This window comes from Bacillus sp. SRB_331 (assembly GCF_003264175.1).
Lineage (GTDB): Bacteria > Bacillota > Bacilli > Bacillales > Bacillaceae_G > Bacillus_A > Bacillus_A mycoides.
The window spans coordinates 1-57,671 of sequence record NZ_NADV01000021.1; the positions used below are offsets into that span (position 1 = coordinate 1).

The window sequence follows — 57,671 nt, forward strand, 5'->3', positions numbered from 1 at the left end:
AGGAAACGTGTCGCGCAAATAACGTTTTTGTTCAACTGCCTTTTTTTAATCTCCACGCCTTATCAAAATATAATCTTATATTTCTTTCAACTTATTATGATGCAAGTGTCTACACTAAATTGTTAGACAAGCATAAAATAAATTAAGTCTAATAATAAAGGAAAAATAAATATGCAAAACCGTTACATGCTTACAGTCAAACTCACCTCATTTAACAGGACAACGCTGACTGGTATTACTATAGAAGGTATCACGCTGACAGCGAACGTCACGTTAAGAACAACCTATCATCAAGCAATTCTCAATCGATTTCCCCCTCAGGACCCAGTTCGTCCCCTAGTCGTGAACTATAACGTAGCCGTCAAATCTGGCAGAAGATCTGCTATCTTGAATGCCGTGACGCAGCTCGCGAATGCTGGGGTAAGCGCGCAGGTCCGTCTGGATTCCTGTAACAATACCGTGGCATCCTTCCGTCCCGTTCCCTCAATAATATAAGTCAGATACCCGTCACAATAGGATAACGACTGTGACGGGTACGAAGCTGTTCGAGTGAATAGCCCTCAAATTTGTCCCCATCCCATTTCCCTTCACTCCTTGAATATTTTTTCAAAACCAATACATACTATTTTCAAGCCGTCGTATCCACGGCTAGTACTTCTTTCTTTTGTTACAGTAGTAAGCAGGCAGGTTCTTCACCTATCTGCTTTCTCTGTATATTTTTTTAGATATCGAAAATACTACCTACAAGCTGTTTGAACTAGCAGCTTCACTCTTCTTGTAATGGGAAAGCAATTTATCACAATTAGCTAACTCATTCAACTCACAGGCAGACAACCAAAATTGTTGTCTGCTTTTTGTATGGAATTTTTCATTTTGCATATACTACTTTTGAGCCTGTTTACCAACGCAAGCCATTTTGGTGTTTTGAATTCCGACTAAGCTTTTATGTTGCATAGATTATTACATCTTTGACAACACTGGTTAAAAGCGCGTTTTCTGGTTATTCGTAGTTCTAGTGCAGAATAATTTTTCTCCTATAAAGGACAGTAGGTACGACTGCTCGTCCTTTTTTACTTATATCGCATACTCTCCCTTTTGACAGCTATGAACCACATTGCCTTCTTCATCGAAGTAAGCAATTTCCCAATAAGGGTGGCAGTTGTACGCTTCTATTTCCCCATCGAACAAATTAGTTTTCCAATTTCCAACGATTGTACCCCACTTGCCAGCTACATTTACTCGCATACCCATGTAAGCAAAATGTAGATTTCGGTGGTTCTGCATTTTCTTGAAAGCTTTTTCAGCGCTGTACATCTGCTTGATGTCAAAAACACCTTCGTTCTCGCACTTTACAAACTTCATGAATTCTGTCATTGGCATTTGATATCTCTTTAACTTTAAGGGTATATTCTCATGTCTTACCCAATATGCAAGAAGATGCAGCGAAAACATTCGCGAAGAGTATATTTCGATATGTGTTTACAAAATGTTTGCAAACACATATCGAAATGCTCAAAAGCATTGATTTAAAGGCATCTATAGCACATTGAAATAAAACATTACATATAAACTCATGTAATTTTAGTGCACCTTTTTTGAGATTGGAATATATTTTGTAAAATACGCCCCCACTAGCAACAATACGATTGAGACTAGCCAAGTAAAAATACCGCCAAAATGAAGCCAATATGCAAACAAATTTAAGATTGCAATTAAAAAGCAACAAATAGAAGTTAATGAACTTTTTAATCCTTTTATCCCCGCTTTTTTTCTTTTTTGATATGTTATATACATCAAAGCGACTAGAAAAAGGATTAGAACAATTGGTAACCTAGCTTGTAGCAATGGCAATCCCTCCTGTCTATTCCCACCCCTTCATTTTACCATTTTATCCCTTTTTAATCTTTAGGAGTCATTTCATTTTTCTCTTCTCTCCAAAAGTCAGCATAAGCTTTATTTTTAAAGTTCACATTTACTTCGAAAAACGGAGGGCTTTCTCCAACTTTCAATGAGTACCACTCGTTTAAAAGTGGCGATCCGAAGCAAATATTCAATGTACGATCCTGTAAATCAAATAATACAGAATGCAAAGTCCCAAACCACTCTTCATAATTATGCACCGTCACCCCGATAGGATATTCTTCTTCTACCAATCCTTTTAAAGATTCCATGCTCACCTGCTCATTTCGATTTAAATGCTCATGTAAAATGTGATATCTTTTTGTAGATTGTTCTAATTTCCTATTATTTAATTTCTGAATAGGTGAACTGACTGCATGGTTTTTTGATACGATAAAAGCTTGGCTTTCCTCATTAATTGTTGTTATTGATTTATGCCCGTCAAATATTTCAATATGTGCTGCGTTTAAAGGATCCGCTACAATTATATTAATATTACTTGCTATAGGCATTTCTTTTATTAATGATGTAGCTCCCTGCGTATTTCTACATTTCTCCAATATTACTCGAATTACCGCAAAACATTGCAAACCATTTACCATCGGTTTTCTTAAACCTTCAATATTCCCTACAGGTTGACCACATGCTGAAAATGTAATAGATAACCCATGCTCATTAACTCCTTCTGTTCGGCCAAAATATTGAGTAGAAAAGCCACTATGTGCATATGCACCTTCAACATGCGTCGAACAAAAACGCATATCATCTATTTTGGGTGATAAATCAAAATTTCTTAATACATATGTATGCTTTAAATCAGTTTTTTAAGTAATACTGCACAATGACTACAACCTGCTTTTAATAGTGTCTGATAATATTACATCATATTCCTTAAAGGAATTTTCAATACTTCGCAAAAGCCTTCAATTTCTTCATTAATTCCTGGACAATATTGTTTTAGTACATTTCTAGATTCTGTCCAATGGTTATCCCATATTAAATTTTCTTGCTGTATAAATTGTGGAATGAGATACGGATGTTTCTTTACGAATTCTCCTTGTTGCTTACCAATTTCATAATATTTTCCTTTTAGTGACGAAAAATACCCCTTTATTTGATACACATTAAATTCCCCCTCACATTGAATATATCCATATCATACCGAAATCCTTTTGTTCATTCTTGATGTTTTTCGCTCTTTTCCACATACATTAACAATCCTTTTTTCTTTTCAATCAGGTCAGTTAATAACTATTTGATACCTACTCAAAACATTGTTAAAATCACTGTAAGAACAAGTATTCGAGAGGTTATTAGGATGAGTACAGTATTTCGAAACTAGTTAAAATAATATCAAATGGAATAAACTCTACATTGAACCTGTTTATTGGCGTTCAACTGATTATGAAAATGCGAAAACTTGTATTTCAAAGGGATGCAAATGGCCATATTGTTCAGTTAAAGAAAGAATATTTTTTAATCATCCATTTATTAGGATGAAAGGAGTAATTGTATATGAGTAAAAGCAAACCAGTTGATGAATTGACTATTGAAGACTTGAAACAAAACCCGATATGGGAATGGGCAATAGATGAAGAGGAAAATGAAGAGTGCGATGAAACGTGGATAAAACCAGTGGAAACTATAAATTTCACAGAAGAATTAAACGGTTCAATAGTACTGGGCGAATTAATAATACATAATGATGAGAAATTCCCTATGATGTGTAGTATTGATATTGAAAATAACGAGGTATTAATTAGTTCCATTGTTTTTTATAACGAAAAAGAAAATGAGTATATTGCTATAGAAGATGTAGTGAAAAAGGTTGAGATGCCAATCTCAATTAATATTTATCTCACAATTAATGGAGAGCCTAGATTTTTAAAATTCTCTGCAAATAAAATTGATATTTATAAAAACACTATAAAAACTAACTTAAATTAAATTCAAATTGAAGTTAGGAGAATACTCATTAAGTAAAAAATGGGAAACCATTATAATTAACGGTTTCCCATATATCCTCCTATTTTCAATGTTTATATAAATTTATACTAAATAATCCCCTTTTCCACCAATGTCTCTGCGATTTGAACTGAGTTCCAAGCCGCACCTTTTAATAAATTATCAGAAACAATCCAAAGATGGAATCCTTTTGGCGTATCCGGATCTTTGCGTATTCTACCTACAAATGTATCTCTTTTACCCTCTGCATATAATGGCGTTGGATAAATTTGTTCACTAGGATTATCTTGTAAAATAACACCTGGTGCATTCAGTAGTACTTCTTTAATTTCTGCAACGGTCGCTTCTTTTTCAAGTTCAATATAAACCGATTCAGAATGCCCCGATACAACTGGAACTCTGACGCAAGTAGCTGCCATTTTCAGATTTGGATCTTCTAAAATTTTCTTAGTCTCTTGAATCATCTTTACTTCTTCGAATGTGAAATCGTTGTCTGTAAATATATCCACTTGCGGCAAAACATTAAATGCAATTGGATAATGTTTTTTATCTTTTTTCGCTGGTAATATAGTACTCTTCACTTCTTCTCCTGTAAGCATTGACTTAGCTTGTTCTTTTAATTCATGAATCGCATGAATTCCTGATCCTGATACGGCTTGATACGTTGAAACAATAATTCGTTCTATACCAAATGATTTCCGAATAGGTTGAAGAGCTGTTACCATCTGTAGTGCTGAGCAATTCGGAACTGCAATGATCCCTTTATGTTTCCTTAAAGTATGTGCATTTACTTCTGGAACGACGAGTGGTACATCGTGTGCCATTCGGTATTCACTTGTGTTGTCAATTACAATTGCACCACTAGAAACTGCATGATTTACATATTGTCTAGAAACTTCTCCTCCAGCACTAAAAAATGCAATGTCTACACCTTCAAAACTAGTTGATTTTGCCTCTTGTATTTTAATCTCCCTGCCTTTAAATTTTACTGCCTTGCCAGCAGATCGTTTTGACGAGAGTAATGTAATTTCTTCTATATTAAATTTCGTTTCTCTATCTAACAATGCAATAATTTTTTGCCCTACTGCACCTGTAGCCCCAACTACAGCTACATGATAGCTCTTTTCACTCATTTTTTCTCCTCCAATTTCACTTGAATAAATTTCTCCACAACTTAATTTTAAAAGAAATTTAATGATTTGAAAAATTGAAATACATGATATAATCATTCACAAATCATGATAATAAAAGAGGTATCACTTATGGAAATGAGACATGTTAAAACATTTTGTGCCATTGTTAAATATGGTAACTTTTCTAAAGCTGCTCATGCATTAGGTTATGTGCAATCTACTGTAACAGCCCATATTAAATCATTAGAGAGCGATTTAAACATTCCTCTATTCGATCGATTAGGAAAAAAAATACTTCTTACAAAAGCAGGTCATCAATTTCATCCATACGCATTAGAATTACTTACTATTTATGATAAAGCGCAAGAAATCCCTCAAAACAGTGACCATTTAGAAGGAACATTAACTATTACATCTAATGAATCATTGGCAGTGTATCGATTACCACAATTATTACGTACTTACAAACAGGAAAATCCGAAAGTAAATATCGTACTTGAGACAAATACCAATGGGCAAGCATTGAAAAAACTACATGAAGGAGAAACCGATGTTATCTTCATAATTGGAGAAAGTATAGAGCATAATGATTTTATTACGTGTAATTTATGTAATGAAACATTTGGATGGATTTTCCCTGCTCATTTCCCTTCAAACACTGATCCACTCCTTTTATTACAAAATACTCAATTTATATTTACTGAACAAAGCTGCGGCTATAGACCGATGGTAGATCGTTTTTTACGTCAAAGCGGGAATATTCCCGCTAAAACATTCGAAACTTCCAATGTTGAAGTCATTAAACAATCTGTGATGTGTGAGTTAGGAATTTCAATTCTCCCTTACATCGTTGTACAAGAAAGTTGTCAAAAAGAGCAACTCTGTTTTCAGCCCATCGAAACTCCAGCAGTCATTCAAAGCCATGTAATCTATCATAAATCTAGATGGATATCACCCGTTTTACAATCGTTTCTTACATTATTAGAGAGAATAGAAAAGTAAGCGAGTAATAACAAAAATGAGTAACTGCTCTAAAAAGCAATTACTCATTTTTGTTAAAACATTTGTGTTCATAACAGTAAAGGTGTTTCAAAATCAATATGTATATTATTTATTAGCTTGTACCTCACCTGCAATTAATTTACTACCTGAATATGTACCTTTTTGTATAAAAACTTGATTAATTAATTCTTTTTGCTCCTTTTCTGACATTACTCCTTTCCCTTCTCCTAAATTTCCACTTTGCAATTTCCAAATCTTGTTGTGGTCCACATCAACCTTTTCATATTTTCCTTGTTTCCATCGTTCTAAAATATCCACATATGTACTTTTTTGTGCAACATCATTACTATTTATAATTTCAAGTAAACTTTCAACACGTTCTTGTGTAATAAAAATATAGCCCCACTTTTGATCAGCTTTTGTTTTTTGATGTGCCATTTCATGTAATGCTGTCTGTATGTTCTCATCTGTCCATTTGAAATTTTTATTAAAGCCACTATTCGGCAATGAATAATTTCCATTTTCTAACATCTTCGCATCTTCGGCTTTTAAATTACTATCAGCTAATACTTCTACTGCCGGAGCGGCTGGTGATACCTTTTTCGCAGCTGGTTTACTGTGATTCAAATAATACAATATCCCATATGTTAAACCTACCCCAATTACTACCATCCCCGCGATAATTCCTAATACTTTAAATAGTGTTTTCATCTCGCCTGTTTCCTCCCACATAGCCCTTTTCATAATTTCTATCTATCAAAAACAGATGTAGCTTCTCTTTTTTCGCAACTTACTGCAATTCATTTTTTCATATTAATTAACATAAATATAACTATTACTTTCCAGAAATGTAGTAACTCCATCCTCATCGTTACTTTTGGCAATAAATTTAGCGACGGATTTTAATTCTTCAACAGCATTGCTCATCGCTACGCCAATCCCACACTTTTCTATCATTTCCATATCATTGTAGTCATCTCCAAATGCAATTACTTCAGATACATCTCGATTTAAGTGCTGTAGAACATGCTGAATGCTATTCCATTTTGAAACATCCGTATGCATAATTTGACATAATGTTCCGTTATCTGTAATGACTGCCTTACACTCATCAGGCAATTCCTTAGTGAACTCCTTATTTATTGAGCCATTAGTACAAACAATTAATTTAGAAGCTTTTTCAAAGTTTAATTTTCTTATATCCATGACTTCACACGGCACATCACCAAAATAATCAGTAACATCAAAATTTGAGTACAGCTTATCATTTATTTCAAGACAAATCTGATGAAGATTATACTTTTTTGCTATTTCTATAATTTCTAAAATATCATTTTTAGAAATCTTCATTTCATATAAAATATCATTACCTTTAAGAACTAGAGCTCCGTTATAACAAATGATAATCTCACTTTTTAACACGTTGGGAATATACTGTTTTATAGCCCTTGGAGGCCTTGCCGTAGCAAAAATCAATTCGTCTCCATTATTTTTACATTCCCTCAAAATATTAATAGATTTCTCTGAAATTGTTTTATCACTTCTTAATAAAGTCCCATCAAGATCTGAAATAATAATCTTTTTCATACTTACATTTATTCTCCTTTCACAAATAATAACTCGAAACATTGATTATTTGTTGAATCAACTGAGCTTTTACGGGTAGTTAATCTCTACCTACTTTTGGTCTCAATTCAATTTTGAGTCTCATTTTCATTTATTACATATTTTCTATTTCCTGAATCATATATGTATTTCCTTATATTGTATTTCTTTTCTTTATAAATTGAAAGATTATTCCGTCAAAAATCCCCATCTTTTTCAAATGCAAATCCCACTCTAAGCATTTCGTTTTAAATTTATAAAAATATGTGCTAGCCTAATATTTTTAGTAGCTGCATAAATATGAGTTTATTGTATGATGGTTTAACATTTTCAAACTTTGATTATATAAGGTTTTAGAGGACATATCAGCGACCATTTCCCTCTTACCATTACTAAGAAGTATTCGTTTAGTTTGCATTTTTGTTTGCAATCTGGTTTGCACACTTGTTAGCACTTTTTTATATTTCTTCTATTACATATACCTTCACAAACACATCATACTTAACTGCTAGCTCTTCTAATTTCTTTTCTCTATATTTGGTTACTGTAAAAAAATGAATGACTGGCATTTCCCCATTATGCTTCGTTTATAAATTTGCGTGAACTCTTCATACTTTTTTAACTTCTCTTCATTCACTTTCATTTTCTGCGAGCGATCTACCTCAACTGCATGAAGTATATTTCCTTCATCACGGAACTTCACATTTGGGACAATCTTCTTTTTCTCTTCATTCTTTTTATATCGTATTTCCGTTTCAATCTGCCAATCATACGGGCAGAATAAGTGTAACCAAGATTCGTTTCTAAGTAACGCATGTATTTCATATCACCAATCAACCCAGCAACTCTACATACTTATAAAAGGATTATTTTATAAAAATATAAACTTGCAAAATACTTACTAGTGTACTAAGTTATTAATCCAATCCTTCTATTAAATTTATTCATATATTAATAGCAAACCGAGAAAAGGAGGTTTTTATTTGGCTGAGCATACAAAATGTGTTTGCGAACAATTAGAAAGATTACAGTTAGGTACAGAAGTAGATGTTTTCCTCACAGGAACAACACTAGAGGATCTTATTTTCACTAACTTTAATCCAGATAATTTTTGTGTAACATTTGTGGATAATACAACAGAACCTGGCTCTATAATTGTTTTGGACTGTCGTGATATTCAAGCGCTGAGAATTGAAGCTGAGTAGAGTAAAGACGGGGCTTTGAAAAAAGCCCCATTTCGTAATTCCCTAAGCATATTTCAATATAAATTATAAAATAGAGGAGCCGGAAAAATGTCAGTTTTCATAAACTATGCTATTACTCCCAAAGTATTTAATCCTAATCTAACGTCTCTTCCGAATAACCAATCTTCTTTTATCCCAACCAAAAAAGAGCATTCTAAAGATATTTGCTATCTTTTAGAAACATTTTACTTAGGAAAAAAAATAAAACAACTTTTAGTTAACGGCACAATATTAAAAGCTTCTATATTTGTAGGTTTCCATAATAGATCATGCCTGGCTACGTTTATAGATGAAAACGGAGATATCACTGTAGTTAACTGTGAGCGTATTGATGCGATTGTGCTCTAATTGTGAATTTACATGTGAATAAATAATCATTATTTTCAAGATAAACGTGTAGTTCTTACACATAACGCCAGTAACTGTTACTATAAGAGACTAGGTCTGAAGAGCACTAATATACAGTTCTTTTTTAGGCTCAACCGAATAAAACTCAACATTCCGTCAATACTTTAGATAGGCATTAGCCAAAACTCATTTAAAGTCCCTAAACTTTCTCCGATCCCCACGGAGAACCAGCCGAGCAGATAGCTTTTGCTAGCTGCTCTTTTGTTTGAAATTAAAATAGTGTTTTTGTTCACCAAACTATTCTTTTGTGAAAAATCACTTCGGCTTCATTTGTTGTTGTGTATTTTATATTGTGGCGATCCATTAACGCTTACTTTAGCATCAATTGTAAACATTAATCCTGCATCTACAGAACCAGCAACACCTTTATCCTGCAAGACGTAGTACCACCATGATTATTTATTTTATTTACATTAATTTAATACACCTTTTAATATGTTTCTCATACTATAAAAACCAAATCCATATGTAATTAAATTAATTATTTGTTGATACATTATAAAGTGTTTCTTTCAAATAAATCGAAGAAAGAAACACTTTAGTTGGTCGTTTGATTACTTTAACTGAGTCCGTATTTTTTCTGATTGGATCATTAGTTGCGGTAATTGTTGCTTTTAATTCATATCAAAAAGCACTTACTAGTCAATAAATATTCTCCTTACCAATTTAATATCAAAGGAGACCAAGATAAATATGTTACCGAACAGAACCTATTCACCTTATCTAAGTTATCGCCCTGTCTATGGTCATTTTCCAATTTCATATATCTACCATATAAACCCTATACACATTCAAAACTTTCCGAAGTACTCCACCCCTGATTACTTCCTACCACCTCATATACAGCATTCATATCCAGTTAGCAGTATTTATACAACTCCCTTTTATAAAAATTTCAACCATATAATAACAGCAAAAACATGGGATAACTAAGAAACTATATATACTCACTTAAAATAAAAACAGGCTCCCTATTTTTATTCATTTCACGTACACGCTCCGGAGTAAGATCGTTGGGTATATTTTTTCGTTTTCCACCTCGCTCTTTCGGGTGTATATCAAGGTATCTACCCAGTTGGTGTAATTCTTGACCAGTCGGGCAGTTTTTACAAACACTAATACTAAAACACGCATTATCTGAACGATTGTAATAACAACGTCTGTATTTCTGCTCTATGATATCGCCAATTTCGTATGTGATTTGGATGCATTCTACTTTCGTTTCACTCATTAACCGAATTATTTCACATACACTATTCACTATCGATGCCAATCTTCTCTTCATCCCTTGAATAATTTTTCCAAATCAATACATACTACTTCCAAGCCACTTAATCCACGGCTGGTACTTCTTTCTATTGTTACAGTAGTAACCAGGTAGGTTCGTCACTTATCTGCTTTCTCTGTATATTTTTTAAAATATCGAAAATACTACCTACAAGCTGTTTGAACTAGCAGCTTCACTCTTCTTAAAATGGGACAGCAATTTATCACAATTGACTAACTCATTCGAATTGCTGGCAGACAACCAAAATTGTTGTCTGCTTTTTGTATGGGATTTTTTATTTTGCATATACTACTTTTGAGCCTGTTTACCAATGCAAGCCATTTGGGTGTTTTGAATTCCGACTAAGCTTTTTTTGTTGCATAGATTATTACATCTTTGACAACACTGGTTAAAAGCGCGTTTTCTGGTTATTCGTAGTTCTAATCCAGAATAATTTTTCTCCTAAAAAGGACGGCAGGTACGACTGCTCGTCCTTTTTTACTTATATCGCATACTTTCCCTTTTGACAGCTATGAACTACATTACCCTCATCATCATAGTAAGCAATCTCCCAATAAGGATGGCAGTTGTACGGTTCTATTTCCCCATCGAACAAAACAAACAAATTAGAATACGAACTCACACATTCAATATGTATAAAAAAACAACGAGTACCTTATAAGGCACTCGTTGTTTTTTTATGCTCGATTCTCTTTTAACCACTTCGTAATAGCATCTAGCCTCGAAACATCAAAACGTCTTTCTTCACACACGTTTAAGCTGTTTAAACTTTTCACAATTTCTAATTCATTCGACTTTATACTTTTTGCTTCAATCAATTTACAGTACCCGTCTGTGACGGTATTTAAATTTTCATAATAACGCTGCAACTGTTTTGATATATGTAAATGTTTTTCAAAATTTCTTCTGCTTCTCGTCTCATCAAATTCTTTTCATTTTCTAAGTTCTTCATCATTCGTGTACAAATAAAAATATTGATCTGGAAAACCAATTTCTCTATTTATCATCTTTTCTTTATAAAAGTTTTCTATTAAAGATAACGGCTGATTAAATATATCAAAATGGAAACACCAATTATAACTAAGTGGCTGATAAATATCACCATCGAGTATTACTAACTCATATTGCTGCGACTTCTGCATTGCTATATTCCAGCGCTCTACTTGTTTTTCAAAATACCATGTTCTATGTTCATTTTTTGGTCTTTCAAATAATAGATTAACTTCAGGTATAATAAATGCACCGTAATTTTTTTCTAATTCACGACATGTTGTACTTTTACCAACAGCGCTCGCTCCCTCAAACGCTACAATCCCCATATTTTCTCCCTCTTTCATTAGCTAATATCTCGTTGTTTCACTTTTCGCCCCCATAACTGTTTCCATAAAACGATTGAAGCGATAGAAAGCATTATTGTTGTAATGATACTACCTTCAATACCAAATGAGCCTCCATGAAGCACTTCTGACCCATTTGTTACAGGTTTAAATAGCGGCGTTGAATATATCGTCATGCCACTAACTGCAAAACCATAGACGTTATATTGCGCCCAATTCCAAATGGAATGCCACGCGCATATCCCCCAAAGACTACTGTCTTTTAAAACGTAAAATGCTGCAAATACACCAACTAATATTATATTCGATATTGAAAGAATTGTAATACCTGGATTAAGTACATGAAGAAAACCAAATAAAAAGGACGTCACTATAATCCCAACCCATATACGACTTCTAACAGAAATAACTGGAAACAACCAGCCTCGTACAATAATTTCTTCCGTTGCACCTTGTATTAAAAAAGCAATTAAAGATCCTACAATACCAAATATGGCGGTTGCCGTAATTTGTTGCATTTGTAGTTTTACAATACCTGTTAATACAAGTACAATTACTGGTATTGAAATGAAGACAAATCCTATTAACGCACCTCTCAAATACTTTCTCATCCATTGCACTTTCCAAAAACCAATGGATGAAAATGACCTTTTCTCTACAAACCTAATCCATAAAAAAATAAAAAATATAGCCCCACCAAACGTTAATATCATCTCAATATTATTATAAATTGCCTTTACAAATGATGTATCTGCTTTCGGTAAAAACAGCATAAACAACATGAAAAATTCACCTAAAGTTAAAAATACAATTGCAAGTATAACAGCGAAAATAGGATGAACTTTTCTTCTTCCTTCTTTTGCTGCTTCAATTATTTTAAATTGTTTATTTAGCAATATTCTATCCTCCTTATTATTGTAATCATCTGTATTCTTAAAATATATATCGTTTCCCTTAAACATATTTTTTAAAATAAATGATTTTTGTTTGGAATAAATTCAGATTAGGAATAATATATAAATAAAAGAGATGTCTTCGTGCCTTTTACCAGTATCACCCAATTCATTCACTGGTATTACCAGCACTTGCTATTTCCCACCATTTGTTGTAAGATAGTAATTAAGGTCAATTTAGCACTATACTTTCTTTGCATATTATCAAGTATCAATCAGGAATGTTTTGTACTCCTTATGGATTTTTGATAATATGTGAACTTTTATTTTCAATCGAATAAGGCCGATCATATTGTAATCTTTTTAAATTTTAGGAGGCATTACCATGACATTAACAGGTAAAGTAAAATGGTTTAACAGCGAAAAAGGTTTCGGTTTCATCGAAGTTGCAGACGGTAGCGACGTATTCGTTCACTTCTCAGCTATCACTGGCGACGGCTTCAAATCTCTTGACGAAGGTCAAGAAGTTAGCTTCGAAGTTGAAGACGGTAACCGTGGACCTCAAGCTAAAAACGTTGTAAAGCTATAATTCAATCAATAAAAAGGTTGTTACCAGCTCGGTTAACAACCTTTTTAATATATAACTAAAAATTTTTACATAAAAGGAGTGGTTACATGTATCGCAATCGAAAGAACGATGTAGCAGAAGTACCACCAGAACAAACCCCTGTTTGGGAATGTGAATCAGAGGATTGTTTAGGATGGATGAGAAAGAACTTTTCATTTGAAGAAGAGCCTAAATGCCCTTTATGTAAAAGTAGTATGAAAAGCGGAGAACGTTTATTACCTAAAATAGGTTGATTTTTACAAGCCCCTCTTATTTTAAATAAGAGGGGCTTTTTTATTAATAATGAATATCCTCTACATCTGTTCGTACAATAGAATACATTAATGCATCGTGTTGTTTATTTCCTTGATGAATGTATCCACGTAACAGCCCTTCTTGTTGAAAACCTAATTTAGATAACATATTACACGAAGTTATATTTTCAGGATATGTAATAGCTCCAATTCTAAATAAGCCTAAATCTCGAAATCCATAAGTAATAATCTCCCTGGCTGCTTCAGAAGCATAACCATTCCCCCAATAACGAGGATGCAAATCATATCCAATCTCTGAGCGTTTACTCCAAAGTTGTAAATTATTTAATCCAATTGTTCCTACTAATTTATTTGTGTCTTTTAATACAATCCCCCAACGCATTGCCTTTTTCTCAAAGTAATTTTTTGAAAAAGATTCAATCATACGTGAAGCTTGTCCAAACTCAGTAAAAGAATTCATACCGTAATAACACGTTACCTCATCTAATGAGAATATTTCATATATTTTTTGACAATAAGATTGTTCTATTTCAACTAAGCGCAAGCGTTCTGTTTCTAACATAGGAAATACCATAGGATCACTCCTTTCTCTCTACTCATTTATTATAGCAGAAAAAGTATTTATAATTAGGAAAGTCCTTAATGTCCCACAAATCAAATATTTCTAGCGATGTTTATCCTATTAATAATATATAACTTCGTTGTATTTATTAATTCCCCTCTAAAAACCACCCCTAATTTATACCCTCTCATGTTAAAATATAGAAAAACAGTAAATATTTCTTACGGAGGTGCTTAAACTTTATGTATATTTTCATTGGCTTATCCCTCTTGCTCATTTTACTCATTTTTTTATTCGCAAAAAAATTCACACCAAACTCATTTATGATGACAAGTTTTAAAGGAAATAGCTTTAAGACATTTTCAGTTGGTATATTAATCGCTGCCACACTCTCTCTTTCATACGGAATGTATCACGCAGCAACATATCAACCTAGATATTTAGATATTAAATTGCAAAATCAAAATTTCACTGTTTTTGGTAATGTTGGTGAGTTTGGTTATTTCTCAGAAGAATTACTAAAAAAAGATGCAGAAGTTGAACTGTATTTTGTCTCTTGGGAAACAATACAATTAAATAATCCAGAAATAATAGTAGACTACCCTTCAGGTAAACAGGAAACATGGAAGCCTAATATAACATTAATTCCTACAAATAAATTAAAAGAAAAACATAGTATTAAAGAACTTTATCGGCTCTCACCGTATTCATTTGAAGAATCTGGAAAAATAACATTAACTATTAAAGAGAATAAAGCCAATCATAAAAAGATTGCAATTAATGTTAAATAATTACAAATAAAATGTCCCTCCATTATGTTGGAGGGACATTTTATTTACATATGTATTCAATATTATTATTTTGACTGTTCATTCAATGTCGTAATTATTTCATTGGCAGTATTCTTTCCGTTTCCAATACAAGCACCAATTCCTACACCGTAATATGAAGCACCAGCTAAGTATACATTAGGATAAAGCACGGCCAATTTTTCTTGTAATGATTGAACAGCTTGATTATGTTCTAAATGATATTTCGGCATTAAATCTTTCCAATTTGTAACTTCAATTACTTCCGGTTCACCTTTAATTCCGAGGCTCTTTTCAATATCATATAAAGCAACTCGTACTAATTCTTCTTCACTATAACTTTTGATCGTTTCATATACTGGATTAGTGCTCTTATAAAACATTCTTACTAATAGCTTTTGTTTACCAGATGTATGTTTCCACTTCCTGCTTGTCCATGTGCAAGCATCACAATGTAAATCACTGTTTTCCGTTACGATAAAACCTGTGCCGTCAGCCGGTAGTTGTTCATCTAGTATGTCAAAACCTAAGTAAATACTTAAAAGCGATGAATTTTTAAATTTATTAAAATGCTCATTTAACTCATTAGACTGTAATAACGTTTGTGCGATATCATGTGGAGCTGCTAAAACGACATAATCAGCTTGTACTGTCTCATGATTTGCAAAAGAAACCTCATACCGATCCCCTTTTTTACTTATCACTGTTGTTACAGCACCTTTATAAATGACAGTCTCCGTCAGCACTTCTTCTAAGCGATTAATAATCGTAGATAGTCCACTTTTAAATGATACAAACTTTTTATTTCCTGCTGACTGAAATTGTTTTTTATTCTCTTCAAAACCTTTAATAATACTTCCGTATTTATTTTTATACTCAAGTAAATATGGTAACGTAGATGCCATTGTAAGCTCATTCAATTTACCAGAATATACACCTGAAAGCACAGGTGCAATTTGTCTTTCCACTAATTCTTTCCCTAAAAAGCTTTCTAAAAATACAGCAAGTGATGTATCCTTTGTAAACTCCTTATTTTTCGTAATAAAATCTTTTAAAGCAACGATTTTCCCTTTTTTTGAGACTAGCGTACTGCTAAATAATGATTCAACACTCATAGGAATCCCAAATATAGTGTCAGCAGGAATTGGATGTAATATGTTATCAGAGTATATGTAAGAAATACCTGTTTCGTTATATACCATTTCATTTTCTAAATTTAAATCTTTTACAAGCGGCAAAACATGTTCATTACGAGCTACAATAGAATCTGCTCCAGATTCCATAATAAAATCATTTTCTTCCACACTGTGGATTTTACCACCTAAATACTCTTCTTTCTCAATAAGGATTAAATTTAAATCTATATTATAATCCTTCTTTAATTTTTCTAAATAAAACATAGTAGAAAGTCCAGTAATACCTCCACCGATGACAACGACTGTTTTCATATTTGCTGCGCCCCTAACCGATACAATTAATAATTCCTTTATTATTATAACCAAAAATTATCATAGTCGACTAGCAGCTTGCGCATTCTGTAAGAAATTAGACAATATATATGAATAAAAAAGAACTATAACATATTCAACTCACGTCATAGTTCTTTCTATTTTAAAAACATAAACCAGTTTATTAATTTGTCAATTTCTTGGCTGAGTGCTATTACTTTTTCATGTTGAAGTCCATAATTTGAGACTAGATTCAATAATTCTTCTTTTTTCAATTCAATTATTTTTTCTAACTTCACTAATTCCATGTCGTCTTTATTCGCTCCAATTTCAAAATATATGTATTTTAGTATAGCCTACTTACATAATAAGTAAAAGTCTCATACTAATGTAAAATCTTACATATTTGAAAAAACAATATACTACTAACAAAAAAAGAGACTTAAACTAAGCCTATTATTACAGGTCATTATAATTTTCTACCATTTTTTATAAATATGTTAGTTTATGAATGTGTACCATTTACTATTAATTTAAAGTTAGACACTTTTACTCATTAATAATACAACAGAATTTCTCAAATGTTTTATCTTTATATTCTGGAACCCTTGTTAAGTGATCAAAATAACTATATGAAAATTTAAATATGTGTCCAAAATCCCAATTAAATTCGCTGTAGTCTTTAAGCCAGAATGCATTATCTAGCGGAAGTGTATCAACTTGTTTTGCTTTTGTAAGAGGTAAACGATCTACAGGAGAATTCAATATTATTTGGGCATTCGGCATTAAATTGCGACTTTTTCTAAGTACATAAACTAGCTTTAATAGTGGTTTTATTCCTCGTTGAAATAATTCTATATGCCCTAAGTCATATAATATATTAATCGCATGTGAGAAGGTAAGCATATGACCAATTAAATCGTGATGTGATTCTGCCTTATATATAACATTAAATTCAGATAATTCATTTAAAATAAATTCAGATAATTGCTTTGGGTTTTTAATTTCGCTTTGAATCTCCTCATTATTTATAATTAGTTGCTTTACTTCTTTAGTTGTAAAACCAATCCAAGATCTACCGGGAATTGTTTTTTGAAACGATAATATAAGGTTTGCTATATTATTAATATCTTGCTCACTCCCCCAATGACTTAACTCCTTAATGGCTAGTAAACTTAAAGAAGCGTAAATTACATTATGACCAACCCAATGGAGTTCATCAATCGTTTGTTCCAAAGATTTAATTATCGTTTCTTCAGCACTTTGATAATCGACACCTTGTTTATTATCAATTGTTTCGCCTAACCTTTGCTTATGGAGCATCATTTTCGCTTGAGAATAAATGTTACAGGCAGTTTTTTCATCAATGTTATTGTTTTTCGTAAAAAAATAACTAGCAATGGCAGCTGCTCCGAAATGTGCATGCCAAATATCATTTGTTTCTTTTTTACATTGAGATATAATTGAAAGCCCATCTTTTAATACACTTATATTTTCCATCTCTCTTATCCCCTCTAAACCCTAATAAAAATGGTTTTTTAGCATCTACAAAGTCGGCAAAAAGCCAGGTGAAAACTCTTGAAAAGTTTCCTCCTTTACAGTTATAAATTAAAATTGCCCCTGTCGCTCAACAAGAATTAAATTTGCTTCTAATAATATTTTGAGATGATACTTATTCATCCCTAATGCAGTCTCAATCTTCCACAATTGTGTTTGTTTTGATCATGAAATAAATAACGAACAATCTCTCGTTTTACTCCTGCCAAAGCCTTAAAAATTTTCACTCTTTGTTTATCTGAATTATTTGGTTTGATAGTCATGGAACTATCTTATTTTTTTGTCAAATCTCTCATCTTCTTAAACATACAAAGTGAAAATCAAATGTGTATGTATTTATAGATAGTTGTTTTATTATACACGCGAATCTTTATGTAGTTGATACTTTCTATTATGTTACCACTTAGTATGTATCCTTAAGCTACTTCCTTAGCTTAACGAAGGTGTTAATACAAATAAGATGTGATTCATTTCATCACTCTTATTCAAAAATCTATGTTTCACGTTCGGTGGAATACGCACAACATCTCCTTCTTCTAAAAAATATTCATTCCCTTCCAATTCCACATACACTTCCCCTTTCATTACAACTGCAATTTCTTCCTTATCTTCGTGGGAATAGTGACTTTCTGTTGTATTTGCATATCCATTTAAATCCATCATTAACATTTCAATGCGAGCTTTCATAAAATCTGGTGTTAACACATCATAAACAATATGATCATTATTTTCTCGATATACTTTTTTTCGATCTTTCTTCTTAGAAATAAGTGAGTCTGTATCAATATCATTAATAAAAAGAGTAAACAGCGGTACATTTAATGCTTTCGCTATTAATTCCAATACATTTAAAGAAGGATTGGCATGTCCTCTTTCAATTTGACTAATAAGTGAAGTACTGATTCCTGCATAATCAGCAAATTCACGAATTGTCATATTATTTTTCTTACGATAACTTAAAACAGTTTGACCTAGCCGATAATGAATCATTGTTACAACTTCCTTTCGTCCATCATAATACATCTTTTGTCCCTTTTGTGCTGACATACTAAACAGTGGCAATTAATCCTTCCTTATTTCATCTTAGGCTTATATACTAACTTTTGTACATTATATTATATACAGTTCATTATAATAAACAAACAATCGGAGGGACAAACTTTGAAATCACCTATTCTTTCATATTTCATCTTATTTTTCGGCGTGTTCGCCTTATCTACTTCAGCAATCTTCGTAAAAATAGCAGATGCTCCTGCAGCAATCACTGCTTTTTATCGATTATTGTTTGCTACGGTAATTCTTTTACCGTTTCTAATATTTAATACAAACAATCGCAGCGAAATTCGCTCATTATCAAAAAAGCAATGGAGATTTGGACTCTTATCTGGATTATTTCTAGCAACTCATTATGTCCTATGGTTTGAATCATTACAGTATACTTCTGTAGCAAGTTCTACAGTTATCGTGACGTTACAACCTTTATTTTCAATGGTCGGTGGTTATTTTTTATTTAAGGAACGGTTTACGAAAGGTGCGATTGTAGGCTGCCTTATTGCCATTTCAGGAAGTATCGTAATTGGGTGGCAAGATTTTCAAATTAGTGGCGATGCTTTATATGGTGATATTTTAGCTTTTATTGCTGCTGGCGTCATAACAGCTTACTTTTTCATTAGTCAACATGTTCGTAAAGACCTATCCCTAATACCGTATTCGGTAATTAGTTATGGCAGCAGTTCACTCTTTCTCGGTTTATTTGCTTACACACAGCAGTCATCTTTCTTCAATTACTCTGCACAAACATGGTGGTCCTTTATAGGTCTAGCATTCATTGCAACGATTTTAGGGCAAACAATTTTCAATTGGTTATTAAAATGGATGAGCGCTACTGTTATCTCGATTAGCATTTTAGGAGAAACAATTGGAACTTGTATGCTAGCCTATTTCATTTTAGATGAAACAATTTCTTTACAGCAAGGACTAGGAATTCTACTTATTTTCATTGGATTAGCAATATTTTTATTACAACCGAAACAATTGAATCACAATTTATAAAGTGAAACTTTAATCAGTGGGGATTTTATTCATCCCCCGCTGATTATTAGCCTTCACCAATCGGGCGTTTACGGACAGTTTTTCTCCCTCATAACTTCTTTGATCCAGCCAAATTTTGAGATGGGAGTTTTACTGCCCACAAATAGCGGGATAAACAAGAAAAGCATGGCATTAGTTTGCCATGCTTTCCTTGTTTATTTATTATTGCGGAGATTGTTCCACCTGCTTTTGCTTTAGCCTTTGCTCCAATACATGAATCATAAAGAGGAAATGCTCTGCCTCTCTTGTAACATGATCAGCAAGCAATGGATTTATGACATTTCGAATTTGGCATGTTTGAATTAACTCTAATCCTGCTTTTTTGAAATTCCTTAACTCAACAGTAGCATTTTCACTATCTTTATTCATTTTTCCTATAATCGGATATGTCGGTTCTTTTTGATATAACATCGATTCAACATCTCTAGCTTGATTAAGAAGAATTTCAAAATCATCTCCAAATTTCAACGCTGTATGAACAAGATTTCTCTCCGATTGATCCAGTAATGAAGCAATAAAACGTGAGTGTTCCATCATAATTCGTAACCAGAAAACATTCTCGCTAATAATCGCATCTTGAATAGGATCCATCTTGCCTTCATTAAACTTTTGAAGTGTCCGCATAAAATATTCCGCTTCTCGTGCAACATGATCCACTAAAAGTGGAAAATTAAACCCTTTCACTTTACAATTGATGATTAAAATTAGTAAGTTTCTTTTATAATTACGAAAAGCATACACTAACTGAATGCTCTCTTCATTTAATTGCCTTACCGCTTGAACAGTTTGTGGAATAGTAAATGCTTTTTGCAGCTGCCTATCAAACTGATTATAAAACTGTTCTACTTGCTGAATTAAATTTTTATCGTTACGATTAAACCCCTCACCAAGAAACAAAGCATGCTCTTTCATAATACGTAACCAAAATCTATTTTCAGTTATAGATCGTTCAATAAATAATTGTTCTGTTAATGATTCAGATGGAGCTGCTTTCAATTCCGGTGGCAACAGCATAGCTCGCTGTGGGTCCATAATAAAATGTCCAGGAATAGGTTGGTCTGTCGACATTACAATCACTCCTTGTTCCTTGAATGCTCAATTATACTGTGTATGAAAATAAATAAAATTTAAATATACTTATGCAATCGTTTTTTCAAGGTTTTTGAAATTTCCACATATGCATTCCCCTTGCACATAGAAATAGATTCTATTAAGTCATATGCTTTCCGGATTGAGATGATTCCTAATGCTTCATCCTTTAAAACATCCTTTAAATAAAAATTGCTCTTTATTTTTAATAAACTAAAAAAAGTATGGCGTCCTTTTGCCATACTTTTTTCAAAACAAATCGATATTTCTGTTCAATTTACACCCCTATTTATTATGTACAATCAAACCATTTGGTCTAAAACGACTCATCATGATTTCGTTAACAAAATTCCCATGAGCCTTCAAATTCCCAACCTTTACACCCTCTTCGATAAATCCAAATTTTTCATATAATACTTTGGCTCTAGGATTCGTTTCTAATACACCAAGTTCCACTCGTTCTAACATTAGCCAATTATCAGCTAAATCAAGCATTTTTGTAAGAAGTGCTTTTCCAATTCCTTTATTGTGATACTCACTATCTACTCCGATGAATAAATCACCCGAGTGAGATCTTCGCCCTGGACTTTGGGTTAAACCGACAAATCCAACAACTTCTCCATCATATTCTGCTACAAATTCAAATTGATTCTGTGCTAAATTTCGAATTCTATTCTCCATTGCATCTACACGCATACTAGGTAGGAAAACCATATATGGTAAAACATCATCTTGAATGCATATACGATGAATTGCTCTAGCATCTTGTGTTTCTACTGCTCTAACGTTAATCTCCATCTTTTTCCCCTCCATTCAAATATTCATATTCTAATATCCCATATTAAAATCCTGCCAACCCTTATTTCTTTGTGTTATTTTTATATAATTATTTCGATATAATATTCGCTTTTTGAACATCATCTCTTATATTCCCTCTCGTTCAAAATGAAAAAATCACTTAGAATATGCTAAGTGATTTTTTATTTAATTTTTTACCCTATTATACAACTCAAGCAGTTCTTCTACTGAAATACCATTTATTTTCATACCAGTAATATCACAATTTTCTATTTCAATATTTTTCAGATTACTACTACGTATTGTAGTACTTTCCAAATCACATCTATCAAAAGAAATAGGATCTTTATCCTCTCCAAGGCTTGTACCTTTAAATTGTACTCCACCTAGAGTCACCAAACTAAATTTACTTCCAGAAAGATTTAAATCTACGTATGAAGAATTTCTAAAATTTATATTTCTAAACTTTGATTGACTTCCATTACAATTACTCATAATCATATTCATTACATTGCTACTAACAAATGAACCATTTTTTAAATTTACTTGATAATACTCTGTATTTGCTAAATTACAGTTTTCATATTGACTATTTTTTATATCTTCATTTTTAACTAATGTATCTTTGGGTGAAGCAGTCTTTATTCTTTTCACGTAACAATAATATGCTATTTTACTTGTTACTAACCTTAAATCCCCCTAATAAAATAGCGTTTCCATTATAACTTTTCACCTTTTAACTGGACAAGCATATATTATTGTATGGAGGCATCCACTTATAGAAATCTACCTTTCTTGTCAAAGAGCATGCTTATATGCGTGCTCTTTTTGATTGTATATAAAGACTTCACATACATTAAAAACGTACATACAATAATCATGATCATCTCATTATTAATCATTGAGTATCATTTTCGATACACTCCTTGGTCATAGAGCGCCTTTCTCCCAGGGCGCTCTTTAATTTTCAAATTAGGATTTTGTTTAATTTTTTCATTTTCACTGGACAGCTCATTAATCCTTAATCTATTATCCCCCACCACTAATTTCCAATAGCCTGTACATAGTTACATCCAATTTGGTATACTACAGATAAGGTAGTCAGAAAGGTGATGATGTTATGTACCAACAACAAAACAATAGGGATCGTGACCAAGAAATCATGTTTTCTATGCAGGGTGTCCCAACAAACAAAGCAAACATGAGTCAATTACCTAAATGGATTAGAATATTCGGCTATAGTGCATTTACCTTTATAGCATTAAGCGGTGTATCGCTGTTGATTTTAAGCTTGATTATGGATTAAGTTAATTTATATAAAATATACTTATGTGAAGAATCAAACAGGACATGCTATGGTGACTAAATCCATGCTATGTCCCTTTTTTACATGCATCTCCTCATAGTGACATAAGCACTGTTCTTTTTATATCCCTGTTCCTGGGTCTTTTATGTATCCTCTACCTCCCCTGGGTCATACATCCCCATTCCGCCTCCTGGGTCTGGTGATTCTTTTGAGTAAAATAACATCAATACCATCCTACTGAATCAGTCGAATTTTTCAAACCTCTACCTTTGATTTAGATTTAATTACTTGTAACGGTTTAGGGAACGTCACAACAAGAACTACTTTTGCAAGAAACTATGGAAAAATAATTCAAAATGCTGAGATTAAAAAAATTAAATTTCATGATATAAGACATACACATGCAACGTTATTATTAAAACAAGGAGTGCATCCAAAAGTTGTTAGTGAACATTTGGGTCATACTGATATCTCTATGACTTTAAGGATGTACTCTCATGTCTTACCAAATATGCAAGAAGATGCAGTGAAAATATTCGCAAAGAGTATATTTTGATATATATTTGCAAAATGTTTGCAAATATATATCAAAACGCTCGAAAACGTTGATTTAAAGGGATTTATAGTACGAATGTTTTAAAATAAAGAATATTAAAACGAAATATTTATCTTCTTATTCATTCAGTTCATACACTACTTCCCTCTACACAATAAAAAGCTCTGCAGCATATTTATTAACATGTTCATGCTTCAGAGCTATTGTTACTTTCATGGTGTTTATTAAGCACCTTCCGTACCATAGTCTTCAATGGTTAGCTTAACATTATATTTAATTGGCGCCTTACTAAACACTTTATCCCAATCCTTTTCAACTTTCTTCCATACTTTTGGATACTCGATTTTCAAACTAGTATTAAAGCCAGCAACATCAGTTTTATATTCCTTTTGAATTTTTTGTAATGTATGCTTCACTAATCGCTTCACTTCTTGTTGGGCAGATTGCTCCGTCCTTTTGAGAAATGTATTTTTAAAAGCTTCCTCTGATTCAGACCAGTTTTCGGATAGCCGTCCCACAGACTGCACATTGACATCGAATGAGATTTTATCCCCTTTAACATGGGGCGTAATTTTACTTTTCATAGATTTCACTTCATACATAACTAATTTTTTCGTCTTTTTATCATAACTTTTCACTAAGCCACTTTTCCCTTTTGCAGTGATCCACATTAAGCCTTCTAATTCATTTTCATTCAAAAATCCACGAAGTTTTTTTGTACGCCCTTTAATTACAGCAGCACCTACATATTTCACTTCTCCGTTTATAGAAATCACATTTGGTAAAAGAAAACTCGCCCCGGATTTCACCTTTCCTGGTAGTTTTGCAAGTGGCATCGGCGGTAAAATTCGTGAGGATCTATATTGATTATCCTCGATTTCAATCAAGCGAAATGCAGGAATTTCTCCTGATTCCTTTGATTTTAACACATCACTAGCTAGCCCTTTACTAACCATAATAAAGCAACTAGGTCTCATCTCATTATCACGAACATAGATATCCAATAACTGCGTTAAATTATATGTTCGGGCGATACTTTCACTTACAACTATTACTTTCGTATGATGAAAAATGATAGGCCTTTGCCTTCTTAATGCAACTTCACGTATTGATTGATGAAGAGAATCTCCTGTTTCTGCAACATTCATATAAGCCTTTTGTTGTGATACCCCACCTTTTCCTCCGTCTGATGATGATTGTGCTTTAACGAATTGATAAGTGGTTGTTATTAAATTCCTCTTTTTATATCCGCCGCCCTTTTCTTCAATTTCTTTCTCAATCTTTGTTTCTTTTTCTTTATCTATTGCTAAACCTACGGCGAAACCTAACTCCTCAATTTCATGACTACTCCAGCAGCCTGTAAGTAATAAGAGAAAAACGATTGACGTTATTCTTATAATAATTTTTCTACCTTTAACATTTTGGTTCATGCCTTTTTTTCCTCCCCTTCGAAATCATAAGGAGAAGAAACGGGAGAATACCAAATAATATTATCGCTGCGTTACTGATCAAATTTCCAAATTCAAATAACTCATTTATGTTTTTTGGAACTTTAGCAACGATATATATGACTGGGAGTAATCCATACAAGAAGGAATGAATATTTTTATTAAAGAGCTGCGCTAACCCTAAAGCAGCTGCATAATAACAAATTGTATATGTTGCAAAGATTTGCATAATCCATATCACTAGTAACAAAGATTCAAACCGTTCAAAAATTAAGCCTTGAATTTCAAAACTTCTCATAAGGTCAATTGTAGGCCATGTTCTCATCAATACCCCATCAATAGAAAATGCACCAATAACCATTACAACTGTAATGACATAAAAAAGTAAAGGAATCATAGTGCTAATTATTACAACCCTTACACCTTGAGATGGCTTCTTCATAAATGCTAATAGTAACAACATAATTTCCGCTCCCGAATATGCCATAGTTGTTGTTTTTAGGCCTTTTAGTGCAGGAACAATCCCTAACCCTAATACCGGACGAAGATTATCGAGTTCAAATATTCCTACACTCATAAAAGATGTCACTAAAAAAATGAAAACTGTAATTGGAAAAATAATTTCAAATAAACGCGCTATCGCATTTATTCCACCTAAATTTAAATAAAGACTTATCCACATAAATGGCATAATAATAGCCCAGTCAGGCGTACCTTCTAGTAGAAAGAAACTTGTTATACCTTCCAACGTTCTTAGTTCAAATGAAGCGAGTGTAAAAAAGTAACCGATAATCAATAAACTAATTAACACTCCAAGCCATTTCCCTACAAGTTCTTGGCTATATTGATAAAATGTTTTTTCAGGAAATTGTTGACTTAACTTCACGATAATTACACCCGCAACCATCGCAATTAATCCACCTAAAATAACAGTTATCCAAACATCAGGTGTATTCACTTTCTCAGCCGCGGTTCTAGGTAAAGTGAGAATTCCGATAGCAAGTATATAATTGATAAGTATAACTACTGCTTGTGAAGTAGGAATTTTATCCTTTGAGTTCGTAATCATTCCTCTTCACTTCCTTTCCGTACATAGTCTTTTAATTTCAACATTTTCGGACGCCGCTTCATCATCTGAATTGGCATACGAAACATAAAATCCTTCCAATCGCTAAATTGATATAAGACAGCTGGACTAGCATAAGGCACACCAAAACTCTTAAGCCTTGCGACATGACTACATATAAAGAGGAAAAACAGAATAACTCCATATAATCCAAATATTGCAGCAAAAAACATAGCTACAAAGCGAAGAATACGTAATGGAATTGCTGTACTATAATGAGAAAGTGCAAAAGAAGAAATAGCCGTGGTTGCCACAACAATTACCATTATTGGACTCACAATTCCAGCTGATACAGCAGCTTGCCCAATGATTAATCCCCCTACAATTCCCATTGCTGAACCAATCGGCTTAGGGAGTCGTAACCCTGCTTCTCGTAAAATTTCAATAGCAATTTCCATAAATAACCCTTCTATAATTGCAGGAAACGGAACGCCTTCCCGCCCTCCTATAATTGAAATTGCTAACTTAGTCGGAATCAACCCTGGATGAAATGAAATATACAGGGCCGGGGCAAACAAGGAAATAGCAGCTGTGCCAAAGCGCAATAAGCGAATAAGCGTACCTGGTATCCAACGTTCATAATAATCTTCTGGTGATTGCATCATCATGCTAAATGTAACTGGAACAATTAATGCAAAAGGTGTTCCATCCAATAAAATTGCAACCCTTCCTTCCATTAATGCAGCAATAACTTTATCCGGACGTTCCGTACTCTGTACTTGCGGAAAAGGACTAAGATAATTATCTTCAATAAGTTGTTCTACATAACCTGACTCTGGCACATTATCAATATTAATTTTCTTAATTCTCTTCTTAACTTCTTCTACTAATTCCGGATCAGCAATCTCTTTCATAAAGGCAACAACCAATTCTTTTTTTGCTCGTTCTCCCACATGAAACTTTATTAAAGATAATCCTTCGTTTTCACCATGTAACCGTAACAAAGCAGTATTATCCGACAAAACTTCTGTGAATCCTACCCGTGGACCTCTGACCGATCCCTCTGATACTGGCTCTTCAACATTACGCGTTTTTCCTTTCTTTGTATTAAGTATGAATACATCTGACAATCCATCAATTAATAATGCTGTTGAACCAATTAACACTTTGGACATCATTTTTTGGACAGATTGCACCTCTTCCAATCCACTAATAGGAAGAACTCGGTTTTTAATAAACTCTTTTGAAACTCTTTCTTCCTTATAAGATGATTCATCTTTATACTCATCAAAAAAATTACACATTAATGATTTCATAATGTGCATATCAATAAGATCTTTATCTGACAGCCCTTCTAAAAAAACAAGAACTGGGCGGATGCTAGTCCCACCGATGTTAAACTCTCTACAATAAACGTCCGAATTATCAAGAGCCTCTTTTTTTATAACCTCTAAATCTAAATTGAAATCACCTGTAAAATAGGCTTCAGGAACTTTAGTAGGCTCATCTTCATATGTATTACTTTGATCTTTGCTTTGATTAACCATTGAATCTTGAGCTTTCACCTTCATCACTCTTTCTCCAAAAAACCTTCTTATACCACTCTTCTTTACATATCAATATTGGTTTCACTTGAATGTAGTTCGTTATATTATTCCTTTTCTAATGTGCGAATCCAACTAAAAAATCTTGAAATTATATATGGAATGAATAGTACGATAAAGGCTTGTATAAAAACTTTCCACTCAGGTACATACAAAACAATCATGTCCCACATTTTAATCATCCTATAATAATACATATTCTTAGAAATTCCTCACTTATTTGGAATTTCTTATAAATTATTATGTCTGAGAAGAAAAATTTTAATGCACTTAAAACTTCATTTTATATTTCATCTATATTTTTCATTGCATATTCAAAATGGAATTCGTTTATCTGTCCAATAAATAATAAAAAAGGTTGCCTTAAAATCAGTTTTACTGATTTCATCGGCAACCTTCTTTTTATAAATTATCTTCTTTTTGTAATTGCTTTTCTTCTTTCCAAAGCTTTCCTGGCCAAAAAGCGAAGCGTCCTAAAACGACTGTAATCGCAGGCACAAGAAGCGGTCTTACAATAAATGTATCTAGCAATACACCGATTGCTGTCACAATACCGAATTGAACAAGAACTTGAATTGGCAATGTACCTAATACTGCAAATGTTCCTGCTAAAATTAAACCTGCGGATGTAATTACACTACCTGTTTGTATAACACCATTTTTTACTGCATCCAAGTGATTTTGTTTCTTTCTGTTTTTCCATATTTCTGAAACCATAAAGATATTATAATCTTCACCTAAAGCAACTAAAAATACGAATGCATATAACGGGATTGCCCCTTGTATCGCCGGAGTTCCCATTCCGAAATGAAGTAATATCCACCCCGCTCCTAATGCAGAGAAGAATGATAAAACGACAGTTACAATTAAGTAAATCATCGCAACGATAGAACGTAAGTAAACGAGTAAAAGTAAAGCTATGATACCAATCATAACAGGAATGATAACCGATTCATCACGTTCAGTAATTTGTTTTGTATCATATAATGAAGCTGTTTCTCCTCCAATCCACAATTGATTTTCAGCATTACTAATCCCAGCATCTTTCAATACTTTTTCTACACTACTTTCCAATTTAGGGATTTGATCTAATGCTTCAATAGAGTAAGGATTTTCCGCTAAAGAAACTTCATACATTTGTATTTGATTATTTTCTTTGCCCTTCATTGGTTCTTTCACTTTTTTAATAAAAGATAATTTCTCTATTTCTTGTTTAATAGGTAAATCTTTTCCTTTTGAATCAACTACAATCTTTACTGGTGCTAATTCTCCAGCTGAAAAATGATCCGTAATTAATGTAAATCCTTCGCGTGATGGCATATCTTTCGGGAATGATTCTAATAAGTCGTACGTGTATTGAATACGCGGTACAAATGAAGCCAAGCCTCCTAATAAAAATACGGTTAGCATAATAATTGTCCACGGTTTACGTACAACAATATCCCCAAGTTTTTTACTAAAGAACCCTTTAGTATTTTTTACTTTTACTACTTTCTTTTTCTTTCTTGCAAACTCTTCATTCATTTCAGCTGTTCTCGGTATGAACGGGAAAAATGCAACTCTACCGAAAATTAATAATAATGCTGGAAGAATCGTTAAAGCAGCGATTCCCATAATGAAAACAGCCACACTAAATGGAACTGCGAATCGATGAAAAGCTCCATATTGAGCAAGTAATAACGTTCCTAACCCTAGTACTACAGTTAGTGCACTCATTATAATTGCTCCACCTGATGCTTTTATTGCAAGTTGTAATGCTTTATACTTACTTTTCTCTTCTAATAAGTACTCTCTATATCTTGAAATAAGAAATAGACAATAATCTGTTCCTGCCCCAAACAGTAAAACTGTCATAATCGATATAGCTTGCGCGTCTACTTTAATCCATCCATGATTGGCTAAAAAACCAAGTGTCGGACTAATAATACCGTACGCAAATCCAACAACAATTATAGGTAAAATTGCTAAAATTGGTGAGCGATACAATAAAATTAATAAAACTAATACGAGAAGTACAGTAGCAACTAATAATTTCACATCTGCTTGACTAAATAAACTAACCGCATCCGTTTGAATACCTACAGGTCCGGATAATCGAACATGTAAACCAGAGTCGGTAATTTTTTGTTTGAATGGATCTTCATCCACTTTACTATTCACTATTTTTCGTAACTCTTCTAAATTACTTTTTAATACATCTGTTCCTGCAGATTTATTAAAAAATATTGGTGTGACAAATGATGTACCATCTTTTGATGCACTTTTTGATAATACTTGCTCTGGAATTGTATCAAATGGTGGTAACAATGATTGTTCTTTTAAAGGGTCCGTTTTTAACTCTTTATAAACGTCCTGTATTAATTTGTAGTCTTTTGACTCTAATCCACCATCCCGATGCCATACAACTAACAACGGGTTTCCTGCATTATTAGGAAATTCTTTTTTCATAAGTGCTTCAGCTTGCTGTGACATAGCTGTTTCAGGTAAATTTTTCGGATTCGGTTCTTTCGTACTGTTTACTTGTGGTAACGTAAATGAAAGTACTAATGTAATAAGAATCCATACCGATAAAGTTATCCATTGCGTATTCTTCCCTGCTACAAGCCTCCCTAACATATGTAACGGGTGCTTTTTCATAAAACCCCACCTTCCTTTTTCCCTCCAATATTAATTATATATACTGGTCGGTTAATTAATCAAGAATGATTAAAAAATTATGTTATAATTATCTCAATAATAAATGTCAGGAGCGAATGTATTTGGATCAAAAACAACGTCCTCTCGGAAGGCCTCGTCAAAATAAAAATACAAAGTCTACAAAAGAAATCATTTTAGAAGTTGCAACTAGGTTATTTCTCACTCAAAATTATCAAGTTGTTTCAATGGATGAGGTCGCGAAAGAATGTGGAGTTACAAAAGCAACTGTCTACTATTACTATTCAACAAAAGCTGATCTATTTACCGCTACTATGATTCAAATGATGGTGCGCATAAGAGAAAATATGGATCAAATACTCTCTACGAATAAAACTTTGGAAGAAAGATTATTGAACTTTGCTACAGTATACTTACACGCAACGATGGATATTGATATGAATAATTTTATGAAAGATGCAAAACTTTCTTTATCTGAAGAGCAATTAAAGGAATTAAAAAATGCCGAGGATAACATGTATGAAGTGTTGGAAAAAGCGCTAGATAACGCAATTCTCCTTGGAGAAATTCCTAAAGGAAATCCTAAATTTGCTGCCCATGCTTTCGTCGCTTTATTATCAATCGGGAATTTTAAAGATGAGAATCACAATCCTACTCTTGCAAATATAGATGAATTAGCAAAAGAAATCGTTTCGTTTTATTGGAATGGATTAAGTCATCAAAATTAAATTGATTATATTTAATAAAGAGCACATTTGAAATTCCTTCAAACATGCTCTTTATTAATTTAAGGGTTTTATTTATATACTAGCAATTAAATTATACTTTAGCACCGATTAACAAAAAATTCTTATCTATAGCTCTTGAATTTGTGCATTTATATTCCCCTTACTTAATCCACCATGGTAACAAACTACAGAATCAATTTCTAGATTTAAATACTTCTTCAAAGAATTTTGCGCTTCTTTTATATCCAAAGTAGTTGGGGCATGAATTCCCCCTAAAATTCCGTTTACACTATACATTGAATCCCCAGCGATAAGAGTTTTACTTTGTCTCAAATATAAACTAATATGACCAGGAGTGTGCCCTGGGGTATGAATAATAAGAATACCACCGCAATATGGAAGTTCTTGGCCTTCAACCAAAGTATCATCCACTTTTCCTTTTGGTGGATTCTGTACTTGTGCATCCTTCAACAAAGGTAACTCCCCCTCGATATATGGCTTATCTAGATCGTGAGCATAGACTTTTATATTACTTCCACAGTTTTGTAATAGTTCAGGAAGACTACCTATATGATCTATATCTTGATGCGTCAAAATCACGGCTTTTAGTTTATCAAACGATACTCCAACCTTACCCATTTCTATTCGTATATCTTCAATTTGTCCAGGAAATCCAGTATCTATTAAAACTGCCATTTCATCATCCCATAAAAGAATTGGGTGAATAATATACTCTTGAAATTCAAGATGTAACATCTCTACCCCTTTAGCAATCTCCATAACATTATTCTCCTTTATAACGAAATTTTTGAAATCTAAAAATTGGCCTGATAAACAAGTAATTCTAAATTACAAAGCCCCGCTATCGTTTAATATGTTTCGTCATACCAATCGAAAATTCCTCAAATCCAATTGATTCATAGTAAGATTTTAAATCTTCAACACACATAAGTTGTGGAATAACTCGTTTTTGTTCACAGTGCCGGATTAATCGTTCCACTATTTCCTTTCCAATGCCCATGGACTGATACTCGGGCATTACACATACACCGCAAATAATGCCCGTTATTACACCATCTGATATTACTCGTCCCATCCCAATTAATTGTTGCTCTTTAAAAGCATATATCACATACCAACTTTGTTTACACATTTGCTCTAACTCGTTAACCGATAATTCAAGAGAATTCCATCCTAAAGATTCATACATAGTTAATAATTCATTGAAATCTTTAGGGGGTTCAATCGTGTAATTTAAAATAGTTTTCATGTAAATACTCCTTATCATCCTTTTTGTTTTTATTCCATAAAATTTTTGACCGTTGTTAAACTGACTAGAACAATACTTCAATAAAAAAAAATGAAACTCCTTCTCTTTAAAAACATAAGGAACTTAATAAGATTGGTACCATATATATTTCTCTATTTAATATTTGTTTAATATATCAACTAATGGTGAGTATAAAATATATACATTTCAACCATCACCAAATACTGAATCTAAATTACAATTATAAGAAAAAAAAGGTATCTCATCTTTGTGAGATACCTTCTTTTATATCAATCCATCATTATATTATCAACCAAAAATCATACAGCTACATACGATAAGAACAAACAAAACTAATAAACTATTTGAGAAATAACCCATAGAATACTACCCCTTTATTTCATTATGTAAAAGATTTTACCATAAAATTATTAATAGTATAATGACTGAAAAAGACATTGGCTTCATTAGTTTTTTATGTATAAAGTAATATTTTATAATCTTTCTACTCACCGCTCATAAAAAACTTTAACTTTTCCTCTACTGCATCTCTCACGATTTAAATAACATTGATATTAGTAAATAAACAATTACTAATATCAATGTTATTATTTGATTTTAAGTAAAAATAGTAATAAAATAATTACTAAATTGATAAAGGACACGAAAAATAATGACTAATAAAGAATTAATAAACGAATACATGAATTTATTATTAAATATGTCAGGTACTTTCAAATTATTATCAGAGAAATCCACTGAATTTACACATTTAGAGCAACACATAGTTGAGTATATTGCCCAGCAAAAAGTCGCTGTAAATTTAAAAATGATTGCTAGTTATTTAAACATACCTAAACAACAATTAAGTGTAACCGTTCGTAATTTAGAGCAAAACGGATACATTGTAAAAAAACAAGATACAGTAGATAAACGAGCTGTTTTAATTTCCTTAACAGATAAAGCTGAAAAAGTACATTATGAAAGATGGAAACAAATTTATAATAATTTCACTAGTAATCTTGAAAAACTCAGTGAAGAAGATCAACGTGATTTAACTTATGGACTGTATAAATCAAATAAAATGCTATCAAAAATGCTAAATAACGACTAATCATATATATATGATATTTTTTTATTATTAAATGGAGGACGTTTCATGGTTAAAGAAATAGATTTACAATCAGTTCAAAGTACTATGCTTATTCCACTATGGGGACGAGCATATGGTAGTGAAAAAAACAAGGATATTTTAGATGATACGGAAGCTATTCGGATTATTAAAGAATGCGACTTTGATTTCTCTAAAATAGCAGATACATTTGGCGAATATGGATGTATCACTTACATTACCCGTGCAAGAAAAATAGACGATACTATTAAACAATTTATTAGAAAACATCCGAATGCTACTATAGTAAATATCGGTTCTGGACTAGACACTACTTTTTCAAGAATTGATAACGGTACTATACAGTGGTATAACCTTGATTTGCCTGATGCGATCGCTTTCCGCAAAACATTAATTGAAGATACACCACGAAATATAAGCATTGCCAAATCATTTTTTGACACTTCTTGGTTCAACGATATAAAATATGATCCAAAAGACGGTATTCTTTTTATATCAGCAGGTGTGTTTTATTACTTTAAAGAAGAAGAACTGAAGGAGATATTTGTCGCTATGGCAAAACGTTTTCCTGGAGGAGAGTTATATTTTGATGCCGAATCAAAGTTCGCACTGACACTTTCGAATGCTACTGTAAAAAAATCTGGTAATAACGGCGCTATGATGTATTTTTACGTAAATAATCCAAAGACAATAGAAAAGTGGTCTTCTAACATAAAAATATTAAGCTGCTCCCCTTTCTTTAAACATATACCTACAAATAAAGATTGGGATGGAAGTACACGAATTATGATGCGAATTGTAAATTTAATATAGATGTTGAAGTTCGTTCATATACGGTTTGAAAAATGATAAATCTATAGCTTATATATTAATCATATATAAAAGAAGACCTCGATTTTATTAAATTCATATAATAATCTATAGGATAGTTAGTCCATTATGAGGGCTAATTATCCTTTTTTATTTACATAATGAATGAAATAAGTAAACAATAAATATTTAGTTTAATCAGTATAATAAAGATATATAACTTGAAACGTTCGATTGGTTTTTGGGGGAGGGCATAGCCTCGGTGCGAAGGCAACACTCCGCTTTCGAGGACATGCTTCAGTTATAGTTTGTCACTATTTGAATTATAAATCAGTTATTTTATCTTTATCTGGATTCTTGCCCAAACTAATGACCTCTTCTCCTTTTCAATAGTTTCGAGTTAGGTCCGGGATTTCTAAAGGTCGCGTACGTTCCAAACAATCTCACCGCGCTCGTCCCACGTACTGTGATGCCTCTTAAATCCTATCTTTTCTAACACCCGGAAGGACGCAACATTCCAAGCGCCTACAGTCGACCAAAGTCTGTGGCGCCCCGTAGCAATCGCAGCGTCCAGCACAACAGATGCTGCCTCAGTCGCATAGCCTTTGCCATGAGCACTGCGGAACAACTCGTATGCGATCTCCGGCTCTTCCAGTGTGGAACGACCGATAATCAAGCCACAGTATCCGATGAAATCACCTTCGTCTCGTCGGCGAATAGTGAGAAGGGAAATGCCATTTTCGCCTGCTCTCTTACGCATCTCGATAAGCTTGCTACGAACGGCGTCAAGGGTTGGCATATCCACACCACGTTCGCCAATTAATTTTCTCATCCAGACTGAATCGGATTCCTCCCACATACTCAGATCAAGTCGTTCAGTTTTCAGCTGGAACTCCATAGCTTTAAATAAAGCTGTCATAGTGGAAACCTCCTAGTTATATCACTGCACTCATAATAGCTTCGCACTTCATCACCACATCAGGTTGGAAACCCGGCTATTTTCTAACTCTCACGAGAATTTATAGCAACAGTGTACAAAAATTAGTGTTATTTTATGCATAGGTAATTACCCTACAAAATAGACCTTTTCATCAAACTTTTTTCAAAACTAACTATAATATAAAGGCAAAAACATATTATACATATCAAATAGGTCCTTGCCTTTACTTTTATTGATTTCAACAACTATAAACTAAATTTAATTCGGACGAGGTCTTTTTTACTTATCTTTCAACTAAGCTATTTGCTAACTCACGTTTGTATCGAATAGATGTGAAACCTTCGCCTACAGGTAGCCCATAAGCTGGTCTTTCATCTTGGTATTTAAATCCAACTGCTTTATAAAATGGAATTCCCATATCATTATCTTTTGCAACTGAAACCCATTGTTCTTTTGCACCTCGTTCAATTTGATCATTTGCAATTATAGAAAGTAATTCTGTACCAATGCCTTCTCTTTTTCTATTTGGATTTAAATATATTACAAATAACTCTGCTGTCTCTTTGTCAGTGAAACCACCTCCACCAGCACCGAGTATTTCTCCATTATCACTTGCAACAAACCAACCATTCCACTCTTGGCTAATATTTAATATTTCATTTCTCACCCTGTCTTCATTGTAAAATTCCTTAATCGTACTTTCTATGTATTGCTGGGGCAACAAACCTGGATATGTATTTCTATAACCGTCTGAACACACTTTAATAATCCCTTGTATATCTTCCACTCTTGCTTTTCTATATTCAATCATATTGCATCCTCCCCAATTATAAATAAACAATTCATTTATTATATAATTCAATATTCAAACAATTAATCCTATCCGTGTTTTTATACTATATTCCTAAAAAACCTATAATCGTTTCACATACATTATCTGTTTCTTCGATATCTGGAAAATGTGCACTATTTTCAAATATAACAATATCAGATATTTCTAAATATCGTTCACCATCTTTTAACATATAATTAATCACTTTGCGTCTCTCCCTTATGTATAATACCCTTACTATTAGACTTTCATTTTTAACTAACTACTAAATGTATTTTATTCCACCACAAATCGAGATCACATTCACTTATATTTTTTCTTTACATACTTAACTCTCTCCTTTAAATTGATATTAATTTTTTTCCAGGTGAATAATCGCTACATTTCCCCATATAAATTCCAAACAAATATTACAACAAAAGCTGTACCCTTATACAAAAAAGGTACAGCTTTTTAACAACATACACTAAGAGATTTATTATCCTAACTAAATCACTTTCACATAACTTCAATAATACATTTGTTAACATGCATTTCAAATTCTTTCGATACATTGAATTCATGTTATTGTTTAATTTTTATAATCAAATAAAACATTTTTAACTACGCTACATTAACAGCTTTATTCTTCAAAACAAACTTTCCAAATAAGAAACGTACAAGAGGTCCCATTATTATTAATTGAAGTGGGTACGCCATAATGAAATTTTTAATGAAAATCGAGAAATAAATTGAAGCGAATGAGTCACCATGTAACCCATTATGTAAATACATCATAGCCATTCCGTAAAATGACATAAAGAATACCATTCCGATTACCATTGTTGTTGCCATCGCAATAATCATGTTTACTTTTTTTGATTTATCAAATGGTAATGCAAATACAATCTTTTTCGCTCACGGTCCAACGATACATATTTCAATTAATAGCGCAATAATAAATCCAATTATTAGTTCTAATGCGATCTCCTTAATATGAATTAGCCCTCCTGCTCCATTCATTAATAAATTGTAAAACGTCATAACGATAACCATCCCGAGGCACATCATCATACCAAATTGGAGGTTTTCCTTTCTTGTTGTTGGCAATTTTCATCATCCCTTCTCTTTGAGTCTTTGTCATTATATCGATATTGGAAACTCCTTCGTAAGTGAACATTTTTAAAGCGTTTACGTGCATTTCTTCCACTCTTCACTCCAATCCTCCCACTTTATAACTTTTTACTTACAAAGTTTTTATATATTTTGATGTTGAATTATTACATTTAATATTGAATTATATGATAATTACTACTAGGAGGATAACCATGAATAACGCAGAATTTTACGCATATCACATCGTTACAAGGAAAATAATGAGTATTGGACAAATCATTCACTTTGACAAAAATCAAACTAATACCCTCTATCACTTCTTTTTTGAAAGAGAACAATTAAATTCTAATGATGAAGACTCCATTCAAATTTTAAAAAGGCATTATATCAATGAAGAATTACATATAAATAATGAAAATGCTAAAGTAGTTCTGAATTATATAGATCAAACAATTAGAGCAGTTAGAGAAACGATTGTGGAAATGGTTAGGCTGCAAGAATTTCCTGAATACCCGTCAAGGTTGTCTTGCTTATATGCTGCCAAAAGCTATGAAGATGCTTTGAAATGGAAAGCTTTATTTGATTCTTATAATCGAGATGTTTTACAGATTGTTAAACTACGAGTGATCGGTAGTTCTTTTGAAGGTGACGGAAATATTTTACCGAAAGAAGATGGTATTCCTTTCGCTCAAAAAATGGAACAAGCTAGAGAGTATTGGAAAGGAAACGTTAGAAATGAACTTCCTGAGTTACTGATTAATGGGAGAATTGAAGTGGTGGAAATTATTGATGATTTTTCATCAATTAAAATTTAATTCCTGGTTAAATATTAAAGAATGGAGATTAAAATGATGAAAAAAGTGTACTTCAATCATGATGGTGGTGTAGATGATTTAATATCACTATTTTTACTACTGCAGATGGACAATGTGGAACTGACTGGAGTCTCTGTTATTCCAGCAGATTGCTATTTAGAACCAGCGATATCTGCAAGTCGTAAAATTATCGATCGCTTTGGAAAAGGTAATATTGAAGTAGCAGCGTCCAACTCTCGTGGGAAAAATCCATTTCCAAAAGACTGGCGGATGCATGCATTTTATGTAGATGCTTTACCAATTTTAAATGAGTCTGGGAAAGTTGTAACACCCGTAGCGGCCAAACATGCGCATCACCATTTAATAGAAACTCTTCTACAAACTGAGGAGAAAACAACTTTATTATTTACAGGTCCTCTTACCGATCTTGCCCGTGCACTATATGAAGCGCCTGTAATCAAAGAAAAAATTGAAAGCCTCGTTTGGATGGGCGGTACATTTCGTACTGCGGGCAACGTACATGAACCTGGGCATGATGGAACAGCCGAGTGGAATTCGTTTTGGGATCCCGAAGCAGTCGCTCATGTATGGGACACTAATATAAAAATTGATTTAGTAACACTAGAAAGTACAAACCAAGTTCCGCTAACTTTGGACGTACGTGAACGCTGGGCAAAAGACCGTAAATATATTGGTGTCGATTTCCTTGGTCAATGTTATGCAATGGTCCCCCCTCTCGTTTATTTTTCAACTAACTCTACCTACTATTTGTGGGATGTATTAACTGCTGCGTTTGTTGGGAAAGCTGATCTTGCAAAGGTACAAGCGATTAAAAGTATTGTTCATACATACGGACCTAGTCAAGGACGTACAGTGGCAACTGATGATGGGCGACCTGTAAATGTCGTTTATGATGTAAAACGTGATGTATTTTTCAACTATATAACTGAATTAGCAAAGAAAGCTTCTACTTGAAATTCTATCTATACGAAAAATAAATAAAGTCGTATAACTTCAGATGATGAGCCTGCAAAAAAAATTCAAATTGGTTGCGACTTAATATTTACTTATTAAAAGGAGTATTGAATTAACTTTCAATACTCTTTTTGTGCAATTATATTATATTTGATCAAAATAAGCGTTAATTTGATTAGAGTTGTATTTTACAGATTATTCATTTCATAACCATTTACAAAAAACGTTATTGTTTCTAATTCATCTTCATTTAATTCTCTATCTATGTCTCGTTTATACGATGCCTTTATATTCTCTTCATCGCCTTTATGAGTTTCCGTATAAGTTCCTACTGTTTTTAGCAAATGAATTTCTTGTAAAAACTCATCCCGATTTATAGCTGTCCCATGGGAAAGAATATAGGTCTCGGCATCAAATTTCTCTAACTCTTGTATCAGTTTAAACGTTCGTTTCGTCGTATAGTTCCGCTTTGCAGAAAAAATATCTGCATATATACAGTCTCCTAAAAACAAAATCTTTTCTTCTTTAATATAAATAACAACAGAGTCATGTGAATGATCTCCGCCCACATGTTTTAACACACATGTCACTTCACCAAGGTCTAATTCAAGTTGATTCTGAAAGGTTAAGGCCGGCGGAAGAATTTGAATATTTCTTGGTTTTTCACTGAACTCTTTTTTTATACAGTCCGCACAAAATTCAATTTCTGTACCTTCTTTCACTCGTGCGTCCAATGCCTCATCCGACCACTTATAAGAAACAAGTGTGTTCATCTCTTTTTTTGTTTCAAAATGTGCGATAGACAATGCGTTTTGTAATACAGGCAATCCAAAAATATGATCCCAGTGCCAATGCGTTAATGCTACAAAATCAGGATTTGAGATATTTTGCTCTTTTAGCATTTCTAAAAACAATTGTGTATGTGCTTCTGAATTACCTGCATCTATCATCAAAGTCTTTTCTTTTCCAACTACCATTCCTAAGATAGGTCTGTCAGTCTCGGAAACAGGTGTCATGTACCAAAATGCGTTTCCTATTTTTTTAATTTGCTGCATAACTATTGCCTCCATTTTATGAGTGTGTAACAATTTCCAGCCGAGAAAATTCTTTATTTTGTATTTTGATTACTAATAAATAACAATGTCAGAAAAAATCATTCTACATTTTTTATTATCTAGTGAAATACAAATACTAATTTTGACAAGGGAATCCTTTCTCAACATTTGTTACTTTTAATCTATTTTACGCTACGAATTTACATTTAAATTATATTACAATTTGTATAAATGAGATACATTTTACAATATCGAAGGAGTGTTGAACCATGAATGCAAAGGAATCAATCCTGCCCTATTTCGGTAATGTGTGAACAGATAAAAAGTTGATCAATCAATGAATTTAATGAGGAGGGCTACCATGTTATCAGCTGAATAAAAAGCAGCAACTATACAGTTGCTGCTTCTAACATTTCTTTTTGTATTTCAACACGCTTGATTTGGTGAGGGTCTTTAGAAAGAATTTTAAATGCATATCCTTCGCTATTTACTGTTTGCCCTTCCTGGATATCATAATTCTGCATCAGAATCCAACCACCAATCGTGTCAACATCACTATCATTCATATGTAATCCTAGTAAATCATTTAATTCGCTAATTAATACTTTACCTTCTACGACAACATGACCTTCATTCATTTGCTGGATGGGCGGACGCTCATCTTCATCATATTCATCACGGATTTCTCCTACAATCTCTTCCAGAATATCCTCAATGGTTACAATACCAGCCGTACCGCCGTATTCATCATATAACACAGCCAACGGAATACGTTTCTTTTGCATTTGTAGTAAAAGATTATGTATTGGTATGGTCTCAATTACTTCAATTACTGGACGCGTATACGATTGAATAGAACTGAATTCTTTTGTTTCCTTATTCATATAACGAATAAAGAAGTCTTTCACATTCACCATGCCAATGATTTCATCTTTATCTTCCCCAAATACTGGGTAACGTGTATACTTTTCATCACGGATTATTTTCATATGGTCTGCTAAAGAATTATCTACATGTAGCCCTATAATTTCTGTACGAGGGACCATGATTTCTTTCGCAATACGATTATCAAATTCAAAAATATTATTTACATATTTGTATTCAGCTTGATTAATTTCTCCACGTTCATAACTTTCAGAAAGAATCAATCGTAATTCTTCTTCTGTATGTGCTACATCATGCTCTGATGCAGGTTTTAAGCCGAACATTCCTGTTATCATCCTTGCAGAGCCATTTAACAAGCGAATAAACGGATACATGATTTTGTAGAACCAGATAAGCGGAGCCGAAAGTAATAAAGTAACCTTCTCAGCCTTTTGAATCGCGAATGTTTTTGGTGCTAATTCACCAACTACAACATGTAAGTACGTCATAATAGTAAAAGCAATTCCTAAAGATAATACACCTGCAATGGAAGGATTGATGTTCCACTTATCAAATAAAGGATGTAAAAGTCTCTCAATCGTTGGTTCACCTAGTGCCCCGAGTCCCATTGCTGTAACTGTAATCCCTAATTGACAAGCTGACAAATACTCATCCAAGTTTGATGTCACTTTCTTAGCTGCCAGCGCACCTTTCTTTCCTTCTAATACAAATTGATCAATCTTTGATCCTCTTACTTTTACAATAGCAAACTCAATTGCTACGAAAAATGCAGTACATGCGATTAAAACCACTACCATGATTAAATTAAATATGTCCAACTAATTCCCTTAGCTTCCTTGAAACTAAAGGATTCACCTCCTGATATATTTTCTCTTTCCAGACCTACTTCATACACATTGACATGAGATTGTATAAAATCTACATTCTCAAAATGATGAGGGGTACTCTGAGAAAATCGAGGTCATTTAGCCACCTATCCGAGTCAACATCTGAGTCCAATACATTTCCACCGCCTTGATTAAATTATCTATATGTTAGCATGAGAAATAAATCCCAGTCAACGTTTACATTTTGTATACCCTGAAATTCAAACAAAAAGCTTCTCTTTCCTGTTACATAAAACCTCTTAATGTGTGCATCAAACACTATAACATTTCCTTCGCTTCCACTAACTATATTATTTTTTTGTTCATTATTTACATTCCTTCTCACATTAAAAATAAAGCGAAGAAACATTTATCAATCTTTTTTTAAAATATTTTGACACACATATTAGTAATAACTAATACGATTGTTCAACTCAAATGATTTAGATGTGAAAGCGAAGTTCATACATGGCTTTGCCGATAAAATAATGTTACAAATGCTTCAATGTATCATAGGTGGGGAAAAACAGTTTCTTATTTAAATGTCATCCTCTTCTTGTTTTTCAAAATCACTCCATGTCCACTTGGTCCAATCATTATTTACTTTCCCTACAGTTATCAAATTCACATTATTTAATTCAATCGCTTTGGCTAAACTTTGAAAGAATATGCTCACACTCGGTTTTTGATCATCACTTATATCAGGATGTTCCCTTTCTTCTGTTTGATAAAATAGATTTGGTTTAAATTCTGCATTGGTTTCATCTAATATGTCCGAGGGATTTACCCAGAATTTCTCCTTATATTTAGAAGTTAAAAAACGAATAAGTTTGGTAGGATGAAATGAATCAGTTTCAATTCCTAAACGCTTATACTCTTCTACAGTTGGTGTTAAAGTGATACGTTCTCCTTTCAAAAGTAACTCCATATGAAAAGGATCTACAAGGAAATGATCTTCATCATCGTACCAATATTCTTCATTTACAAGCGTTAAGATTTCATCGAAACATGAAAAGAATCCTTGCTGTCTCATGCTATTACTATACACATAGAAGTTATTCGATATCTCAAGGTTTGCATCAACGCCCACAACCTCAAATACAATGAGCCACTTGTCTTCCTCTCGAAAAACAGATATTCTGGATTGTGCTAAGTCAAAATTATAGTTATCAAGTACTGGAAAATCAAACTCCTCCGCGTACCTATCTAGTGTTTCAAGTGTTTTTTCTGCTTTCATAACATTACTCTCCATAAAGTTAGTATAGTAAATTTTTATTACATTCGTTTTTCTTTATTTAACTCATAAACATTATCTAAATACCAGGACATTTTTTTATGTCTCTCTAAACTGGCAACCATCCAGTTTTATTTATTTGTATATTATATAAAACTCTAATGGCTCAGTAAACAACATTTGATTATGACCTTATCCTTCATTTTCTTTATAATTGTATTTTCACAATCCCCACCATAACACTCCACTGCAGCTCCTCTTATTCTTCCTTACAATTAAAACAAAGACACATAGTCTATTGTTAATGTGAAATACAGTTTGATCATTTTTTCTAATAACTTACTATATAACAATCCTACTGCAACTCATTCCCCTCCCAATCATTGTATATATGTAACAATTCAAACCCATTCGCTACAAGTAATCTTTCTAATTCTTGCGGATACGTATACCGAAGATCTATTGTTGTTTTCAGTTCCTCTACTAGCGTATCCTCCTCATAAAACCTTCTTGTTGTTATGTAGTGCTGTATTTGTTGAATTGAATCATAATTCATCTCAGTATATAAATCACATCTTCTTCCCTTTTCATCTGTAATAGTTGTCCAATATTCTTCTGTAGGTGGTTGTATTAATTCTTCCTTTGACGGAAAACGTGTATCAAATATGAATATACCATTATCAGTTATTACATTATGAATCGATGCTAATAATTGATTTTGATGTGTATTAGTAAGAAAATGTTGGAATCCATGTCCTACCATAAATGCTAACGGAATTGTTTCTTCGATGCTCAATTGCAAGCAGTCTTGCTGTAACCACTTTATATTCTTTAAACTCGCAGATTTACTCTTCGCTTCAGCAAGCATTCCTTCATGTATATCTATACTAATCATTTGATACCCTTTTTCGATAAAAGGAATAGTGACTCTCCCTGTTCCACATGCAATATCTAAAATCCATTCATTTTGTATATTTAATTTTTGCGCCCATGATAGTAAAAACGGAAAATCTGAAAAACTTTTATTTTCTATATCATATCGTTTTGGATTTTCATATTCAGATAAGTTCCATTTTGTTTGCACTTACATTCCCCATTTCATTTTAATATATAATTTATAATGAATTTACAGTTTTTTCTCTATAATTAGTCATAATAATTTGGACTAATCTCCCTCCCCCATTAGTAAGCTGAAAACAAGGGGATAGAATTGGAGTGTGATGATATGGAACGTTTATGGATTCCTATAATCGTTACGTTTTTTTCGTTCGGTGGATTACTATTAGGAGGTGCTGTTGGAGTAGCAACACGCCAACTAATTGAAGAAAAGATGCATCGCTTATACGCATTATGTGGTGGGATTTTGCTTGGGCTTTTATCACTTGAAATTATTCCTGAAACATTTTCAAGCTATGAAATAATTGGGCCTATGCTCGGTATAGCTATCGGTATTTTAGTTATGAGTTTATTAGATAACTATTGTCATCATCCGATTATACATAAGAAAGATCAACAAGCATGGCAAACCTTCCTTTTTCTTTCTTTCGCTATATTCATTCATAATATGCCGAGTGGATTTGCGTTAGGAACAGCGTTTATAAATCATAATGACTCTGCCATTCCTTTCTTACTTGCGATTGTCATTCACCATATTCCAGAAGGGTTAGCTTTAATTATTCCATTTCTTTTTACAAAACATAAATATATTTCATTTTTATTAACAACTTTATTACTTTCTCTTATCCTAGGTACCGGTACTGTTTTTGGCATTATGATGGACGGGAAAGCGCTCCATTTACAAGGACTTATTATGGGAAGCGCAATTGGTTCTCTTGGCTATGTCACAATTCACGAAATGCTTTGGAAAGCAAAAAAACAGCTACCTTTCCTTCCGTTTCTATCGTGGTCTATTAGTGGGTTTTTACTAATAATAGTCTTCACTCTTTTCACTGGCCATCATTAAAATAAATAAGTTATATCCTTTGTATATTTTTCCTTTTTCTCCAAAACATAATAGTATCTACCTATTAATAAGGAGGAACGATTATGTTTGGGAAAACAGCCGGTGAAGCATTAGTGGATCTTTTAATTGACTGGGGTGTAGAACACATATATGGTATGCCTGGAGATTCCATCAATTCTATAATTGAAGCTTTAAGGAAAAAACAAGATAAAATTAAATTTATTCAAGTTCGCCATGAAGAAGCTGGCGCATTAGCAGCGGCAGCATATGCGAAATTAACAGGAAAACTTGGTGTTTGTATGGCTATTGCAGGACCTGGAGCGATTCATTTATTAAATGGTTTATACGATGCAAAACTCGATCAAGCTCCTGTACTAGCAATTTCAGGACAAGTAGAAAGCGATTTACTCGGAACGGATTTTTTCCAAGAAGTAAACTTAGAAAGAATGTTTGATGACGTTGCGGTTTATAACCAACGAATAATGTCAGCTGAACAGTTACCTGCTGTAGTGAATCAAGCGATTCGAATGGCATATACAAAAAAAGGTGTCTCTGTTCTTACAATTCCAGATGATGTTCCAAAATTTGAAGTGAAAAATGGTGCGCGCATTACAAACTCTTCCTTTACATTACCAGAAATATTTCCGCAAGAAGAAGATTTAGCTGTAGCGAAACTCGCACTTGATGAAGCGAAAAAACCTGTTATTTTAGCCGGAAAAGGAGCTAAACATGCGAGAGATTCTTTACTTGCATTTGCAGAACATATCGGTGCTCCAATCGTACTTACATTACCAGCTAAAGGGATTGTTCCTGATGAACACCCTCTTTGTATCGGTGGATTAGGATTAATCGGGACGAAACCTTCATATGAAGCAATGAAGCATGCAGATACTTTAATTATGGTTGGTACTTCTTATCCGTTCACTGGTTTCTTGCCCGAAAAAGCAAAAACACTTCATATTGATACAGACCCTGCACAAATCGGGAAACGTTATACGACAGATATCGGCTTAGCTGGTGATGCTGATAAAACATTAAAATGGTTAATTGAAAATGTAGAAAAACACGAGGATCATTCCTTCTTAGAGCATCATCAAGAAATGATGAAAAAGTGGGAAGAAAAATTACATACTCAAGAAGAAGATTCTTCTACTCCAATTAAACCACAACGAGTTATGCATGCACTGCAGAAAGTAGCAGAAGATGACGCAATTCTTTCAGTCGATGTCGGAAATGTAACAGTATGGACTGCAAGGCACTTCCGTATGACAAACCAGAAATTTATCATTTCTAGTTGGCTTGCAACACTTGGCTGTGGTTTACCTGGTGCACTTGCTGGACAAATTGCTTTCCCGGATAAACAAGTGTTTGCAGTTTGTGGTGACGGCGGATTTGGAATGACAATGAATGATTTCGTAACAGCTGTTAAATATAAACTGCCAATCGTTGTTGTTGTATTAAACAATAATAAAATTGCTATGATTAAATTTGAACAAGAAGTTATGGGAAATATTGAATTTGGTACAGACTTAACGAATCCTGATTTCGCAAAATATGCCGAGGCATGCGGTGGTATTGGATACCGTGTAGAACAGTTAGATGACTTACTTCCCGCCTTTGAAAATGCAGTAAAACAAAGTAAACCATGCATTATTGATGTAGTTGTAGATGTAAATGAAGCACCAATGCCAGCAAAAATCACATTTGGTCAAGCAGCCGGTTATACGAAACATATGATAAAAGAATTATTTGAAGAAGGTAAGATTGATTTACCACCACTTTAAAGAAAAAAAGATAGCTGAAAACAATTTGTCTTCAGCTATCTTTCTTTCTTTATTTTTGTACCTCTCTATGAAATGAAAAATCATTCACGGTAGGCTGTATTTGTTTCTCTACTTTCACCTCTTCATTCTTCTGTTTCGCTCTTCTAACATTTCCTAGTTTAATTGCATCTTGCATACTATTGCTAATTAGATTCCCTGACAAGATTGTCATACTATAGAAAGCGATTGGTATAAGTACAATCCATGAATGAGTAGTTAAGTGACGGAAGTTTTGACCAATTAGGCCAGTCCATTCCTTTGTTACACTATCTGCATCTATAGCGCCAAAAATTATTGTTCCGCCAAAAAATAATTCCAACAAACCAAGATGCAAGAGGAGTAATAAAGTACTTACAAATTGCTGGGCTACTAATAAAAGAAATGATGGTAACATATGCGGCCATACATGGCGTTTCAACCTCTGCCACTTACTTCCGCCGAGCACAGTGGCCGCCAACATAAATTCTTCATTCTTAATACGTTTTACTTCTTGCGCCACATACAACATAACAGTCGGTACAGCAAGGCACGCAAGAACTATAATTTGAAACGCAACCCGTAAATGAAACGGAGCAGCCTCCTCTCCACTTTCGAACGTTAAAACTGCATTTAACATAAAATAGGAAATCATAATCATTGGTACAATACTAAACGGATCAAAAAAAGATGAGATAACTGGAAATGAGCGTTTACTGTACATACCAAGTAATAAACCAATAGCTCCTCCAATTACTACACGTAAAACTGCGATAACGATACTTGCACCAACTGTCCATTTCGCTCCTTCTATTATTAACTGGAACAGGTCACGGCCTTTCTCATCAGTTCCGAACCAAAATTTACTCGACGGTGAAAACGGAGCAGCCTCTAATTCTCCTTTTTCGTTATACATCATCGTTAGTTCACGAATATTCCCATCGAAAAACAGCGTATTTCCAATACTAACAATCATTAGTACACTCAAAAAAGTAACACCTAGCCAAAATCTCACATCTCTTTTTACAACTTGCCACATGTTACACACGCTCCTTTATAACATTTTGTAAAAGCGTATGTAATAAACGAAATAGTATAAAAAGCGGTACGTATAATAAAACTAAACTCACTGTGAATATTTCTAATTTCGAATTTTCTTTCACGAAAACGAACATACCGTACGTATTAAACAGCCATTCAATAATATATAAGTTTGATAACATAAATAAAATATTCGTTTTTGCGTAATAGACTGTTGTTAACAAGACATTTCTTGAAATATGGTGCATCAAAATATGTCTTAAACTTAGCCCTTTACTCTTAGCAAATATACTATAATCTTTCTCTAATTCTTCTCTGAAACGTAATAGTAGTAACTTAATAAATAATAATGTTGTAGGTAAAGTAAGGCATATTATTGGTAACAGGCGAGCCCTTTCCTCTCCAAGTCCTGCAAATTTCACTGGCATAAAACCTGTCTTTTGAAAGATTATTACTACTAGAAGTTGAGATAATAAAATTAATAAAATGTCCGGAATACTTTCAAGTGCGACGAAAATCCCATTCCACATACGTTGCTTTGATTGAGAGCGCTGTAATACCCACACAACGATAAGATACGCAATGAGTAAAGATAGTATAAATGCCGAAATAAATACAAACATTGTCTCTACATAATGAATCCATATTTGTGGAAATAACTTTCTTGAATTCCGAAATCCATACGTAATTTCACCTGGTTGAAGTAACTTCTCTCCAAGAAACACAACTGTGTTCCAAAAACCGATTAGATCAATTTGTAATCCCTTAAATAAACGCGGTAGTGCCCCTAAAAATAGAATACAAATAAGCGCCGCAAATAATTGTAAACATGTAACCCCACACCACTTACCAATTCGAATGAACATAACTATTACCCCTTCTGTTTAAATGAATATTCAGAAATTAAAACTATGTATAGTACCTATACCTTTTAATAAAATAACTCCTCTCTCGACAAAACATATCGATTCTCGTCATTTCTCTGAAGTTGTATTATATCTTTCGACTATTATCCAACATTTTCCTTCTCGCTCGATTATATACTATAAAAAAGCACTTATTTTTAAAATAAGTGCTTTTTTATTTAATTTCATTTTACGAATGTATCACACAACCACTCATAAAACTTTTCCTTCTCTTCAAATTGAGGGTAATGTGCTGAGTTTTCAAAAGCTATAAATTCTTTTTGATTCGCCTCAATTCTATCAAAATACTGTTTTGCTGCATGAAATGAAGTATTATAGTCATATTTACCCATAAGAAAATAAAGCGGTAGATTCAGCTTAGTTATTTTAGTAGATAATGGATTCTTTAAATCCTTTTCTAATAAGACAGTTTGAGAATGTGATAATCCAACGTTATAACGAATTACGTCTAACAAGTTATATTCATTACTAAATAGCATCCTCATGTTATCACCATCTGGATTTTCAATGAGTCTTGATGTTCCACCATATTTCGCAACATAATTTCGCGGAGTGTATGTATCGCCATTTTTAATTTTTTCGGTTAATCCTTTTAAATAGGAAACCTCATCTGTATTCCCCGCATTTTTTGCCTGTTCAATAACATAGTTTAAGCTATCCATTTCACTTTCTACTGTATCACTCATCTGCCCTATTCCAACATATGCATCATATTTTTCAGGGGCTTTATTGGCAGCTTGCATTCCAATATATGTACCGTAAGAATGACCAACCAATATTACTTTTTCTTTGCCAAGACGTTTTGAAATATAATCTGTCATAGCTAATAAATCTTCTACAAGTAGGTCTGATGATAGATTCGAATAGTCTTCAAAGAAATGATACGATTTCCCGCTTGCCCTTTGATCGTAATTAACAACTGTGAATTTCTCTTCCAATAAGTCTTGATATTTTTGAGCATATGGTATTTCTGAAGAACCTGGTCCACCATGGATAAAGAGAATAACTGGATTCTTCTTATCTTTTCCGCGTATCATAATTTCATGACCGCTTCCATTTATCTCTACTTGCTCTAATGTACTTATACTGTTTTTCCCCTTTATTTGCGAGGTCCATGTAGGAAATACTAACGCCATAATTATTAATAGTATAATAGTGACTGCAATACGTTTTACTAATTTTTTTATCTTCTTCATAAGACGTTTCCTTTCTTATAAATTTGTAAAAATAACAATTTAGTTCTGTAAAACTACCTCAAAAAAATATGAATGTACAACAATTGCACTTTCCAATTTCATCTCAATCTTTTTTACATTATTAATATCCCATATACTTCTTAACTTTCCGCTATATAAACTCTTAATATTTTCTTAATTTTCAATACATTATTCGTAGAAAGACTTGATCACAATGTATTACAAATATAGAAAAGAGTCCTTGTTGTCAAAACAAGGACTCTTTTCTCAAACTATTTCGCTACTTCCTCTTTCGGCATTACCATACCTTTATACAATTGAACTGTAATCCAGTAATAAATGAAATAAATTACTAAGAAGATTCCTATTGGCATCCACACTTTTACAAACGGGTCAACTAATATGAAGCTGAATAAGTTAAGCCCTACTAAAACGTGGGAAATTCCAATAATTGCTGGAAAGATAAATAAATATGAGATTTCTTTATATATACTTTTTGTCAGCATACTACGTCTCACACCGATTTTTCGTAACATTTCATAACGGCGTATATCACGAGAAGCGCCCGTTAATATTTTGAACATAAGGGAACTTGCCATCATTGCTAAAAAGGCAATTCCAAGGAAAAATCCCATAAACATTGTCCCACTCATGAAACTGTTCATAAACTGATAAGTTGTCATTTTCGTAAATAAGTCTACTTTTGCACCTGTTGTTTTTTCAATTTGTTCTTTTTGTCTCTTGTCTATTTCGATCAATAACGGTTTATATTTTTTCATATCATCTACTTTTGCTAATGTCACAGTGTGTTCTGTTCCTTGAATTCCTTTATAATGCTCTTCATCAGCAATTCTTACAGGTTTTCCGTTAAATTGATTATGTGTAATTTGTATTTCTCTTACAACCGCATCTTCCCAATCTTTTGGCATACGAGGAAGCTTATTCGCTACTTCGGGAGCTTCCAAAGCAGAATAGACAGGTTCAGTTAAAGGTTCAGCTACACGTTTACGAGCAGGTTCTTTTAAAGTTTTTGTATCAAAATGATCAGAAATGAGTGGCGGTTTCGCAGTTAAATCGTTACGTAAGTAATAAACTGCTTCTCCATCTACTTTATACTTATACTTGCTTTCTTCAACAACTTCCATTTCTTTTAATGCCGCTTCATCTTTTTCATTTGGATCATGTATTACGACATCATATACACGTGAGAAATCTGTCATAATGCCTACATTCTTTTGAAACGCCATACCTGCTGTCATGGCACCTGCACCTAATGCAATTAACATCGCTACAGTTCCTAGTACTCTCGATAAACTAGTTACTCGAAAACGTAATTGTGCATAAGTAAAACTATTTAATCCCGTTTCATTTCGTTTTTTATTCCCCTTAATTTTCATTACAAAAAGTGGGAGTAACGAGCTAAAAATGAAATACGTTCCTAAAGTCGTAACAATTGTCGCTATTATAAACCCTAATTCAGCAAACATTTTTATATTTACCATAAAATAGTATCCTGTACTTACTAGCAATACACCTAGTACTGTCATAATAACTGTGCGAGTCTTACTTTTCTTCACCTCATCTTGCGTTTCGTCTTCACGTATTAACTCTAATTCTGTTTTACGTAATAAGCGGAAACTATTCATTAAACCAGTAATGAAAAATAATATTAAGAAGAAAATAGATGTAACTAATATAGCTGGTGTGTACACAGATGCGTAATTACCTTTTGCTGAAATTTCCATTCCATTCATTAAAAAATTCCCTGCTACACTAGCAAGTACTATTCCTACTAAAATACCGATAATAATACTAACAATACCCATACCAAAAGTCTCAATAAATAATAATTGCGCTACTTTTTTCTTTTTCGCTCCAAGCATCATGTACATACCGAGTTCTTTTCTTCTTAATGTAAGTAAAAAAGAATTGGCATATATGATGTAAAAAACTGTAATAAAAGAAAGTAATATTGCACCAACCCAGAAGACGAGCCTAATACTACTTATAAGACTATTGTCCTTTGTGAATTCACTATTCATCGCCATCGTTTGAAACATGTAAAAAATACTAATACTAATAACTAGACCAATAAGTAAAACCATATAATCCTTTAACATTTTTTTCATACTATGACGTGATAATTTGAATAACATAGTCTCGCCCCCTTACTTCGAATCAGTAGCTGAGCCCATTTGGGCAAGCACACCTAAAATGTCTTGATAGAAACTTTCTCGTGTTCCTTGACGATTTAACTCTTTATAAAGAAGACCATCTTGAATAAATAAAATACGCTCACAATAGCTCGCACTAAATGCATCGTGTGTAACCATCAAAATACTTACATTGTGATTTTCATGTAAATCTTGCATCGCTTCTAATAAACTTTTTGCATTTTTACTATCAAGTGCTCCTGTTGGTTCATCTGCTAATACGATTGCCGGATTATGTACTAAAGCTCGTGCTGCCGCTGTTCTTTGTTTTTGTCCACCAGAAACAGCAGTCGGATATTTAGTTAAAATTTCAGTAATCCCTAATTTCTTTGCTACTTCATTTACTTTTCCAGTAATCTCACTTGACGGTACGCCTTGCAAGGAAAGTGGTAAAGCGATATTTTCATAAATTGATAAATTTTCTAGTAGATTAAAATCTTGAAAAATAAATCCTAATTTTTGAGAACGAAAATCTGATAATGCATTCCCTTTCATAGAAGTAATATTTGTGCCAGCTATTGTTACACTACCACCTGTCGCTTGATCAAGTGTACTGATCACATTTAGTAATGTCGTTTTACCAGATCCAGATGGACCCATAATCCCTACAAACTCTCCTTCTTTAATACTTAATGAAACACCCCTTAATGCTTTTGACTGATTCTCATTTCTTTTTCCATACGTTTTTTCTACACTTTCTACAGTAACTACATTTGTTGACATCTCTTTCACTCCATCCCTTTTGTATAGTATAAATTCCCCATATATTTCTTATATTTTTCTCATAAAAATTCTTAAGAATTTTTAAATTTTCCAAATGCAGATTGAGATACATAAGAAATACAAACGATTTCTCTGCTTAATATTCTCACTTTTCTAAAATCCTTTCATTCGATTTCCCTTACATTTACCTTACATTTTTGTAAGGTTAAAAAAACAAACCACTTCATAAGAGCATTTCTTTGGAATGAGAAATGCTTTTTATTGTTATCAAAATCCAAAAGATATTTCAATAACAATAATAATGAAATAAAAAACAATACATTTTTATTGCGAAACGATAAATAACATGATAAAATCATGTTGTTATTACATAAGTGAGGTGCTTTTTATGAAACAAGTTACGACACTCTTTTTAAAGCTAGCTATTACTTTTATAGGATTCCCAGTTCTTGCATTGTGCATATTTTTGGTGCCTAAGATTGGGAATTTTGCTGGAGAATTGTATCCAGATATTGCTTATATGAAATCTCTCGTTTTAATCGATATGTACGCGGCAGTGATACCTTTTTACTTTGCTCTGTATCAAGCTTTTAAACTTTTAAGCTATATTGATAAGAACCAAGCGTTCTCGGAATTATCGGTAAAGGCTTTAAAGAATATAAAATACTGCGCCATCACGATCAGTACCTTGTACTTGCTAGGTATGCCACTCTACTATCTCATGGCAAAAAAAATTGATCCTCCAAGTTTCATACCAATCGGATTGACCATCATTTTCACCTCTATGGTGATCGCCGTTTTTGCTGCTGTTCTCCAAAGGCTTTTACAAGAAGCTATTAATATAAAATCAGAAAATGATTTAACGGTCTGAGGTGGAGAATATGGCAATTATTATTAATATTGATGTGATGTTAGCAAAACGAAAAATGAGCGTAACGGAGCTTTCGGAGAGGGTTGGGATTACGATGGCGAATCTTTCCATTCTGAAAAATGGGAAAGCAAAAGCGGTTCGTTTTTCAACATTAGAAGCGATATGTAAGACTTTAGATTGTCAACCAGGTGATATTTTGGAGTACAAAAGCGACGAATTCACTCAATAAATACAGACAACAACTTTCTTCAACCAATGGGATTAAATAGTGAAATTAAAATGAAGGGATAGCAATTAAGCTATCCCTTCTCTGCGTTTATTATTGTTATTTAATATATCTTTAATTACTTTAACTTCAGTATTACATATTAATGGTGTGTTTTATTATCAATCTCTATTTCCTATTTTTTATTTCCTCTTTCATACTTTCCACAAATGCATCTAGTTCAACAACTTCTGACTTCTCTTCACCATATTTCCGTACATTTACAGCTTCGCTTTCCATTTCCTTATCCCCAATAACAAGAACATACGGAACTTTTTGCATTTGCGCTTCTCTAATTTTATATCCTAACTTTTCATCTCGTATATCTCGTTCGACACGAATTCCGGCTTGTGCTAATTTATCTGCAATCCTATTTGCATATTTTTCATGCACTGCATTTGAAACTGGAATTACTTTCACTTGAACCGGTGCCACCCACGCTGGGAACGCGCCTCCAAAGTGTTCAATTAATATCGCTAAAAAGCGATCTAAAGATCCTAATACAGCGCGGTGGATTACAACCGGTCTTCTTTTTTCATTATTTTCATCTATATAATTTAAATCAAATTTTTCTGGCATTTGGAAATCAAGTTGGACTGTTCCGCACTGATGACTTCTATTTAAAGCATCTTTAATATGGAAATCAATTTTCGGACCGTAAAATGCACCGTCACCTTCATTTAATCTATATTTATAATTTAATGACTGTAATACATTTTCTAATGCCAATTCTGCTTGCTCCCATAATTTATCATCACCCATTGAATCTTCTGGACGAGTAGAAAGCTCTACTTCATACTCGAAACCAAAAGTTTTATACACATAGTCAATTTGCGCCAACACTGATTTGATTTCATCTTCAATTTGTTCTGGTGTTACAAATAAATGAGCATCATCTTGGCAGAAAGTACGAACTCTTAATAATCCGTTTAAAGCGCCACTAAATTCATGTCGATGCACTTGACCGAACTCACACATACGAATCGGTAATTCACGATAGGAATGTAATTTATTTTTAAACATAAGCATATGGCCTGGGCAATTCATCGGTTTTAACGCAAAACTTTTATGATCTACTTCTGAGAAATACATATTGTCTTTGTAATGTCCCCAGTGTCCTGACTTCTCCCATAATTCTTGATTCATCATAAATGGAGTACGCACTTCTTGATAATTGTACTCATTTTGAATTTCTCTTAAAAATGCTTCTAATTCATTGCGAATAATCTGTCCTTTTGGCAAGTAAAAGGGCATTCCCGGAGCCTCTTCCGAAAACATAAACAATTCAAGTTCACTACCTAATTTCCGATGATTTCTCTTTGCGGCCTCCTCAACAAAATGTAAATACTCTTCTAATTCTTTTTGAGAAGAGAACGCAACACCATATATACGCTGAAGCACTTGATTGTTACTATCACCTCGCCAATATGCACCAGAAACGTGAGTTAATTGGAAGGCTTTCAAATAGCCTGTTGACGGTAAATGTGGCCCTCTACATAAGTCTACAAATTCACCTTGTTTATATAGTGTTACACTTTCCCCCTTAGGAATTGCTTCTAACAATTCTAATTTCAGGTGATCATTCATTTCTTGAAACAGTTTTTTTGCCTCTTCTCGTGAGACCTCAACTCGTTCTATTTTTACATCTTCATTTATAATCTTTTTCATTTCTTTTTCGATTTCTGGTAAATCTTCCACGTTTACACTACTAGGTAGATCCATATCATAATAAAACCCATTTTCAATAACAGGCCCTACACCAAGGTTTACATTACCTTGCATTCTCTTTACAGCTTGCGCTAAAATATGTGCCGCAGAATGTCTTGCAATTTCTACACCTTCATTTGAATCTATAGTAATGATTTCTACTTCCGCATTTTCTTCAATATTTCGGCGTAAATCAAATAACTGATCATTTACTTTCCCTGCGACTGCTTTCTTTTTTAAACTACTGCTAATGGATCCAGCAATTTCTTCTAAAGTAATTCCTTTTACATATTCTTTAACGCTACCATCTGGAAATTTAATTTCAATCATCTGTTCTTTCATTTTTCATCTCTCCATTTCATAATAAAAAGCACACTCATCCCTAAAATAGGGACGAGTGTGCTTATACCCGTGGTTCCACCCAGATTCCCATCGCAAATATACAATGGCTTCTTTTACGGTAACGTCGTTTACACGGCACTAGATACTTGATTTCCCCAGTGCAGCTCTAAGGTGGTAAGTTATTTTACTGCGTTAGGAAGTTCTCAGCTTTTCTTCCTTCTCTGTATAACCGTTTAAAATAACTCGTGTCCTTTTCTTCGCTTATTATGAAATAAAATATAAAAAAGCATATTCATCCCTAGTAAATAGGGACGAATATGCTTATATTCGTGGTTCCACCCAGATTCCCATCACAAAAAACATAATGGCTTCTTTTGCGATAACGTCGCTTACACGGCACTAGATACTTGATTTCCCCAGTGCAGCTCTAAGGTGGTAAGTTATTTTACTGCGTTAGGAAGTTCTCAGCTTTCCTTCCTTCTCTGTATAACCGTTTAAAATAACTCGTGTCCTTTTCTTTGCTTTTGTAACAATTACATTTATTGTTATTTAATATATCCTATTCATTTTATTTTTACAAGTGTTAAAAATATATTTTTTATTCAAAAAAAAGAAACCAAAAACATTTTTTGGTCTCCCCTTCTCTTTTTTACCAATCTTGTGGTTCGTAATTTAAGTCTGAAAATAGGCGTTTTTTCTCTTTTTTCGATAAATCTCTCCACTGTCCGACTGGTAAATTATTCAACTCAATATTCATAATTCTCGTACGTTTTAACGTGTATACTTGATAACCCAAAGCTTCACACATACGGCGAATTTGACGATTTAGCCCCTGTGTTAAAATAATTTGGAACTCATATTTTGATAACTGTGTTACTTCACAAGGAAGTGTGTTTGTATCTAAAATTTTAACACCTGCTGCCATTTTTTCTAAAAACTCCGGTGTAATCGGCTTATCTACTGAAACGATATATTCTTTCTCATGTTTGTTTTCAGCACGTAAAATCTCATTAACGATATCGCCATCATTCGTTAACAAAATTAAACCGTCTGAGTCTTTGTCGAGACGTCCGATGTGATTAATTCGTAAAGGATGATTCACTAAATCGATAATATTACCTTTTACTGCTTTTTCACTTGTACATGTAATACCTACTGGTTTATTTAAAGCGATATACACATGGTCTCGAGCAATACGAAGTTGCTCTCCATTTACTCGTACGTCATCACCTGGATTTACTTGGTCACCAATTTTTGCAACCTTACCGTTAATAATTACTTTTCTCTCGTTAATTAACTTATCTGCTCCACGTCGAGACGCTTTTCCAGCTTCACTAATAAAT

General features: G+C 33.1%; 51 protein-coding genes, 10 pseudogenes and 2 other annotated features (1 of these 63 running past the window's edge). Of the genes and pseudogenes, 21 read left to right on the plus strand and 40 right to left on the minus strand.

Annotation, left to right across the window (positions count from 1 at the left end; all coding sequences use genetic code 11):
* Positions 1-1,074: 1,074 nt before the first annotated feature.
* Positions 1,075-1,380 carry a hypothetical protein gene (locus B5P42_RS14040; RefSeq protein WP_098779224.1) on the minus strand — a complete coding sequence of 102 codons (306 nt, stop codon included), beginning with the start codon at positions 1,378-1,380 and terminating at the stop codon, positions 1,075-1,077.
* A 2-nt stretch (positions 1,381-1,382) separates the two neighbouring features.
* Between B5P42_RS14040 and B5P42_RS14045 the strand changes: the two are divergent.
* Positions 1,383-1,469: pseudogene (locus B5P42_RS14045) on the plus strand (tyrosine-type recombinase/integrase); the annotation flags it as partial.
* Between the two features lie 112 nt (positions 1,470-1,581).
* Here B5P42_RS14045 and B5P42_RS14050 read toward each other — a convergent pair.
* Both B5P42_RS14050 and B5P42_RS14055 read right to left on the minus strand, forming a co-directional pair.
* On the minus strand, positions 1,582-1,845 hold the full coding sequence (locus B5P42_RS14050) for a hypothetical protein (RefSeq protein ID WP_113734461.1): 264 nt from the start codon (positions 1,843-1,845) through the stop codon (positions 1,582-1,584).
* Positions 1,846-1,898: 53 nt separating this feature from the next.
* Positions 1,899-3,022: pseudogene (locus tag B5P42_RS14055) on the minus strand (C45 family autoproteolytic acyltransferase/hydrolase).
* Between the two features lie 392 nt (positions 3,023-3,414).
* Between B5P42_RS14055 and B5P42_RS14060 the strand changes: the two are divergent.
* A complete protein-coding gene (locus B5P42_RS14060; protein WP_113734462.1) occupies positions 3,415-3,846 on the plus strand; it encodes a hypothetical protein in 432 nt (143 codons plus the stop codon).
* 107 nt (positions 3,847-3,953) lie between these two features.
* On the opposite strand, the gene B5P42_RS14065 is transcribed toward B5P42_RS14060, so the two are convergent.
* Positions 3,954-4,997 (minus strand): aspartate-semialdehyde dehydrogenase, encoded by a 1,044-nt coding sequence (locus tag B5P42_RS14065; protein ID WP_113734463.1) that lies wholly within the window; start codon positions 4,995-4,997, stop codon positions 3,954-3,956.
* A gap of 129 nt (positions 4,998-5,126) precedes the next feature.
* Between B5P42_RS14065 and B5P42_RS14070 the strand changes: the two genes are divergently transcribed.
* Positions 5,127-5,999 carry a LysR family transcriptional regulator gene (locus B5P42_RS14070; RefSeq protein ID WP_113734464.1) on the plus strand — a complete coding sequence of 291 codons (873 nt, stop codon included), beginning with the start codon at positions 5,127-5,129 and terminating at the stop codon, positions 5,997-5,999.
* Positions 6,000-6,104: 105 nt separating this feature from the next.
* Here the strand turns inward: B5P42_RS14070 and B5P42_RS14075 are convergent, their stop codons facing one another.
* The 3 genes and pseudogenes from B5P42_RS14075 to B5P42_RS14085 form a co-directional block, all read right to left on the minus strand.
* Entirely contained in the window at positions 6,105-6,710 is a 606-nt protein-coding gene (locus B5P42_RS14075; protein ID WP_113734465.1) for a PRK06770 family protein, read from the minus strand.
* A 102-nt stretch (positions 6,711-6,812) separates the two neighbouring features.
* A complete protein-coding gene (locus B5P42_RS14080; protein ID WP_113734466.1) occupies positions 6,813-7,586 on the minus strand; it encodes an HAD family hydrolase in 774 nt (257 codons plus the stop codon).
* A gap of 476 nt (positions 7,587-8,062) precedes the next feature.
* Positions 8,063-8,421: pseudogene (locus B5P42_RS14085) on the minus strand (replication-relaxation family protein); the annotation flags it as partial.
* A gap of 166 nt (positions 8,422-8,587) precedes the next feature.
* On the opposite strand from B5P42_RS14085, the gene B5P42_RS14090 reads away from it, so the two are divergent.
* Complete coding sequence (locus B5P42_RS14090) at positions 8,588-8,809, plus strand: hypothetical protein (RefSeq protein WP_000807684.1); 222 nt, start codon at positions 8,588-8,590, stop codon at positions 8,807-8,809.
* An 87-nt stretch (positions 8,810-8,896) separates the two neighbouring features.
* On the plus strand, positions 8,897-9,196 hold the full coding sequence (locus B5P42_RS14095) for a hypothetical protein (protein WP_088032963.1): 300 nt from the start codon (positions 8,897-8,899) through the stop codon (positions 9,194-9,196).
* A gap of 326 nt (positions 9,197-9,522) precedes the next feature.
* Here B5P42_RS14095 and B5P42_RS32670 read toward each other — a convergent pair.
* The 4 genes and pseudogenes from B5P42_RS32670 to B5P42_RS14115 form a co-directional block, all read right to left on the minus strand.
* A pseudogene (locus B5P42_RS32670) lies at positions 9,523-9,630 on the minus strand (N-acetylmuramoyl-L-alanine amidase); the annotation flags it as partial.
* Positions 9,631-10,220: 590 nt separating this feature from the next.
* Positions 10,221-10,487, minus strand: a pseudogene (locus B5P42_RS14105) (hypothetical protein); the annotation flags it as partial.
* A 734-nt stretch (positions 10,488-11,221) separates the two neighbouring features.
* A pseudogene (locus tag B5P42_RS14110) lies at positions 11,222-11,863 on the minus strand (chloramphenicol acetyltransferase).
* Positions 11,864-11,880: 17 nt separating this feature from the next.
* Positions 11,881-12,777 (minus strand): CPBP family intramembrane glutamic endopeptidase, encoded by an 897-nt coding sequence (locus tag B5P42_RS14115; RefSeq protein WP_113734467.1) that lies wholly within the window; start codon positions 12,775-12,777, stop codon positions 11,881-11,883.
* 382 nt (positions 12,778-13,159) lie between these two features.
* Here B5P42_RS14115 and cspD point away from each other — a divergent pair, with 382 nt between their 5' ends.
* Entirely contained in the window at positions 13,160-13,363 is a 204-nt protein-coding gene (gene cspD, locus B5P42_RS14120) for a cold-shock protein CspD (protein ID WP_002012849.1), read from the plus strand.
* 86 nt (positions 13,364-13,449) lie between these two features.
* Positions 13,450-13,635 carry a cold-shock protein gene (locus B5P42_RS14125; RefSeq protein WP_000286202.1) on the plus strand — a complete coding sequence of 62 codons (186 nt, stop codon included), beginning with the start codon at positions 13,450-13,452 and terminating at the stop codon, positions 13,633-13,635.
* Between the two features lie 43 nt (positions 13,636-13,678).
* On the opposite strand, the gene B5P42_RS14130 is transcribed toward B5P42_RS14125, so the two are convergent.
* On the minus strand, positions 13,679-14,230 hold the full coding sequence (locus tag B5P42_RS14130; protein ID WP_113734468.1) for a GNAT family N-acetyltransferase: 552 nt from the start codon (positions 14,228-14,230) through the stop codon (positions 13,679-13,681).
* A gap of 230 nt (positions 14,231-14,460) precedes the next feature.
* On the opposite strand from B5P42_RS14130, the gene B5P42_RS14135 reads away from it, so the two are divergent.
* Complete coding sequence (locus B5P42_RS14135; RefSeq protein WP_016092619.1) at positions 14,461-15,009, plus strand: hypothetical protein; 549 nt, start codon at positions 14,461-14,463, stop codon at positions 15,007-15,009.
* Positions 15,010-15,074: 65 nt separating this feature from the next.
* On the opposite strand, the gene B5P42_RS14140 is transcribed toward B5P42_RS14135, so the two are convergent.
* The 4 genes from B5P42_RS14140 to B5P42_RS14160 form a co-directional block, all read right to left on the minus strand.
* Positions 15,075-16,475, minus strand: a complete 1,401-nt coding sequence (locus B5P42_RS14140) for a protoporphyrinogen oxidase (RefSeq protein WP_113734469.1) — start codon at positions 16,473-16,475, stop codon at positions 15,075-15,077.
* Between the two features lie 158 nt (positions 16,476-16,633).
* Positions 16,634-16,783 (minus strand): aspartyl-phosphate phosphatase Spo0E family protein, encoded by a 150-nt coding sequence (locus tag B5P42_RS14145; RefSeq protein WP_002012842.1) that lies wholly within the window; start codon positions 16,781-16,783, stop codon positions 16,634-16,636.
* A gap of 241 nt (positions 16,784-17,024) precedes the next feature.
* Positions 17,025-17,975: a hypothetical protein gene (locus tag B5P42_RS14150; protein ID WP_113734470.1), complete on the minus strand. Its 951-nt coding sequence runs from the start codon at positions 17,973-17,975 to the stop codon at positions 17,025-17,027.
* Positions 17,976-18,461: 486 nt separating this feature from the next.
* Positions 18,462-19,079 (minus strand): helix-turn-helix domain-containing protein, encoded by a 618-nt coding sequence (locus tag B5P42_RS14160; RefSeq protein WP_002031957.1) that lies wholly within the window; start codon positions 19,077-19,079, stop codon positions 18,462-18,464.
* Between the two features lie 114 nt (positions 19,080-19,193).
* Between B5P42_RS14160 and B5P42_RS14165 the strand changes: the two genes are divergently transcribed.
* Positions 19,194-20,084 (plus strand): DMT family transporter, encoded by an 891-nt coding sequence (locus B5P42_RS14165; protein WP_113734471.1) that lies wholly within the window; start codon positions 19,194-19,196, stop codon positions 20,082-20,084.
* A gap of 201 nt (positions 20,085-20,285) precedes the next feature.
* Here B5P42_RS14165 and B5P42_RS14170 read toward each other — a convergent pair whose 3' ends face one another.
* The 3 genes and pseudogenes from B5P42_RS14170 to B5P42_RS14185 all read right to left on the minus strand — a co-directional run.
* On the minus strand, positions 20,286-21,191 hold the full coding sequence (locus B5P42_RS14170) for a DUF2935 domain-containing protein (protein WP_002165842.1): 906 nt from the start codon (positions 21,189-21,191) through the stop codon (positions 20,286-20,288).
* Positions 21,192-21,497: 306 nt separating this feature from the next.
* Positions 21,498-22,010, minus strand: coding sequence for a GNAT family N-acetyltransferase (locus tag B5P42_RS14180; RefSeq protein WP_060751767.1), 513 nt, complete (start codon positions 22,008-22,010; stop codon positions 21,498-21,500).
* Between the two features lie 186 nt (positions 22,011-22,196).
* Positions 22,197-22,673: pseudogene (locus B5P42_RS14185) on the minus strand (pentapeptide repeat-containing protein); the annotation flags it as partial.
* Positions 22,674-23,130: 457 nt separating this feature from the next.
* Here B5P42_RS14185 and B5P42_RS14190 point away from each other — a divergent pair.
* Both B5P42_RS14190 and B5P42_RS33120 read left to right on the plus strand, forming a co-directional pair.
* Entirely contained in the window at positions 23,131-23,316 is a 186-nt protein-coding gene (locus tag B5P42_RS14190; RefSeq protein ID WP_060751765.1) for a hypothetical protein, read from the plus strand.
* 253 nt (positions 23,317-23,569) lie between these two features.
* Positions 23,570-23,872: pseudogene (locus B5P42_RS33120) on the plus strand (tyrosine-type recombinase/integrase); the annotation flags it as partial.
* A 224-nt stretch (positions 23,873-24,096) separates the two neighbouring features.
* Here B5P42_RS33120 and B5P42_RS14200 read toward each other — a convergent pair.
* The 4 genes from B5P42_RS14200 to B5P42_RS14215 all read right to left on the minus strand — a co-directional run bounded on the left by B5P42_RS14200 (position 24,097) and on the right by B5P42_RS14215 (position 30,627).
* Positions 24,097-25,302: a Ger(x)C family spore germination protein gene (locus tag B5P42_RS14200; protein WP_113734472.1), complete on the minus strand. Its 1,206-nt coding sequence runs from the start codon at positions 25,300-25,302 to the stop codon at positions 24,097-24,099.
* On the minus strand, positions 25,286-26,389 hold the full coding sequence (locus tag B5P42_RS14205) for a spore germination protein (RefSeq protein ID WP_113734473.1): 1,104 nt from the start codon (positions 26,387-26,389) through the stop codon (positions 25,286-25,288). The genes B5P42_RS14200 and B5P42_RS14205 overlap by 17 nt, the downstream gene beginning before the upstream one ends.
* Complete coding sequence (locus tag B5P42_RS14210) at positions 26,386-27,957, minus strand: spore germination protein (RefSeq protein ID WP_113734474.1); 1,572 nt, start codon at positions 27,955-27,957, stop codon at positions 26,386-26,388. Before B5P42_RS14210 ends, B5P42_RS14205 begins: the two co-directional genes overlap by 4 nt.
* A 435-nt stretch (positions 27,958-28,392) precedes the next feature.
* The gene (locus B5P42_RS14215; RefSeq protein ID WP_113734475.1) at positions 28,393-30,627 is read right to left on the minus strand and encodes an MMPL family transporter; all 2,235 of its coding nucleotides are present in this window, start codon (positions 30,625-30,627) and stop codon (positions 28,393-28,395) included.
* A gap of 122 nt (positions 30,628-30,749) precedes the next feature.
* Between B5P42_RS14215 and B5P42_RS14220 the strand changes: the two genes are divergently transcribed.
* Positions 30,750-31,373 carry a TetR/AcrR family transcriptional regulator gene (locus B5P42_RS14220; protein ID WP_002085667.1) on the plus strand — a complete coding sequence of 208 codons (624 nt, stop codon included), beginning with the start codon at positions 30,750-30,752 and terminating at the stop codon, positions 31,371-31,373.
* A gap of 126 nt (positions 31,374-31,499) precedes the next feature.
* Here B5P42_RS14220 and B5P42_RS14225 read toward each other — a convergent pair whose 3' ends face one another.
* Positions 31,500-32,153 (minus strand): MBL fold metallo-hydrolase, encoded by a 654-nt coding sequence (locus B5P42_RS14225; protein WP_002031870.1) that lies wholly within the window; start codon positions 32,151-32,153, stop codon positions 31,500-31,502.
* Positions 32,154-32,235: 82 nt separating this feature from the next.
* A complete protein-coding gene (locus B5P42_RS14230; protein WP_113734476.1) occupies positions 32,236-32,643 on the minus strand; it encodes a GNAT family N-acetyltransferase in 408 nt (135 codons plus the stop codon).
* A gap of 673 nt (positions 32,644-33,316) precedes the next feature.
* Here B5P42_RS14230 and B5P42_RS14240 point away from each other — a divergent pair.
* Both B5P42_RS14240 and B5P42_RS14245 read left to right on the plus strand, forming a co-directional pair.
* Positions 33,317-33,757, plus strand: a complete 441-nt coding sequence (locus B5P42_RS14240; protein ID WP_107887507.1) for a MarR family winged helix-turn-helix transcriptional regulator — start codon at positions 33,317-33,319, stop codon at positions 33,755-33,757.
* A 45-nt stretch (positions 33,758-33,802) separates the two neighbouring features.
* Positions 33,803-34,588, plus strand: a complete 786-nt coding sequence (locus tag B5P42_RS14245) for a class I SAM-dependent methyltransferase (protein ID WP_113734477.1) — start codon at positions 33,803-33,805, stop codon at positions 34,586-34,588.
* A gap of 412 nt (positions 34,589-35,000) precedes the next feature.
* On the opposite strand, the gene B5P42_RS14250 is transcribed toward B5P42_RS14245, so the two are convergent.
* From B5P42_RS14250 to B5P42_RS14265, 4 genes and pseudogenes are all read right to left on the minus strand, one after another.
* Complete coding sequence (locus tag B5P42_RS14250; protein ID WP_044439691.1) at positions 35,001-35,504, minus strand: GNAT family N-acetyltransferase; 504 nt, start codon at positions 35,502-35,504, stop codon at positions 35,001-35,003.
* A 304-nt stretch (positions 35,505-35,808) separates the two neighbouring features.
* A complete protein-coding gene (locus B5P42_RS14255; protein ID WP_113734478.1) occupies positions 35,809-36,336 on the minus strand; it encodes a GNAT family N-acetyltransferase in 528 nt (175 codons plus the stop codon).
* Positions 36,337-36,421: 85 nt separating this feature from the next.
* Entirely contained in the window at positions 36,422-36,562 is a 141-nt protein-coding gene (locus tag B5P42_RS14260) for a proline iminopeptidase (protein WP_113734479.1), read from the minus strand.
* A gap of 398 nt (positions 36,563-36,960) precedes the next feature.
* A pseudogene (locus B5P42_RS14265) lies at positions 36,961-37,446 on the minus strand (DUF2798 domain-containing protein).
* 218 nt (positions 37,447-37,664) lie between these two features.
* Here B5P42_RS14265 and B5P42_RS14270 point away from each other — a divergent pair.
* Both B5P42_RS14270 and B5P42_RS14275 read left to right on the plus strand, forming a co-directional pair.
* The gene (locus B5P42_RS14270; RefSeq protein ID WP_113734480.1) at positions 37,665-38,267 is read left to right on the plus strand and encodes a DUF2441 domain-containing protein; all 603 of its coding nucleotides are present in this window, start codon (positions 37,665-37,667) and stop codon (positions 38,265-38,267) included.
* 33 nt (positions 38,268-38,300) lie between these two features.
* Complete coding sequence (locus tag B5P42_RS14275) at positions 38,301-39,242, plus strand: nucleoside hydrolase (RefSeq protein WP_113734481.1); 942 nt, start codon at positions 38,301-38,303, stop codon at positions 39,240-39,242.
* A 188-nt stretch (positions 39,243-39,430) separates the two neighbouring features.
* Here B5P42_RS14275 and B5P42_RS14280 read toward each other — a convergent pair whose 3' ends face one another.
* Both B5P42_RS14280 and B5P42_RS14285 read right to left on the minus strand, forming a co-directional pair.
* Complete coding sequence (locus B5P42_RS14280; RefSeq protein WP_113734482.1) at positions 39,431-40,297, minus strand: MBL fold metallo-hydrolase; 867 nt, start codon at positions 40,295-40,297, stop codon at positions 39,431-39,433.
* Positions 40,298-40,686: 389 nt separating this feature from the next.
* Entirely contained in the window at positions 40,687-42,000 is a 1,314-nt protein-coding gene (locus B5P42_RS14285) for a hemolysin family protein (RefSeq protein ID WP_113734483.1), read from the minus strand.
* A 473-nt stretch (positions 42,001-42,473) separates the two neighbouring features.
* Here B5P42_RS14285 and B5P42_RS33395 point away from each other — a divergent pair.
* Positions 42,474-42,575 (plus strand): annotated as a pseudogene (locus B5P42_RS33395) (ArsR/SmtB family transcription factor); the annotation flags it as partial.
* A gap of 11 nt (positions 42,576-42,586) precedes the next feature.
* Here the strand turns inward: B5P42_RS33395 and B5P42_RS32675 are convergent.
* Positions 42,587-43,285, minus strand: coding sequence for a DUF7003 family protein (locus B5P42_RS32675; RefSeq protein ID WP_258397499.1), 699 nt, complete (start codon positions 43,283-43,285; stop codon positions 42,587-42,589).
* Between the two features lie 352 nt (positions 43,286-43,637).
* Positions 43,638-44,366, minus strand: a complete 729-nt coding sequence (locus B5P42_RS14305) for a class I SAM-dependent methyltransferase (RefSeq protein WP_113734484.1) — start codon at positions 44,364-44,366, stop codon at positions 43,638-43,640.
* 141 nt (positions 44,367-44,507) lie between these two features.
* On the opposite strand from B5P42_RS14305, the gene B5P42_RS14310 reads away from it, so the two are divergent.
* Together B5P42_RS14310 and B5P42_RS14315 are read left to right on the plus strand one after the other, a co-directional pair.
* Entirely contained in the window at positions 44,508-45,245 is a 738-nt protein-coding gene (locus B5P42_RS14310; RefSeq protein ID WP_113734679.1) for a ZIP family metal transporter, read from the plus strand.
* 83 nt (positions 45,246-45,328) lie between these two features.
* Positions 45,329-47,029, plus strand: a complete 1,701-nt coding sequence (locus B5P42_RS14315; RefSeq protein ID WP_113734485.1) for a pyruvate oxidase — start codon at positions 45,329-45,331, stop codon at positions 47,027-47,029.
* A gap of 49 nt (positions 47,030-47,078) precedes the next feature.
* Here the strand turns inward: B5P42_RS14315 and B5P42_RS14320 are convergent, their stop codons facing one another.
* The 5 genes from B5P42_RS14320 to B5P42_RS14340 form a co-directional block, all read right to left on the minus strand.
* Entirely contained in the window at positions 47,079-48,083 is a 1,005-nt protein-coding gene (locus tag B5P42_RS14320; RefSeq protein ID WP_113734486.1) for an ABC transporter permease, read from the minus strand.
* Between the two features lies 1 nt (position 48,084).
* Positions 48,085-48,951, minus strand: a complete 867-nt coding sequence (locus B5P42_RS14325) for an ABC transporter permease subunit (RefSeq protein WP_002185902.1) — start codon at positions 48,949-48,951, stop codon at positions 48,085-48,087.
* A gap of 224 nt (positions 48,952-49,175) precedes the next feature.
* A complete protein-coding gene (locus B5P42_RS14330; protein ID WP_113734487.1) occupies positions 49,176-50,207 on the minus strand; it encodes an alpha/beta fold hydrolase in 1,032 nt (343 codons plus the stop codon).
* Between the two features lie 272 nt (positions 50,208-50,479).
* Complete coding sequence (locus tag B5P42_RS14335) at positions 50,480-52,363, minus strand: FtsX-like permease family protein (RefSeq protein ID WP_113734488.1); 1,884 nt, start codon at positions 52,361-52,363, stop codon at positions 50,480-50,482.
* 12 nt (positions 52,364-52,375) lie between these two features.
* Positions 52,376-53,152, minus strand: a complete 777-nt coding sequence (locus B5P42_RS14340; protein ID WP_113734489.1) for an ABC transporter ATP-binding protein — start codon at positions 53,150-53,152, stop codon at positions 52,376-52,378.
* Positions 53,153-53,531: 379 nt separating this feature from the next.
* Between B5P42_RS14340 and B5P42_RS14345 the strand changes: the two genes are divergently transcribed.
* Positions 53,532-54,014 (plus strand): DUF2975 domain-containing protein, encoded by a 483-nt coding sequence (locus tag B5P42_RS14345; RefSeq protein ID WP_113734490.1) that lies wholly within the window; start codon positions 53,532-53,534, stop codon positions 54,012-54,014.
* A 10-nt stretch (positions 54,015-54,024) separates the two neighbouring features.
* Positions 54,025-54,243: a helix-turn-helix domain-containing protein gene (locus B5P42_RS14350; protein WP_002141696.1), complete on the plus strand. Its 219-nt coding sequence runs from the start codon at positions 54,025-54,027 to the stop codon at positions 54,241-54,243.
* 165 nt (positions 54,244-54,408) lie between these two features.
* Here the strand turns inward: B5P42_RS14350 and thrS are convergent, their stop codons facing one another.
* Positions 54,409-56,328 carry a threonine--tRNA ligase gene (gene thrS, locus B5P42_RS14355; RefSeq protein ID WP_113734491.1) on the minus strand — a complete coding sequence of 640 codons (1,920 nt, stop codon included), beginning with the start codon at positions 56,326-56,328 and terminating at the stop codon, positions 54,409-54,411.
* 44 nt (positions 56,329-56,372) lie between these two features.
* Positions 56,373-56,595: a binding site (T-box leader), on the minus strand.
* A gap of 37 nt (positions 56,596-56,632) precedes the next feature.
* Positions 56,633-56,856, minus strand: a binding site (T-box leader).
* Positions 56,857-56,977: 121 nt separating this feature from the next.
* Positions 56,978-57,671 carry the 3' portion of a pseudouridine synthase gene (locus B5P42_RS14360; protein ID WP_113734492.1) on the minus strand. It continues 14 nt past the right edge of the window, so the window shows 694 of its 708 coding nt (coding positions 15-708); the start codon falls outside the window, past its right edge — the gene reads right to left on this strand; it ends in the stop codon at positions 56,978-56,980.

What these genes read in the sequence shown, in the direction of transcription:
- B5P42_RS14240 (WP_107887507.1), top strand. Translation starts at nt 33,317, where the DNA reads ATGACTAATAAAGAATTAATAAACGAATACATGAATTTATTATTAAAT.
- B5P42_RS14225 (WP_002031870.1), bottom strand. Translation starts at nt 32,153, where the DNA reads ATGGAGATTGCTAAAGGGGTAGAGATGTTACATCTTGAATTTCAAGAG.
- B5P42_RS14270 (WP_113734480.1), top strand. Translation starts at nt 37,665, where the DNA reads ATGAATAACGCAGAATTTTACGCATATCACATCGTTACAAGGAAAATA.
- B5P42_RS14065 (WP_113734463.1), bottom strand. Translation starts at nt 4,997, where the DNA reads ATGAGTGAAAAGAGCTATCATGTAGCTGTAGTTGGGGCTACAGGTGCA.
- B5P42_RS14245 (WP_113734477.1), top strand. Translation starts at nt 33,803, where the DNA reads ATGGTTAAAGAAATAGATTTACAATCAGTTCAAAGTACTATGCTTATT.
- B5P42_RS14040 (WP_098779224.1), bottom strand. Translation starts at nt 1,380, where the DNA reads ATGCCAATGACAGAATTCATGAAGTTTGTAAAGTGCGAGAACGAAGGT.
- B5P42_RS14180 (WP_060751767.1), bottom strand. Translation starts at nt 22,010, where the DNA reads ATGGAGATTAACGTTAGAGCAGTAGAAACACAAGATGCTAGAGCAATT.
- B5P42_RS14075 (WP_113734465.1), bottom strand. Translation starts at nt 6,710, where the DNA reads ATGAAAACACTATTTAAAGTATTAGGAATTATCGCGGGGATGGTAGTA.
- B5P42_RS14315 (WP_113734485.1), top strand. Translation starts at nt 45,329, where the DNA reads ATGTTTGGGAAAACAGCCGGTGAAGCATTAGTGGATCTTTTAATTGAC.
- B5P42_RS14280 (WP_113734482.1), bottom strand. Translation starts at nt 40,297, where the DNA reads ATGCAGCAAATTAAAAAAATAGGAAACGCATTTTGGTACATGACACCT.
- B5P42_RS14345 (WP_113734490.1), top strand. Translation starts at nt 53,532, where the DNA reads ATGAAACAAGTTACGACACTCTTTTTAAAGCTAGCTATTACTTTTATA.
- B5P42_RS14325 (WP_002185902.1), bottom strand. Translation starts at nt 48,951, where the DNA reads ATGTTCATTCGAATTGGTAAGTGGTGTGGGGTTACATGTTTACAATTA.
- B5P42_RS14335 (WP_113734488.1), bottom strand. Translation starts at nt 52,363, where the DNA reads ATGTTATTCAAATTATCACGTCATAGTATGAAAAAAATGTTAAAGGAT.
- B5P42_RS14190 (WP_060751765.1), top strand. Translation starts at nt 23,131, where the DNA reads ATGTACCAACAACAAAACAATAGGGATCGTGACCAAGAAATCATGTTT.
- thrS (WP_113734491.1), bottom strand. Translation starts at nt 56,328, where the DNA reads ATGAAAGAACAGATGATTGAAATTAAATTTCCAGATGGTAGCGTTAAA.
- B5P42_RS14170 (WP_002165842.1), bottom strand. Translation starts at nt 21,191, where the DNA reads ATGTCGACAGACCAACCTATTCCTGGACATTTTATTATGGACCCACAG.
- B5P42_RS14210 (WP_113734474.1), bottom strand. Translation starts at nt 27,957, where the DNA reads ATGAAGGTGAAAGCTCAAGATTCAATGGTTAATCAAAGCAAAGATCAA.
- B5P42_RS14200 (WP_113734472.1), bottom strand. Translation starts at nt 25,302, where the DNA reads ATGAACCAAAATGTTAAAGGTAGAAAAATTATTATAAGAATAACGTCA.
- B5P42_RS14350 (WP_002141696.1), top strand. Translation starts at nt 54,025, where the DNA reads ATGGCAATTATTATTAATATTGATGTGATGTTAGCAAAACGAAAAATG.
- B5P42_RS14160 (WP_002031957.1), bottom strand. Translation starts at nt 19,079, where the DNA reads ATGTCAGCACAAAAGGGACAAAAGATGTATTATGATGGACGAAAGGAA.
- B5P42_RS14310 (WP_113734679.1), top strand. Translation starts at nt 44,508, where the DNA reads ATGGAACGTTTATGGATTCCTATAATCGTTACGTTTTTTTCGTTCGGT.
- B5P42_RS14095 (WP_088032963.1), top strand. Translation starts at nt 8,897, where the DNA reads ATGTCAGTTTTCATAAACTATGCTATTACTCCCAAAGTATTTAATCCT.
- B5P42_RS14145 (WP_002012842.1), bottom strand. Translation starts at nt 16,783, where the DNA reads ATGGAATTAGTGAAGTTAGAAAAAATAATTGAATTGAAAAAAGAAGAA.
- B5P42_RS14080 (WP_113734466.1), bottom strand. Translation starts at nt 7,586, where the DNA reads ATGAAAAAGATTATTATTTCAGATCTTGATGGGACTTTATTAAGAAGT.
- B5P42_RS14215 (WP_113734475.1), bottom strand. Translation starts at nt 30,627, where the DNA reads ATGAAAAAGCACCCGTTACATATGTTAGGGAGGCTTGTAGCAGGGAAG.
- B5P42_RS14330 (WP_113734487.1), bottom strand. Translation starts at nt 50,207, where the DNA reads ATGAAGAAGATAAAAAAATTAGTAAAACGTATTGCAGTCACTATTATA.
- B5P42_RS14230 (WP_113734476.1), bottom strand. Translation starts at nt 32,643, where the DNA reads ATGAAAACTATTTTAAATTACACGATTGAACCCCCTAAAGATTTCAAT.
- B5P42_RS32675 (WP_258397499.1), bottom strand. Translation starts at nt 43,285, where the DNA reads ATGAAAGCAGAAAAAACACTTGAAACACTAGATAGGTACGCGGAGGAG.
- B5P42_RS14205 (WP_113734473.1), bottom strand. Translation starts at nt 26,389, where the DNA reads ATGATTACGAACTCAAAGGATAAAATTCCTACTTCACAAGCAGTAGTT.
- B5P42_RS14320 (WP_113734486.1), bottom strand. Translation starts at nt 48,083, where the DNA reads ATGTGGCAAGTTGTAAAAAGAGATGTGAGATTTTGGCTAGGTGTTACT.
- cspD (WP_002012849.1), top strand. Translation starts at nt 13,160, where the DNA reads ATGACATTAACAGGTAAAGTAAAATGGTTTAACAGCGAAAAAGGTTTC.
- B5P42_RS14150 (WP_113734470.1), bottom strand. Translation starts at nt 17,975, where the DNA reads ATGGAAAATATAAGTGTATTAAAAGATGGGCTTTCAATTATATCTCAA.
- B5P42_RS14255 (WP_113734478.1), bottom strand. Translation starts at nt 36,336, where the DNA reads ATGATTGAATATAGAAAAGCAAGAGTGGAAGATATACAAGGGATTATT.
- B5P42_RS14140 (WP_113734469.1), bottom strand. Translation starts at nt 16,475, where the DNA reads ATGAAAACAGTCGTTGTCATCGGTGGAGGTATTACTGGACTTTCTACT.
- B5P42_RS14125 (WP_000286202.1), top strand. Translation starts at nt 13,450, where the DNA reads ATGTATCGCAATCGAAAGAACGATGTAGCAGAAGTACCACCAGAACAA.
- B5P42_RS14275 (WP_113734481.1), top strand. Translation starts at nt 38,301, where the DNA reads ATGATGAAAAAAGTGTACTTCAATCATGATGGTGGTGTAGATGATTTA.
- B5P42_RS14130 (WP_113734468.1), bottom strand. Translation starts at nt 14,230, where the DNA reads ATGGTATTTCCTATGTTAGAAACAGAACGCTTGCGCTTAGTTGAAATA.
- B5P42_RS14135 (WP_016092619.1), top strand. Translation starts at nt 14,461, where the DNA reads ATGTATATTTTCATTGGCTTATCCCTCTTGCTCATTTTACTCATTTTT.
- B5P42_RS14060 (WP_113734462.1), top strand. Translation starts at nt 3,415, where the DNA reads ATGAGTAAAAGCAAACCAGTTGATGAATTGACTATTGAAGACTTGAAA.
- B5P42_RS14250 (WP_044439691.1), bottom strand. Translation starts at nt 35,504, where the DNA reads ATGACAGCTTTATTTAAAGCTATGGAGTTCCAGCTGAAAACTGAACGA.
- B5P42_RS14070 (WP_113734464.1), top strand. Translation starts at nt 5,127, where the DNA reads ATGGAAATGAGACATGTTAAAACATTTTGTGCCATTGTTAAATATGGT.